Below are 57,671 nucleotides of genomic sequence, written 5' to 3' on the forward strand. Positions count from 1 at the left end.
ACTCCGTTCACCTGCTTAAAATCGCAATCGCATATCCCTTCTTACACTTTAGACAGAAAAAAAAACACTTACTCCCCCAAACAGATTAATCAATCAATATACCGAACAAAAGAAGTAAACGCTTTTTCATCACTATTCTCGATTATTTCATTAAAACCAATCATTTTACTATAAGTCGATCCACTCAGTGTTTTAATATTGCCGTTAGGGAAAATAGCTTTATTATCCTTTGAAATAATCGTGGTTAGTTTAGGTTCAACTTTATAATTAAAATAGATTTCCCCATTTGATTTATTGGATAGATTTTGTTCACCCTCCATTATTGATGATGAGTAATAGATTGATTTACCATTATATTTTTCCACTATGACAGGAGCTAAAGTGATAAACAGCTCTATTTTTGAATGCTTATCATCGGTAATTGGAATAATTTCACTAATTCGCGTATATATCTTATGAATATTAGAGACTGGCGCTAGTTTTATTTCTACTAGCTTCCAATTACACCATCCCCCTCCATCAATAGGCACGATATAGGTCGCGTTTTTATTATCCTCTGCTATTTTACGCTCTGCTTCCACTTGTTGCGTTAAAGAGGAATAAGTGACTTTAGTATAAGAAGCATTAAAATGAGAACGTTCGCACTTATTAGACGTATAAGTACCAATAACTTCCACTACTGTTTCAGGGGAAATAGTTGAATAAACCGTGATTTTATTGCCATCATTATTCATATTGACGGGGAATTTATTATCCAGATATATATTGATATACTCACCACATCCACTTAATAATAGATAAGGGATAAAAATAAGTGATTTAATCATTGTCATTAACATAGTTAATCCCCATTCAACTCCGCTCACCTGCTTAAAATCGCAATCGCATATCCCTTCTTACACTTTAGACAGCAAAAACTACTGACTCCCCCAAACAGATTAATCAATCAATATACCGAACAAAAGAAGTAAACGTTTTTTCATCACTATTCTCGATTATTTCATTAAAACCAATTATTTTACTATAAGTCGATCCACTCAGTGTTTTAATATTGCCATTAGGGAAAATAGCTTTTTTATCATTTGAGATAGTCGTGGTTAGTTTAGGTTCAACTTTATAATTAAAATAAATTTCTCCATTTAATTTATTAGATAATTTCTTTTCACCTTCCATTTTTGATGATGCATAATAGATTTTTTGATCATTCTTGCTTTCCACTATTACGGGAGCTAATGTAGTAAATAATTCTATTTTTGAATGCTTGTCATCGACAATTGGAATAACTTCACTAATCACCATATGACTTTTATAAATAGTAGAGACTGGGGCTATATCTATTTCTACTAGCTTCCAATTACACCATCCCCCTCCATCAATAGGCACGATATAGGTTGCGGTTTTATTATCCTCTGCTATTTTACGCTCTGCTTCCACTTCTTGCGTTAAAGAGGAATAAGTGACTTTAGTATAAGAAGCATTAAAATGAGAACGTTCACACTTATTTGACGTATAAGTACCAATAACTTCCACTGCTGTTTCAGGTGAAATAGTTGAATAAACCGTGATTTTTTTGCCATCATTATTCATATTGACGGGAAATTTATTATCAAGATATATATTGATATACTCGCCACATCCACTTAATAATAGATAAGGGATAAAAATAAGTGATTTAATTATTGTCATTAGCATATTTGAACCTTTTCAGCGCCGTTATACCTTCTGGCATAAGTAATGTGGGTAATAATGTATCTGCAACCATAAGATCTAAGTCTAGCAAATAACTGCTTTCATCGTATTTGGCTTGTGATAGTCTTTTTTGATTGACCAATTCTGCTCTAATATCATATGCAGATTCTGTTAATCCTTTATATTTAACTAAACTAATTATTTTAGAAATAATAAAGTTAGTATATTTACGACTTGAGTGGTCTCCACCACCAGTTACACCAGGTGATGCTGTTTTGGGTAACTTATATAGTTCAAAAAATTCTTGTTTAAGCCGATGATCGGGTAGTAGTTCAGAGACGAGATAGAGCTTTTCATCAGTATCAGAGACGAGATAGCGTTTTTTATCTATTTCCATATTCACCAAAAGACTTGGTGCATATCCAACACTTGCCAACACGTATTTATACATAGATGTTTTTGATGTTGGTTTGTAAAAATGCACAGCATCACCATGGTGAATAAATGTATCATTTTTTATATTGAAATCTGTTTTCAATTGTTCAATAGTTTTGCTCGCCATACCTTGATGTTTCAAGTCTATATATGTTATTGCAATTTCTATAGAATACCCTAGCCAATCATGATCACTTATAAAAGCGATATTATTCATATCTTTTTCAAAAGGAAGGGCTGGTACTGGATCGTCCTCATTGACATGGCGATGATGAATAATATCTCCCAACTGCTCTGTAATAGAAAGGGTTAATACCCGAGGCATACCAATAGTATAAAGCACTGGATTATATTCTCTTAATTTTATGGCATGTAATAAAGCTAATGCCCCCCCTAGACTATGCCCTGCGATAAATAATTTTCGTTCTGAAGCTAAACCTTTAATTAAATCGAATGGATTTTCTTTACCTTTTTTATCATCATTTACATTTACTTTCGGCCTTAATTTATATTCACCATCCATGGTCCTAAATGAATTATAAAAACCAGAGTGCACATAGCCTTCTATCCCCATATCCTGCTGCAGTCTAACTGGTTTAAATTTTATATCTGTAAATATATCAGTTTTTCCTGCCGTTCCTCGCCAAACAACAATAACTTCCTTATTATTTGCGATATAAAACATTTGAGTATCTAAATTCTTAGCTGAATCAATAAATTCAACATCTGTATAACGTTCACTAAACGGAACATCATATATTATCGGGGTAAAAGACTTTTCCTCAAATTGCTGTGGGATTTGGGATAAGTCAAAGAGTTGGTTAAAAAAAACGTCCTCAATTGAGCCTGAATAATTTTCAGCATTAGGCTCCTTGTCATTATTAGCTTTAAAACTCGCATAAGACAATACAGATAATATACTTAAATTACAGGCATTAGTAATTGAGTAATCTTTCTGATGATGTAATAAGAATGACCACGCTCTAAATGAACATACTTCAAAAACCCAACGTTCATTACGAAATATTAACATATATCCATTGGGTTGCTGTTTTTTAAAATGATATTTAGGTAACTCTGGTTGATCCCAATCTAAAATTTTAGGCGCAGCATCACATAAATCACCAATAGTTAAATAGCGGTAATTATCATTACGTTGTGTTGCATCATAGCGAATTTTGGAAGAACTATTTCTGCGTACTCTTAAAGGACGTTTTTCCATTTCATCAGCCAGCATTTGTGCATTAATAGAAAAGCGCCCCCCTGTTGGCGGTAAATCTGTTTCTCTAACAATCCCATTACGATCTGTTTTACCTGTTCTTTTTTCTCCCCCAGAGACAGTCAGTGTATAGGGCATATCCGAAATAGGATTGTTCAATTCATCTACCAGTAAGATTTCTATCCAAGCATTATGTTTAGCACAATCGGGGCAATAAGGATCATTATATTTATCGTATCTAAATGTCATTTTTCTTCCTTGTCATCCTTGTTATATAGTCATATCAGGTAATAGATTATTTTTATTTAGATAGCGCAAAAATAAATCATCATACAGATAGGCGGTATCTAATCTATTTTTCTGACATTCGTCCATCCAATCGCGGATAAACCCTATTAAACGACCGTCAACTTCATCTAACTGATAAGCTAATTCACTCTGTTTTTCCCAAAACTGAATATAGAAGTTATTAATTACATTAACATAAGCCTGTTCAGAATCACGCCAAGCTGTAATTAGATGCTCTCTTAATTCATAATCTACGGGGCTAATAAAGGGATCTGCATATTGAGGTCGCGTATAGTTTTCATTAACCTCATCACCTTCAATCAAGCAGTCATCAACAGGCATCATTAAGACAGCCCAATCGCCAAGTGATAATTTTGGTAATAGCGTACGCGCTATACGCGCATCAAAAAAACGAAAGATAACTTTTTTATCATTCATTATCACTAGTTGATGCTTTTGCCAATGAGTGATTTGGGTACGCCAATCGAGTTGGCTATGATAAGCCCATCCCCAGCTATTATCACCTAATGGCATAGTATCTAATACTTGGCCCAAATGTGAGTATTGCGAGGGTTTTACTTTTACCAACCATGGACTGACACTCGATAAGTGTGATAATGCCGTTCCACGATATATAGGGAATGCCTCTTCAATCCAATCATTAATATAAAATTGTTTAATCGGATTTGGTTGCGATAACGTGTTAATTAAAAAATACACATCACTTTGAATGGTATTTGTTAACCATGAAGTCCATGTCAGTGACATTATTCATCCTCATTTGGTTTTATAATTATTCCCCCTGAGTGCTGTGCTGCTACTGCACAGTATTTTTTTACAGGATACGGAGATAACTCTAAAGGAGGGACGCCTTGCGGTAGCTCCAAATCGATAGAAGTCCCACTTCCTGCACTACCACCACCGACGACCAAATTATTCGAAGTAAATATCATATTGGGAGTGATCCGTATAAAACTCTCTCCCACTTTAAGGGTGATTTCTGTCCCCGCATCAAGCACAATTTTACCGCCACTCACAAAATAAGTTTGCAGAGTGCTTTCATGCACCGCATTTCCATTTACTTTCGTCTTTTCATCACCTTCAATATGTAATGATACATTTCCAGTGATATGATTTTTTTGTGAGCCTTTTAAAATAAAGTGATCATTACCTGCGATTTCGGTAAATTGATCATTATTAATCCGTTTTTTTGCATCATGCTGAATATGGAAATATGCGTTATGTTCAATATGAGCATTCATATCGTGTTGTGCATGAAGATAGATTTCTTCTCGGCCTGCTTTATCATCAAAGCGTAACTCGTTAAACCCTTCTCCTTTATGCGTTTTTGTTTTAAACGTAGTACGCGTCATCTCATAAGGTAGGTTTAGTGGCGGAGTATTGCGTCCATTATATGTACAGCCTGAAATTATAGGTCTATCTATATCTCCATTTAGATAACTGATAAGCACTTCTTGTCCAATCCTAGGTATTGCCATAAAGCCATAACCGTTACCATTCCATCCCTGCGCTACCCGAACCCAACATGAGCTTCCTAATTCTGGTTCTCGCATGCGATCCCAATGAAAATAAACTTGTACAGCCCCTTCTTCATTGGTATAGATTTCTTCACCTTCGGGGCCAACTACTGTGGCTAATTCATCGCCATCAGCTGTTGGTTTATGAATAAAAGGCGGGCGCCAATTTAAATTATCAGGAATAAAGGTTAAATTATTCGATAATGTTGTCCCTTGCCCTTCCCTATTATCAGCTAAGGGTTGAGTGCCGTGATGAGTAATAGCAATGACTTGCCAACGGCGATTCATATTTGAGCATGGGTGAGAAGATAACGAAAAAATTTTCCCTGGCATCAAAGCAAAACAATTAGTTAATGCATTGCCGACACAACGGTGTTGTTGTATCTCTTCCATTCGAATTTTGGCATAACGATCCGCATCATCTTGCGTCTGAAAACGCCCATAACTTTCATAATATGGATGCTGATTATGTATTTCCCCTTCTATTTTACTTTCAAGGGGATAAGAAGGACGTTTAGAATTATAATCTTTGTAAAGAATTTTATCTGAAAGCAGTGACTCTCTATAACGCCAATGATATGCAGTATGATCTCTAGTATCTGTTTCATATTGTGGGTTGTAGATTAAGTCAATATCTGCCGTCATACCTAAGTGAGAATCGCTGTAAAACATCCGTGGCTCAATTCCTGCATCTTCAAACCAAAAGCTTATTCCCTCTTCTGCAGCTAAACGGCAAAAAAACTGATAATCTGATTCACGCTTTTGTGTTATATAATCACGCTTAGGATAAGCATCCTCAGCATAGAGTTTGCAATCCGCTTTAATATGAGACTCAAATAATAATTGCTGAAGTAAGTCAGGCACCGTTATTTGTCGAAAAATTCGACTGTTTTGCCCTAAAGACATGACCCAAATTTCAGGTCGAATAATAAAGTGATACCACGTTTGATTACCATCTGTATTTTGTTGCTCCGCACTAGCTAATAGCCCACGTACAGTACGAATAGGTTTACCATTGCGCGTAACCGTTAAGGAACAAGCAAACCCCAACATATCATCAAAACAGATAGACGGTAATGAGCTTACCGCAGTTAAAGAAAGTGTAAATAACTCAGATAAATGCTCAGTCAGTTGAAATTCTGTCACAGTGAATGTTTCTTCAGGAATTCCTTTAAATTGACAGGTAAAAACTAATCCATCCATGACTATTTCTCCTTGCGAATAATAAGAAAAAATTTAACAAGTAACCCTATTCTTTCCATAAGAGCAGCCACATTGGACAATAGAGCCTTCTACAGCAATTTTTTGTCCATCCAGTATCATTCCTTGCTCTCCAGTCACTATCGTGCCTTCTTCATTGCATACTGGACAACGTGTTGTTTTATCTCCAAGTCTCAATATGCTAATCCCTTCATTGGTGACCGTTAATATGCTAGCAAGACAAGTCGCTCCGGTGGTCGTTTTGTCATTATGTAATCCAATTCTTTTCCCAAGGACTGTGGCTCTCATCATTGTTTCCTTACATATATGAAGCTATAAAAATCGCTACGCAGTATCAAAAATAACAAATTAAACTAAACGATTACACTAAAAACACTTCGTCCGTTATATCCGCTACCTTAGCCAGTGCGTACAATAAGACTTGAATAAAGGATAATAAAAGCTTATTAATAAACTGTAAACAGCTCCCATATTTAGTACCTCTCTAGCATAAGTCACTTTGCGTAAAATAATTGAAATATCACTATATCATGCTACATAAATAATCATAAAAAGTGTTTGTCAATATAAAATATGAGTAATAAATAAACAAATTACTCATAACCCAGTAAATACTGTGTACAGTAAAATATATTTTGTTTCCAATATGGAAAGCTCAAAAAATAGTTCATAATATATTGATTTTTAACAGTTAAAAATTAATCATATTCAATTACGTTACCTTGCCATTTTTAATAGCTCAATTTTATCAATATATTTAGCTAATAAGATTGATTTAATTAAAATATAATTCTAAATAAGCCGTTTATTTTATTTAGCCTATATAATATGTGTATTTTTTAATCTTCTTTTGGGCTTTTTATATTCATTTTATGAATAATGATAAAATTCGGATTGCATAAATAAGGAGAAACGAAATAAATAAAGATTCATATTATGTTAGATATATTATTTTTTATAAATAATTAATCAAATAAGTAATAGTAGAAAATGACGGGGAAAATAGAAAAAGAAAAAATGATATGGTTAACACCCAAAAAATACATAAGAAAAACCGCTTAAAGCAGTCGTTTTTTAATCAAAATTAAATGTAATTTCATCACATTGCGATGGGATAAAACTATGCACTATTTTAGTGAGTATAACCATTAACCCAAAAGCCATCATCAGATAGCTTTTGGATTATAAATAAATGAATTATTTAATCACACCACATGCCATTCTAGCACCACCACCGCCAAGCGCTTCTGGGTTATCTGAGTAGTTATCTCCCCCAACGTGAACCATTAAGGCTTTATCTTTAATTTGATCAAGCTTAGTCAGTCTAGGAGCAAGAACGGCATAATCAGCGTCACCTTGACTATTGGCAACCAAACCAGGTAGATCACCTAAATGCCCTTCTTTGTTATAAGGCCCTAAGTGAACACCTTTATTTTCAGGATCAAGATGACCACCCGCTTTTAATGCTGGAACAGGTTTTCCATCTTTCATATCTGGCTCACAAGAGCCATTAGCATGGATATGAAAACCATGAACACCCGGTGTTAACCCAGTAAGTTTTGGCGTAAATAACAGCCCATAATCGGTTTCGGTAATAGTGACAACTCCAATATCATCACCCGCCCCTGTAGGTAAGGCTTCTTTTAACGTAACATCTAAGCTCGCCGCACTGGCAACCGATGTAAAGAGTAGTCCAGAGAGTAACAAAGGTATCAGTTTCATAGTATCTTCCTCTTATTATTTATGCTCAGCATAAAGTCGTCGATAACAACAAATAGAGACTCACCATTAATACTGTTTCAATGTACGTTAATTAGCATATCGTCTTAATGCAAAAAAAGCGACTTATGTCAGTAAGTCGCTTTTTTATCTTAAAATATCAATAACTATCGATACTATTTACTTTTTTCAACCCATTTGCCATCAATATAAAAGGCTGACCAACCTGTTGCTTTCCCCTCTTTTTCAGAAGAGACATATTGCTGTTTAGTTTTACGACTAAAACGTACTATGGTTGGATTCCCTTCAGGATCGGTTACAGGTGCTTGTGCTAAGTAGCGCATTTTTTCCGATAATCTATCTTTAAAACGTACTAACTCTGCGACTTTTGGTGCACGGGTTTCCCTTGATTTAGGGAACGTATTGGCCGCAAGGAAAATACCCGCCGCGCCATCACGTAACACAAAGTAAGCATCCGATTTTTCACAAGGCAACTCAGGTAGTGGAACCGGATCTTCTTTTGGTGGTGCAATTTCACCACTCTTTAAGATCTTACGTGTATTTTTACACTCTTCATTGGTGCAACCCATGTACTTGCCAAAACGCCCCATTTTTAGATGCATTTCAGCGCCACATTTATCACACTCAATCACTGGGCCTTCATAACCTTTTAAGCGGAATTCACCTTCTTCAACTTCATAACCATCACATGCAGGATTATTACCACAAACATGTAATTTACGATGAGTATCAATAAGATAACTGTCCATTGCCGTACCGCATTTCGGACAACGACGACGGGCACGTAATGCATTAGTTTCCGCATCATCTCCTTCCAAGATATTAAGTAATTCATCTTCAGGAATAAGATTTATCGTTTGTTTACAACGCTCTTTTGGTGGTAAAGCATAGCCCGAGCACCCTAAGAATACCCCTGTCGTCGCTGTTCTAATTCCCATATGACGAGAACAAGTAGGACATTCAATAGAAGTAATAACCATAGGGTTAGGTCGCATTCCTCCTTCTTCTGGATCTTTTTCAGCGACTTCTAGTTGCTGACTAAAATCTGTGAAGAATGCATCTAATACCGCTTTCCAGTTTTCTTGGTTGTTGGCAACATGGTCGAGATGATCTTCCATTTGAGCCGTGAAATCGTAGTTCATCAAATCACTAAAGTTTTCTTCTAAGCGATCGGTAACAATCTCACCCATTTTTTCTGCATAGAAACGACGGTTTTCAACTTTGACATAACCTCTATCTTGAATGGTAGAGATAATTGAAGCATAAGTTGAAGGTCGACCAATACCTCGTTTTTCTAGCTCTTTAACTAATGTAGCTTCACTAAAACGCGCTGGTGGCTTAGTAAAGTGTTGCGTTGGCGATAACTCAGCTAACGCTAATTGCGCCCCAACATCAACCGCTGGTAATGTTTTATCTTCATCTTTACTGCGCATTGCTGGCATGACTTTTGTCCAACCCGCAAAACGTAATGTGCGACCTTTAGCGCGTAGTTTATAATCCCCTGATACAACCGTAAGTGTGGTTGAGTCATATTTTGCCGGTGTCATTTGACAGGCGACAAATTGATCCCAAATCAGTTGATATAAACGCTTCGCGTCGCTATCCATATCTTTTAAAGATTCAGCCGTCACATTGATATCAGAAGGACGAATAGCTTCGTGCGCTTCTTGTGAGTTCTCTTTGCTTGAATAAACATTCGGCTCTTTAGGCAGATATTTTGCACCAAATTTATCGTGAATATAATCACGTGCCATTTGGATTGCATCCTGACTCAGGTTGGTAGAGTCAGTACGCATATAGGTGATATAACCTGCTTCATAAAGACGTTGAGCCAACATCATGGTCTTTTTCACCCCAAAGCTTAAGCGAGTACTTGCCGCTTGTTGCAATGTAGAGGTGATCAAAGGGGCACTTGGTTTACTGGATGTTGGTCTATCTTCACGGTTTTTAACGATGAAAGTGGCATTCTGTAACGCCTTAACCGCCACCTGAGTTTCCTCAGAGGAGACTGGTTTAAAGGCATTATCTTGATAGTGCGTCACTTCCATACGCAAGGGTTGTTCATCGGGTGTCAGCAATGAAGCGTGTAATTGCCAATACTCTTCTGGCACAAATGCTTTAATTTCACGTTCACGCTCGACGAGTAGGCGTACCGCAACTGACTGTACACGCCCCGCAGATAAACCACGCGCCACTTTTTTCCATAACAGCGGAGAAACCATATAGCCAACCACACGATCCATAAAACGACGTGCTTGTTGCGCGTTAACACGGTCAATATTCAGCTCACCCGGTGTTTGGAATGCTTGTGTAATGGCATTTTTCGTAATTTCATTAAACACGACACGACTAAATCTATCATCTTCACCGCCGATCACTTCGCGTAAATGCCACGCGATAGCTTCTCCTTCGCGGTCAAGGTCCGTTGCGAGATAGATATGATCTGCTTTTTCAGCCAATGCTTTTAGTTCAGCGACTACCTTCTCTTTACCCGGCAGAATTTGGTAGTTTGCATGCCAACCATTATAAGGATCGACACCCATACGGCTGACTAAGGCTGATTTCTCATCCTTTTTAACCTTTTTCACGCCTTTCGTGGCGGATGAGTTTTCGCTCTTCTGGCTGCCAGAACCACTTTTTGGCAAATCACGAATGTGACCCACGCTAGATTTTACTACGTAGTCATTGCCAAGATATTTATTGATTGTTTTGGCTTTAGCCGGGGACTCCACGATAACAAGAGCTTTACCCATAATTACCTTTACCTAATTAAACTTTGTCATGACGGTATTGTTTAATACCCTCAGCTCAGAAAACTTTTGAAATCTCTTTTTATATTGCGTTAGTTTTGCAATATATCAACCTGTTTTTATTCAAAGCTTTTGTTTAAACGCAAAACACGTTACTTTTTTTGAGGTATTTTAATCACCTCATCACTGATTCAGGTCTAAAACATAGCGATGTCTATGTATATAGAGTAGCTAAGCTTTTAAAAATGCCACACTCTACCTGATAAAAAGCGAGGCGCAACAAATTATTTTTCTAAGGAGCATAAATGATGTCGACACAAACTACACCTATTTCCGCAGAGATGCTACTTGAAAAAGCGAATAAAATCATACGTGAACATGAAGACTATTTACAAGGTATGTACGCAGATTCTGTTGAACAAAAAGGCAATGTACTGGTATTTAAAGGCGAATTTTTTTTAGATGAACAGGGTTTACCCACGGCTAAAAGTACCGCTGCATTCAATATGTTTAAACATTTAGCACATGTGTTATCTGAAAAATACCATCTAGCGTGATGATGTTTGCTGACTATTTTGGCACTTATTGCCAAGAAATCGGTTATTAACTATCAATATAAGATATAGAGAAGATTTTCAGAGCCTATCAATTCAATATGTAATATCAATTATATTTATTTTCTCTTTATCGCTATATTGAGTCTTCCTAGAAAGAGGAAATATTGCCCGATTGTTGTTAAAAATTATCAATTATTTTTATGCCAGTGGATACCTCACTGGCTTTTTTTTATTCGAAAAACGCTGAATAAATAATAAAAAAATAGCGATACTCAGCTTACATCTAACTGCTGAATATCGCTAATTTGATAGCAACACGTTATTTGATAATGCTTATAACAGTGGGTTTTTACCCCTTTGTAGCCAACGCATCATTAATTTATCCACGCTTTCCATTGCGCCACCAGTAACTCGTTCTACCATTTTTTTCTTCAGGATATATTGAACGGATAATACTTCAAAATCATTAATACGACTGATGAGCCAATCATCGCTGACCCCCACTTCATCAATCAGCCCTTTATCTACAGCATCTGTTCCATACCAATACTCGCCAGTTGCAACACTATCGATATCTAATTCAGGGCGATATTTATGTACGAAAGACTTAAATAGCAGATGAGTTTCATTGAGATCTTGTTTAAATTTCTCACGACCTTCATCCGTATTTTCCCCTAATAGGGTTAACGTGCGTTTATATTCACCGGCAGTATGTAACTCAACATCAATGTCATTTTTCTTTAATAAACGATGAATATTGGGTATTTGAGCGACCACACCGATAGAGCCGATAATCGCAAAAGGTGCCGCAACAATTTTATCAGCGACACAGGCCATCATATAACCCCCACTGGCGGCGACTTTATCGACCACTGCAGTTAATTTGATCCCTTTATCTTTTAAACGAGTTAACTGGGCTGCGGCTAGGCCATAACCGTGAACCATACCGCCAGGACTTTCAAGACGAAGCAGTACTTCATCACCCGCTTGTGCCACAGAGAGGATAGCGCTTATCTCTTCACGTAATGCACCAACTTCATGGGCATCCATGCTACCTTTAAAATCAATAACATATAAACAAGGTTTAACAACGCCTTTGCGCCCTTCTTTAGCATTGTTTTTACTCAGTTTTTGCTCTTTCTTTTGTTGTTTTTTAAACGCTTTATGCCACACTTTTAATTCAGCCTCATCCATTTTGGCTTGTTGCATAACACGTTGTTTATCGTGGTAAGACTCAGCAAGATCAGTCACCTTTAATGTGCCTTTTCGATGTTGCTTTTTACTACCGATAACCACAAAAAACGAAACAATAGCAATAATAGCGACAACAACTGTCGCAATCTCAGCTAAAAACAGTCCATATTGTAAAATATACTCCACAAAGGCCTCTTTTAAGGTTAATAAAACACAGTGAAATCATAGCACCTAGTTTAACGAAATTTTACGCTGATGCCAGTAACAAAGGCGCCATTCTGGCAGTTATTATCTGTATCACTAGCCGTTAATCACTTTAAAAATGAGTCGCTAAACTGGTTCTTAAGCACATAAGACGTTACACTTTATTTATTTTTCAATAAACAGGATATTAATATGTTGCAATATCAACCCGATCATACTGTATTAAGAGATAAAATAATTCTAGTAACGGGGGCTGGTGATGGCATAGGTAAAGAAGCTGCTCTCACATATGCTCGCTATGGTGCGACATTAATCTTGTTAGGACGTACCTTATCTAAGCTTGAAGATGTACAAAATGAGATTATCACTTCAGGCGGGCAACAACCGATGCTTTACCCTTTAGATCTACTCACCGCAAGCGAGAACGATTATCAGGAATTTGCTGATACTATCGTAAAACGTTTTCCTCATTTGGACGGTGTATTACAAAATGCCGGCCTACTCGGTGTTGTTGAGCCGATAATTAACCAACCAAGTACACTTTGGCATGATGTGATGCAAGTCAACGTTAATGCAACCTTTATGTTGACTAAAGCCTTAATCCCCCTAATGCTTAAGGCACCTCATGCAAGCCTTATTTTGACAACCTCCAGTGTAGGTCGCCAAGGCCGTTATGGTTGGGGGGCTTATTCTGTCTCTAAATTTGCCACAGAAGGCTTAATGCAAGTGTTACATGAAGAATATAAAGACAGTAGCTTGCGTATTAACTGCATCAATCCGGGTGGAACACGCACCAGTATGCGAGCAAGTGCCTTCCCCGATGAAAATGCACAAAAACTTAAAACGCCAAAAGATCTAATGCCGTTATATCTCTATCTAATGAGTGATGACAGCATTGAAGTGAGTGGTCAATCTTTAGATGCACAACCCGATCGTAAAGCCGGACCTGCTGAATAACTTGAGAATATAAGGTTTATCCTATGAGTGATGCACAACACCAACAGCGCCAACAACGTTTGAAAGAAAAAGTTGATGCCCGAATTGCGCAGGCGCAACGCGAACAAGGCATTTTGATGATTTTTACTGGTAATGGTAAAGGGAAAACCACCGCCGCCATGGGAACTGCTACACGTGCGGTTGGTCATCATAAAAAAGTCGGTGTTGTGCAATTTATTAAAGGGACATGGGAAAATGGAGAACGTAATCTTTTAGAACAAGCCGGCGTTCCCTTCTATGTTATGGAAACCGGTTTTACATGGGAAACTCAAGATAAAGCTGCCGATACACAAGCTTGTTTAAATACTTGGCAATATGCACTGCAATTACTCAATTCACCTGACTATGATTTAGTTGTCTTAGATGAACTTACTTATATGATCAGTTTTCATTATCTACCACTTGAAGATGTGGTTGCGGCTATTACTTCTCGTCCTGATCATCAAAGTGTTATTATTACAGGACGAGGCTGTCATAGACAATTAATAGAATTAGCAGACACCGTTACGGAAATGCGTCCTATTAAGCATGCGTTTGACAGTGGTATCAAAGCACAAAAAGGAATTGATTGGTAGAATAAACGCGTATAATAAACTCGTATTATGTGTTCAGATTGCCGTAATATATTTATATCAATACAGGTTCACCTAATATACCTGCACCAAATATTCTTCCGGTCTCTTTTATTAATTGAAAGTAGGCTTCTTTATCATCCAGTATATCATTTTGTATTTGTTGGCTATAAATCCATGCCATAGACATGATATGCAGATGATAAATATTATAAAGCTCTTGTTTCTTATCAGGATCACGAGACGCTAAATACGAGTAAACTATTTCATAAATAGTATTGGCTTCTTGTACTAATTCTTTATTATTAAAATTTATTTCACTCAGTGTAGGATTAAAATCCTCAGTACGTGTATCTTTTTCATTTATCCAACTAAACTGTTCTTTTTTAGCTTGTTTGGTTAATAAATCGTGATTGTTATCGAAATGAATACCATAAGGATATTTGGCTAAAAATGTTTGAAACTCCTCTTGAGAGAAGCATTTAGTCAATACATTGCCTACCCCAGAATTCTTCCAATCTGGTAAATAAGGAGGAATAGGCTCATTTAATGGAATGTCACAACGAAAGATATTGTTGTCGATAAACACAGCATCTGTGCTATTAATAGCACCATGTATTAATTGTCCATTGATCCAAACAGAGCGCGTATCTAAATAGAAGTGTTCTTTATTTTCTTCTGAAGTAAACACGGAAGTAAAGCTATAGTATATTTCCTGAGAGGGATTAATAATCCCCCCATTATTTCCAGGGTAAACCATAAATACTTTCTTTTCACCTGAGTTTGATTCTAATATATGCTCTCCATTGGTTAATGTTATTTTTTTTACCTCACCTTTATTAATCGAAAAATGATTAGTATCAATTTTAAATTGTAACGGCACATTGTTATTGTTACTGATATAAAAAATGCCTGTTTGTGTTGTCGATGTTGTTGCCTCATCACAGCCTAAACTAAGAAAGCTCATACACAACACTGTTGTTAAATAAATATAACGATGCATATTATCGCGTATACCTTATCGTAATAAATACAAATAAAATATTAATATGATAGAAACAGCTTATCATCGTATTAATATAAGCATCATAGTTTTATTTATTATAAAAATAAAGCTATCAAAAAAAGAAGTCTGCTAAAAATTAGCAGACTTCTGTATCTAACTGAAAATTTAATTTGAATTTATCAATAATTATTCGTTTATTTGCTTTTACTTCCCGCTGATTGGCGGCGGCTTGAAGCACGCTTAGCCGGTGAAGTTGAAGTACGCGCAGAAATTTTGGTATGGCGTTTCACCGCCCGACGAATTTGATTTGCTTTAATTCGACGCTGATCTTTTTCGACAGCCACTTTGGTTACTGTCTCATCGTTTAGTTCCACCAGCTGGCGTAAATAGTTAATTTGATTTAAGCCTAGCTCAACCCATCCGCCACGTGGAAGTCCTTTAGGCAAATCAATATCACCATAACGAACACGAATAAGGCGACTAACCTGCACACCTACCGCTTCCCACATACGACGGACTTCTCGATTGCGTCCTTCCGTTAGCGATACATTGTACCATTGGTTAATGCCTTCACCGCCGCGATAAGAAACTGAACGGAATGATGCCGGCCCATCTTCTAATTGTACCCCACGAGTCAATTGACGAATTTTTGCATCATCAATTTCACCAAAAACACGTACCGCATATTCACGCTCAACTTCACGACTTGGGTGCATTAAGCGATTGGCTAACTCACCATCAGTGGTAAAGAGTAATAAACCACTGGTGTTAACATCAAGACGACCAACGGCTATCCAACGCGCACTATTTAAACGCGGAAGACGTTGGAATACGGTCGGTCTGCCCTGTGGATCACTACGTGTACATAGCTCACCTTCTGGCTTGTAATAAGCTAACACTCGACAAACATCTTTTTGTGCTTCGCGAATACTTAATATACGACCATCTAAACGGATTTTAGCTGTAGAATTGGCATCAATACGATCGCCTAATTTTGCCTTCACGCCATCAATACTGATACGGCCTTCTTGAAGATAGCCTTCAATCTCACGTCGAGAACCATGACCAGAACGAGCAAGAATTTTTTGTAATTTTTCAGTACGTTGCGATTTATCGCTCATGAAACAACCTCATGTGTCGCCTTCACAGGCGTCATAAAATAAATTAGTTTTAAAATCAATCAGGTAAAAAATAACCCATGTTTATTAAACTGTTTAACAAACACAGGTCTATTGATTCAGGGATAAGCCATGCCAAAGTGACAATAAAATGAGCATGACAAATAAAATCGTGTCGATAAAATAGCGCCTAAGGCTTCCATCGTTACTATGCCGTTTACTTCAAAAACAGCTTTCTTGATGTCACTAACCACAAGATGCGCCCAATGGCTTTATCGCAGTGCGTAAATTTAACACAAGCAATAAATCTCTTCACCTTTTATCTCACTATAATAAGTCCCCTATGATGCATTTACCAAATTTAAAAGGTTATTGAAAAGGCGTAATATCGCCCATTCCTTCACGGACAATAACGGGGCTATCTTCTGTTAAATCAATCACCGTGGTTGGCTTTTGCCCCAAGTAACCACCGTGGATCACTAAATCAACCTGTTTACCCAATAAGTCATTAATCTCTTCCGGATCTGACTCTGCAAAATCATTACCCGGTAATATTAAGCTGGTAGACATTAATGGCTCACCGATATTTTCTAATAATGCCAGCGCAATAGGATTAGAAGGTACACGTAAACCAATTGTTTTACGTTTATCATTCATTAAACGCTTAGGTACATCTTTGGTGGCTTTTAAAATAAAGGTGTAGTTACCAGGCGTATTATTTTTAATTAAACGGAAAACAACATTATCAACATAGGCATAAGTGGCAATTTCTGATAAATCTCGACACATTAGAGTGAAATTATGATGTTTATCGAGTTGGCGAATTCGACAAATACGCGTCATCGCATCTTTATTATCCAAACAACAACCTATCGCATAGCCTGAATCTGTTGGATAAATTACCACTCCGCCTTTGCGTAAAACATCCGCACTTTGTTCAATTAAACGAGCCTGCGGATTATCAGGGTGAATGTAAAAAAGTTGGCTCATATATCCCTCAACGACTTTTTGATGTTATCCCTGCCATAATGTCCATACAGGTTCAACATTAGCGGGTAACCATAAATTACGTCCTAGCTCTATCCACGAGCAAGGGCGATGAAAATCAGAACCTAACGAAGCTTTAAGATCATAAGTTTGTGCTAAAGCTGCGTGTTGTTCTCGCTCTTGTGGTGGTTGTTGGCATTGTGCCACTTCTATAGCATCACCACCTTGTTGTTTAAAATAAAGCACTAATCGCTTTAACCATTTAGAGGATAGACCATAGCGACCAGGATGTGCCAATACCGCAACTCCACCCGCTTGATGAATAGCTGTGACAGCGTCACCAATTGAGCACCATTGTGGCGGTACATAACCTGTTTTTCCTTTCGCTAAATAGCGTTTAAATACTTTATTGACCGATGCCACATGCCCTTCATTAACCAAAAAACGCGCAAAGTGTCCTCGTGTCACTTGCCCACCTTTCGCTAGGGCACTTGCTCCTTCCCATGCCCCAGCAATACCCGCTTTAGCTAAACGTTCGCCGATCATTTTAGCGCGAGTTTCACGGCATTGACTCTGTTTTGCTAGGCATGTCGTCATAGCTTGATGTTCGATATCAATCTGTAATCCAACAATATGGATTTCTATATTCTCCCACAAAGTCGATATCTCGACACCTGATATCAAAGTTAAAGGTAAACTTTTTTCTGCAATATAATTTTTGGCAGGTTGGATAGCAGCAGTAGTATCGTGATCGGTTATCGCTAATACCGTAATTTGTTTTTCAATGGCTCTATCGATTAATTCATCAGGTGAGAGCTCGCCATCTGATGCAGTAGTATGGCTATGCAGATCATAAATCACGCGTAAATCAGATAGCAATTCAGTCATTCCTTCTCCCTGTTTATCCTCAGTGATACAACGAATTTTTAAGAGTATGCCATAAAGTACTTGACGAACCTAATATAATCCAGTTTACTAGTACACAACATGAGCTAGTCTATTAAATATAAACTTATCATCCGCTGTAAGGAGATCTTATGAATATCAATCAACGTCTTATTGCTCTGTGGTGGCGCAAAACTCTTTTATGGGCGGTTTGATCTCCTGCTTAGTATCAGTGATATCTAAAACCCGCCTACCGCGGGTTTTTTTATGTGCCAATTTTGTGCTTATCAGCACCAGAAAAAAGAAAATAGAGCGATAATAATGAACACTTCACTTGCATTCCCATTAACAACTAAGGTAACGGCATTGCCTTATCACAGCGAGCCGGCGTTACTTTTCAATACGTTGTGTGAACATCGTCATCACACCTTATTGTTAGAATCCGCACAAATTGATACCAAAGCCAATTTAAAAAGTTTGTTAATCGTTGATAGTGCATTGCGTATTAGTGCAAACAAAAATCAAGTGACTGTCGATGCGTTAAGTCTCAACGGCCAATATATCTTAGCGTTATTAAAAAACGCACTAAAAGAAAAAAGCACACTCTCCGTAGAGCGAGCGGAACAATGTGTATTTACTTTTGCATCATCATCTTTCCCTCAAGATGAAGAGAGCAAGTTAAAAGCGGCTAGCGTATTTGATGTTTTACGTTTTTTCCTAGCAAATAGCACCGCAAAAGAAGCCAATGCTATTTTTGTGGGAGGGTTATTTGCCTATGACTTAGTGAACGAATTTGAATCCTTACCTGATTTAGAAGCGGTTTTTTCTTGCCCTGACTACTGTTTTTATTTAGCTGAACAGTTAATTGTGATCGACCATCAACATCATCATAGCCAATTAATTTCCGTTGCCTTTACGGATAATCCACAAGAGTGTCAGCGTCTTGATAACCGTCAGGCACAATTAGTTGCACTCGCACAGCAACCTTTAAAACAACCACAACGTCAACCATTAACACCTCAGCAAGCGGTTGTAAGTAGCAATATGAATGACGAAGAGTATGGTGCTATTGTTGAAGCGATGAAAACCTATATTCGTCGTGGCGATATTTTCCAAGTTGTTCCATCACGTCGTTTTCAAATTAACTGCCCTTCACCACTGGCTGCCTATCAAGTTTTGAAACAAAAAAACCCCAGTCCCTATTTGTTTTATATGCAAGATGCGTTATTTACCGTTTTTGGTGCGTCACCTGAAAGTGCGTTGAAATATCAAGCAAGTGATCGCCAAATTGAAATTTATCCTATCGCAGGTACACGCCCAAGAGGTCGCAATGCCGACGGCTCAATCAATGCTGATTTAGATAGCCGCATTGAGCTTGAAATGCGCACAGATACCAAAGAGTTATCAGAACACCTTATGTTGGTTGATTTAGCACGCAACGATTTAGCGCGTATCTGCCAAGCTGGAAGCCGTTATGTCGCTGAATTAACCAAAGTAGATCGCTATGCTTTTGTTATGCACTTAGTATCAAGAGTGGTAGGAACATTACGTCATGACTTAGATATTTTTCATGCCTATCAAGCCTGTATGAATATGGGGACACTCTCAGGAGCACCGAAGGTCAGTGCTATGCAACTGATTGCACAATATGAAAAAACCAAACGAGGCAGTTATGGCGGTGCAATTGGCTACTTTACTGGTAACGGTGATTTTGATACTTGCATAGTTATTCGTTCTGCTTATGTAGAAAAAGATATTGCAACTATTCAAGTGGGCGCTGGTATTGTGCTCGATTCTGATCCCAAAATGGAGGCAGAAGAAACTCGCAATAAATCACAAGCGGTTATCAATGCCATTTTACAGGCGCATGCTGAAACTCACATGCAGGAGGCTTGCTAATGGCGACGCTCTTACTACTCGATAATATCGACTCTTTTACTTATAACTTAGTCGACCTTTTACGCAGTCAACATCATCAAGTGATCATCTATCGTAATGATGTCAGCGCTTCTTTTATCGAAAAACAATTAAACCTGTTAGATAACCCTATTCTTATGTTGTCTCCCGGCCCTGGTACACCATCACAAGCGGGTTGTATGCCTGAGCTACTTAATCGCATGTTAGGTAAATTGCCTATTATTGGTATCTGTTTAGGGCATCAAGCCATTATTGAAGCTTATGGCGGTAAGGTCTCTTCTTGTGGGGAAATTTTACACGGTAAAGCTACGCTCGCCACCCATGATGGGCAGGCGATGTTTGAACATCTGCCAAATCCTCTGCCCGTCGCTCGTTATCATTCACTCTCTGGCGAAATTATACCTGAGCAACTTATCGTCAATGCGTGGTGTGATAACACCGTGATGGCCGTGCGCCATCGCCAACATCGAACTTGTGGTTTTCAGTTTCATCCAGAATCAATTTTAACCACTAAAGGCGCACAACTTTTACAACAAACCATTGCATGGGCACAAGCACCAAGAGGAGACGCATAATATGGATACTATCTTCAATAAATTATTTGCAGGACAACAATTAAGCTTAGAAGAGAGCCAAACACTGTTTAGTGCGATTATTCGTGGTGAATTAACAGAATCACAGTTAGCAGCCGTATTGATTAGTATGAAAATGCGTGGTGAGCACCCTCAAGAGATTGCCGGAGCGGCTCGTGCCCTATTGGATAATGCCTCTCCTTTTCCACGCCCAGATTATCTGTTTTGCGATATTGTGGGTACTGGCGGCGATGGAGCCAATAGCATCAATATTTCAACAGCCAGTGCGTTTGTCGCGGCAGAAATTGGTCTAAAAGTGGCTAAACATGGTAATCGTAGCGTGTCTAGTCGCTCAGGATCATCAGATTTATTAGCGGCATTTGGTATTCCGCTAGATAAAAGTGCCAACGATGCCCGCCAATTGTTAGATGAAATTGGACTATGCTTTTTATTTGCGCCGCTTTATCACAGTGGTTTTCGCTTTGCCGCCCCTGTGCGCCAACAGCTAAGAACACGCACGCTCTTTAATGTGTTAGGCCCATTAATTAATCCAGCGCGTCCGCCTTTAGCATTAATTGGTGTTTATAGTCCTGAATTATTAATGCCTATTGCAGATACCTTAAATGTCTTGGGCTACAAACGTGCGGCAGTGGTCCATAGTGGTGGAATGGATGAAGTGTCATTACATGCTCCCACACAAGTGGCTGAGTTACACAATGGGGAAATCACTCGTTATCAATTAACCCCAAGTGATTTTGGTCTGCGTCCTTGTGCGATAAGTGATCTTGAAGGCGGTACACCTGAGGTTAATCGCCAATTATTGGCTAATTTACTGCAAGGACAAGGTAAACGCGCACACACTGAATCCGTCGCTGCCAATGTCGCCTTATTAATGCGTTTACACGGACAAGAAGATTTGAAAGCTAATACCGAAGTTGCTATGCACGCAATCTATAGCGGTAAAACCATTAATCGAGTTAATGCGCTAGCCGCAAGAGGATAAAAATAATGACTGTATTAAATGCCATTGTTAAAGATAAAGCCGAATATTTAGTTGCACGTAAAGCACAGCAACCTTTATCAACCTTTATAGATAAGATTGCGCCATCGACACGCTCATTTTATCAAGCATTAACACAATCACACCCAGTGTTTATTTTAGAATGTAAAAAAGCATCGCCCTCAAAAGGGATTATTCGCTCTGATTTTGATCCCGTTGCCATTGCGAAAATTTATCAACCCTATGCAGCCGCTATTTCGGTACTGACTGATGAAAAATATTTTCAAGGCAGTTTTGATTATTTACGTCAAGTCAGTGATGCCGTTCATCAACCTGTTTTATGTAAAGATTTTATTATCGATGAATACCAAATCTATTTAGCTCGTTTTTACCAAGCTGATGCCATTTTATTAATGCTTTCTGTTCTTAATGATGAACAGTACCGTGCGCTTAGTGCCGTTGCTCACCAATTAAACATGGGAGTATTAACAGAAGTGAGCACCGAAGAAGAGCGTCAGCGGGCCATTGAGCTTAAAGCAAAAGTGATCGGGATTAATAATCGTAATTTACGTGATCTCTCTATTGATTTATCCCGTACCGAACAACTTAGCCAAGGTTTACCGCAAGAGGCTATTGTTATCAGCGAATCTGGAATTCATACCCATCAACAAGTTAAAACACTAAGTCAATATGCTAATGGCTTTTTAGTGGGCAGTGCCTTGATGTCACAAGAGAATATTGCCCAAGCGGTAAGAGCACTTATTTTGGGAAAGCATAAAGTGTGCGGCTTAACCCGCACACAAGATGTTAAAGCGGCCTATCAAGCGGGTGCCTATTATGGAGGATTAATTTTTGTTGAGAAATCACCACGAAGAGTGACGCTGTCACAAGCGCAATTATTGGTAACACAAGCGCCATTAGCTTTTGTGGGCGTTTTTCAAAACCAATCTATTGAGCTTATTTGTGACTATGCTAAACAACTTAATTTATCTGCGGTTCAGTTACATGGCGCTGAAGATGCACAATTTATAGCCCAACTAAGGGAAAAAATTGCTCCACAATGCGAAATTTGGCAAGCGCTTAATATGGCTTATCACCATGATATTCAGCACATTGCGCAAGTTAACAAATATGTATTAGATAATGGTACGGGTGGTACAGGCAACACCTTTGATTGGCAAACTATTCCGCCTACTTTACGCCATAAAGCATTACTTGCAGGTGGCCTAAACAGTGATAACTGTTTAGACGCTCTAAACACCGGTTGCTTAGGACTTGATTTTAATTCAGGGGTGGAATCTTCAGCAGGTATCAAAGATCCACAACGTCTATCGCAAGTCTTTACACAATTACAACAAAGCAAATTTTCACAAAATTTCTGACAAGGACAACATCACAATGAGAAAACTTAATCCCTACTTTGGTGAGTTTGGTGGTCAATATGTACCAGAAATATTGATCCCCGCATTAGATCAACTTGAACAAGCCTTTATTGACGCACAAAACGATCCGTCATTTCAGCAAGAGTTTCAAGATCTACTCAAAAATTATGCAGGTAGACCAACGGCACTGACACTCTGTCGCAATTTGACCCAAGGTACTCGTACCCGTTTATATCTAAAACGTGAAGATTTATTGCATGGCGGTGCTCATAAAACAAACCAAGTATTAGGCCAAGCACTGCTAGCAAAACGGATGGGAAAAACAGAAATTATTGCAGAAACGGGCGCTGGGCAACATGGTGTTGCCACTGCGTTAGCTTGTGCCCTGTTAAATATGAAGTGCCGTATTTATATGGGGGCAAAAGATGTTGAACGTCAATCACCCAATGTATTTCGTATGCGTTTAATGGGTGCCGAAGTTATTCCGGTGCATAGTGGTTCATCAACATTAAAAGATGCGTGTAATGAAGCGTTACGTGACTGGTCTGGTTGCTACGAGCGTGCTCACTACTTATTAGGCACTGCGGCAGGCCCGCATCCTTATCCCACTATTGTTCGCGAATTCCAGCGCATGATTGGGGATGAAGCTAAAGCGCAAATTTTAGCCCGTGAAGGTCGTCTCCCTGATGCCGTTATCGCCTGTATTGGCGGTGGCTCTAACGCCATTGGCTTATTCGCCTCATTTATACCAGAAACCTCAGTACAATTAATTGGTGTTGAGCCGGCAGGAAAAGGGATCGAAACAGGAGAGCACGGAGCACCATTAAAACATGGTAAGTTAGGCATTTATTTCGGTATGAAATCACCGATTATGCAAACCGAAGAAGGCCAAATTGAAGAGTCCTATTCTATTTCTGCAGGATTAGATTTCCCATCCGTAGGCCCGCAACATGCGCATTTAAACAGCATTGGCCGTGCAGATTATGTTTCTGTAACAGATGATGAAGCCATTGAGGCTTTTAAAACGCTATCACGCCGTGAAGGGATCATCCCCGCATTAGAATCGTCACATGCACTGGCCTATGCGTTGAAACTGATTGCCCAAAATCCAGATAAAGAACAACTCTTAATTGTCAATTTATCCGGACGAGGTGACAAAGATATTTTTACTGTTAACGATATTTTAGCTGCACGAGGAGAAATTTAATGAGCCGTTACCAATTATGCTTTGAAGCATTAGCACAAAAACAACAAGGCGCGTTTGTTCCCTTTGTCACTTTAGGTGATCCCGATGCTGAACTGTCGTTAAAAATTATTGACGCATTAATTGAAGGGGGGGCAGATGCGTTAGAGATAGGCATTCCATTTTCTGATCCACTGGCTGATGGCCCTACTATTCAAGGGGCAAACTTACGGGCATTAAATGCTAATGTCACCCCAACCCTCTGTTTTGAGTTATTAAGCCAGATCCGCCAAAAACACCCCACTATTCCGATTGGACTATTGGTGTATGCAAATCTTGTTTTTAGCAATGGCGTTGATAATTTTTACCATAAATGCCAACAAGCGGGTGTTGATTCAGTACTGATTGGTGATGTTCCCTTACGTGAAGCAAAACAATTTCGAGAAGCGGCATTAAGCGCGAATATTGCCCCGATTTTTATTTGCCCGCCCAATGCAGATGATGAGTTATTACAAGAGTTAGCCACCAGCGCAGAGGGATATACTTATCTATTATCAAGAGCCGGTGTTACGGGGACAGATAAACGAGCAGAACAGTCACTCACCCATTTAACCAGTAAACTTAAAGCTTATAATGCACCACCCGCATTACAAGGTTTTGGTATTTCTGAGCCACAACAAGTTTCACAGGCCATTAGTAATGGTGCATTTGGCGCTATTTCAGGATCAGCCGTTGTACAAATTATTGAAAATAACCTACATCAACCTGATGTGATGTTAAAAATGTTGACGCAGTTTGTGCAACAAATGAAAGCCGCAACAATAAGCGTTTAAGTCTAAAATTATTATCGCCGTCTGCTTAGAGAAAACTTTTTTCTAAGCAGATTTTTCCTAATTTAATCATTAACAATCGACCATCACTTCCCCATCAGCCTCTATTCGTAGCGCGAGTAATGCTTGATTCACCTGAACAAGCATAAAACTATTTTTGCTCAGTCAGTTGGCAATCTGTCATTTCTTGCACATACTTTATATAGGGTATACAGCTTTAGGTTTTCTATTCAGTAGTACTCAATCAATAATGTCATTATAAGGAGTTTGATAATGAAACTATGGGCAAAAATTTCTACCGTATTAGCGGCATTACTTATGGCCATGACTTTATCTGCATGCTCTCCAACGGCAACATCAGAAGGCACTGGGGGATATTTTGATGACTCGGTGATCACCACTAAAGTAAAAACAGCTTTAATTGGTGAGAAAAACCTAAACTCAACACAAATTAGCGTTGAGACATTTAAAGGTAAAGTTCAGTTAAGTGGTTTTGTCTCTTCACAGGCTGATGCAAATCGCGCCATAGAAACCGCACGTAAAGTCACTGGCGTTAAAGGTGTCATTAACTCAATGGTTATCCGTTAAGCTATTTTTTATAAGTCAGTAAGAAAAAAGCCACTTCGGTGGTTTTTTTCTTGTCTCATCTAAAGCAATCCACACTCTTTGGTATGAAGATCAATTTTTGACAAATTCTCTGTTTTACTAAAATTAGCCGTTTCTTTTTTACGGGTAAAATACCCCAAAAAAAACCGTTAAAACTAAAGTTATACTTATCTTTTTTCGATGTTATTTTCACCATACTGGTGACTTTCACTTAAATTTGATGCGACCATCATTTTCTTAATAGTACTATTCAATATCAGTAATAATATTTTTGGCCGCTTTAGGCGCTATTTTTTTAATTATTATTAGGCAATATCATACGCAAATAAAACATGCAAATAAAATACATCTATAAATTCCCATTTATGCGAGCCAATTAAATGCTCATCGAGAATAGTGATTATTTTTTTAACTAATAAAAAAATATAAAGATGCATTTTTAATACACCATTGAAATATCCCTCTATTATTTTAGTTATAATCAGCTAAGCCTTAATACACATAATAGAGGTAATAGAGGTAATAAAATTTTTTAGTCTAAACACGATCACTGTAGATAAGCAATTATGATTAACACAGATAAAAAAAGCGGAGCCACTGCCCCGCTGATACTTAATAGCATATTCTGTTATTGCAAGAATAATTAGAAACGATAACCAACACCGAACATAAACACAAATGGGTCTAAGCGAGTATCCACTTTATAGTGGTTTCCATCGCCATCTTTAAATTTGACATCGGTTTCGATATTCATCCACCAAACAGAAGCATTCAGCATCCAGTTTTTATCTAGGTTATAGTCTAAACCTGCTTGTGCTGCAAAGCCCCAAGAGTTTTTAAGATCTAAATCAGATAAACCTGCACCTTTCCCTGTAGAATTGAATTTTTCATCAAAGAAGGTCGTAAAGTTTAGACCAGCACCTAAATAAGGGCGTAATTTATCTTCAGCACCACCAAAGTAATACTGTGCCATTAATGTTGGCGGTAAATGTTTAACTTTAGCAATTTCGCCCACACCAGTTAAAGAAACTTTATGCTCAAAAGGTGTTGCTGCTAATAACTCAACCCCAATATTATCAGTTACCATATAACCAAAGGTTAAACCTAATTGAGTGTTGTTATTAGCATCAAAATGCCCACCTAATATAGTATCTGAACCTGTATTAGGACGAACTGTTGCAGTACCCGCACGGAATAAAAAATCACCCGCTTGATGAGCAAAAGAAATAGACGGTGCAAGTGTTGCAGCCGCTAGAATAAGCGCAGAAAGTTTTTTCATTATTTAACCCATTCCTGTAATAAGTAAAATCTCCGCTAAAATATACCCATTAATAAGTAATTATGATCTAATGCCGATCACAACTTTGGAATTATTTTTGCAGAAAGTGTTATTCCTCTCTTTATTATTTATGATGCTGATTATTTATAATTGATCCACATCAAATTTAGCATTAATACAATATTTTCTTATAATTAAATTTATTGTTTTTAAGAATCATTAAATAAAAGAACCTCATTAAAAGATGATATTTGACAATATCGTTATTTAATTGTTAATTTAATGTTTCATCTGATTTGATTATTTAATTTTCATTCACCAAACGAATGAAAAAAACCTTTCAATAACAATAGCTATAGAAATAACAGAAATGATCCCTTTTTGTTGTCTTAAAAGGTACAATATGTCCCATTGACTTAGTCTATTTGTATAGGAGCAGTTTCATGCCTACCCCGGCACGCACAATCTACCGTGATAGTCTTAACTTTTATAAAAATGAACAACGTAGCATTATCACGCTATCTGCAGTTTTGGCCCTCATTTTAGCTGTCATATATCTATTGGTTGGCCCTAATGCACAAGAATCACAAATAATTAATGACTTTATTATTAATTTTCAAAAAACCAGATTCGCTGATGTCTCACCCGCTGAATTAGAAGCGATGAATAACAGTGTTATTGGGGTATTTCAAAAGGTCTTACTGGTCTATGTTTTTGAGCTTTTTCAGCAAAGTATTCTGGTTTTAGTGATTTTAATGTTGGCAATGGCACTTTCTGCCGGTCATAACGTGACATTGAACCAAACGTTTAATGCCAGCTTACCCCGTTTACCGAAGATGTTTCTGCTAATTTTGCTCTGCTCTATTTTAATTAGTGCGGGCTTTATGTTGATTATCCCTGGTATCATTTTATTAGTGGGATTTGCACTAGCGCCAGTCGTACTGGTACGCCAACAATCTATTGGTAGCGCAATACGTCTAGGCTGGAAAATGGGCTTTGGTGAATCAGGGGCGCTGATCCCTGCCTTAGGAATTTGGATTTTATTACAATTTGGGATTGGCTTCTTAAGCAATATTACGGGTGAATTGCCTAACATGATCCACAAATTTTTATATTATTTTTTAAAGAATATTACGTCTGCATGGATGATTATTTATCTATTCCGTCTGTTTATGCTGACTGAAAATAAATATATCACCAAGTAACCCCCTCGCAGCAAACAATGTCGTGCTAATGTGATTAATAGATTAGCACGGCATTGTTATTAACATAATCATTTAAAAACAATCAATTAACCTTACACACCTATCCAGCCACTAAACCCCATGTTATTCATTCTATCCCCTCGTTTCCGTATCCCTGATGAAAGTGGCTTGGTTATCTTCAGCAAACGGCACTTGTTGTTGCTGTTTGTGTTTTTCTTTTATTTGTTGTCGACTTTGATATAAACGAATAACAAAATAGAGATCGGGTGCAATAATTAAATCATCATCATTGATAGTGATCTTGTTACGTGCAATCCAACGATTTAATTCTGTTCTGCGCCCAGCCAATACCAATTTAACGCCTTTGATCCTAAGCTCTCTAATTAGCTCATCAATAACAGCAAAAACACTCACATCGTCATAAGTAAAACTTACGGTAGCATCAACCGCTAACCATGCAGGACGTTGTGGCGCGCTGTCCACTAGCTGTAGTACCCGCTTTTTAAAATAGCCAACATTGAAATAGGTTAAGGGGGAATTAAAACGATACATCATCAATCCTGATATCGATTCAATGCCGTTACCTTGGTTGATTGAGTGGATCATTCCTTGTTCATCAACACCTAATAACTGATCACTTGGGCGGAATACAATACGTAAAAATTGCAATAACCCAAGTAACACAGCAAAACCAATGCCGTTAATCAGTCCCGCTAACAACACCGCTAATAAAGTAAAAGTCGCTAAGGTAAAAGCTTGTCGATTTCGTTTACGATAAGACCAAATATGACGAATACTTAGCAATGACCAAGAGGAAACAATCAGCACAACGCCTAAAGAAGATAACGGAATGTAGGCAATAAAGTCGGTCATAAAAAGCAACACAACTAAAATCACTAACGCTGCCACAATAGAGACCAATTGTGTTTTACCGCCAACAGAATCATTCACCGCAGTACGGCTACTGGCGGCACTTACTGCAAATCCTTGCGAAAGTGCCGATGCGATATTAGCAATGCCTAATGCCTTTAATTCTTGGTCGGCATCAACATCATAACCATTTTTGCTAGCAAAACTTCTTGCCGTCATCATAAAGCTAACAAAACTAATCACCGCAAGGTTAATGGAAGGAACAATTAATTCACGAAGTGATCCAAGATGAAAGCCACTCATTGAAACGATGGGTAAAAAGAGATCACCGTTGTCTGCTTCTTTATCAACAATAGCAATCCCATAATTGACTAAATCAAATTGCCAACTTAAATAGGTCATCACCACCATAGCAATTAACGGAGCGGGCCAACGTTGTCTAAAATGACGAATACCTAATAGTAATGCTAAGGTTAGCGCCGACATCAACAGTGTTGGCCAATGTGCTTCTTTTAATCGAAAAGGTACTTCAAGTAATTTTTCAATTAAATATTCTGGGGAGGTGGTAAAACCAAATACTTTACTCAATTGCCCCACCATGATAGTGATGGCAACGCCATTTAATAGACCTTGTAATATAGGTCTAGAGAGAAAGTCCGTAAATGCGCCAAAGCGAAAATGACTCGCAAGAATGCACCAAAAACCGGTCATTGCAGTCATTATAATGGCCAGTTGCCAACGGGTATTTTCATCCCCCGCAGAAAGAGGGATGACAACTGCGGCTATCACGGCACAAGTGGCAGCATCAGGGCCAGTAATTAATTGGCGTGAAGTGCCAAATAAAGCATACATGATCATGGGTAAGATACAGGCGTATAATCCCACAATGGCATTGATACCGAGTAATTCGGTATAAGCGATAGCAACAGGCAATGCAACCGCAGCAACAGAAAGCCCTGCTTTAATATCATATCCAAGATATTCACGCTGATAATTAAACAATAAGCCTAATCCAGGCATCCATTTTATTATTCTTTTTCCGTTCATTGATTTCCTCTTATCTGAATTACTTTTTCGCGCATTCATCAAAAAGTCGCGTGAAGAGATAATGGCTCAATGAATCATATACTAGAGTGATGTTTTAATCTCCTACCATAATCAATACTTTATCTTTAAATGACGCAAGATTAAATTAAACCTTATATTCAATGAGTTAATCTAATATAAAACCGCCATATTGTGATAAATAAGCCTGATCTTATTAAAGATATGCAATTGTTTACCCTTTTCATGTCGCTTTGCATTAGAATAACCTAGTTTATAAATTTAACGACAATAGGTTTCTATCGGTTATGAAAAACGGCTGGCTTAAGCAATTACTTGATTTCGCTCCACTATTAGTGTTTTTTATCTTTTATAAATGGCAAGATATTTTCTATGCTTCTGGCGCATTAATTGTAGCAACATGGATCTCAGTCGGTTTAACATGGCTTATTTTCCATAAAGTCGAAAAAGCACCACTGATCACCGCAATCGTTGTAACGATATTTGGTACATTGACTATCGCTTTCCATTCAGATGTCTTTATTAAATGGAAAGTCACCGCAATCTACGCCATTTTTGCGCTAGTGCTTATTGCGATGCAACTCTTTACGCCGAAAACATTAATGGAAAGAATGCTAGGTAAAGAATTAGCGATGCCAGCGACTAATTGGAAAAAACTCAATATCGCTTGGGTACTGTTCTTTTTAGCTTGTGCGCTGGGTAATCTTTATGTCGCATTTTCTTTATCTCAAGAAACTTGGGTAAACTTTAAAGTCTTTGGGTTAACAATATTAACCTTAATCTTTACTGTGATTAGTGTTGTGTATATCTGGAACAACCGGTTACCCGAAGAAGAGACGAAAGAGGAATCAACAGAAAGTCATACATCTGAAACATCAGATAACGGAACAACATCAACATCTAAAGTATTACATAAAGATGTGACATCTAAATCTGAATAATGACCTCTATTTTATCGGGAGACTGTCTCAAGGGAGTCTCCTTAGTTTTAACATTGATAGATAGTATTTCCCCATGACTGAACAACAATCTTTGCCTAATGGTGAGCTAGTATTACGTACGCTTGCCATGCCAGCTGATACTAACGCCAATGGTGATATTTTCGGTGGCTGGATAATGTCTCAAATGGACATTGGTGGTGCCATTTTAGCGAAAGAAATTGCCTTAGGTCGCGTTGTTACTGTAAGTGTAACAGGCATTACCTTTCTAAAACCTGTTGCCGTTGGCGACGTCGTTTGCTGTTATGCTCGTTGTTTAAAAACCGGTAACTCTTCAATTACTGTTAATATTGAAGTGTGGGTTAAAAAAGTAGCGACTGAGCCGGTAGGTCAACGGTATCGTGCCACTGAAGCCGTGTTTACTTATGTGGCAGTCGATGAGAATAATAGTGCTCGTCGCCTGCCTGAAGGTAAAACCAATTTTACCTTAGCAAGTACCATGGAATAACCTTTTTAAGCTCAATAAAACCAACAAAAAAGGCACTTATCAAAAGTGCCTTTTTTATCATTGAGTGATGTGAAGCTTTATCAATCAATGGTTTCTTATTAACTTGCAGAAACACCATCTATATTAAAATCAATGATAACCACTTTACCTTTATAAGGGATTTTCTCATAACGCCATTGACGCATTGCTTTTCTCACTTCGCGTTCAAAGACATTTTTGGGGTTAGCAGAGAGAATTTCTACATTATCTACCCGTCCATCGGCATCGATATCAAAGCGTACTTTTATTGAACCCTCAATACCCACTGCCTTGGCACGAGGAGGATAGATAGGTAACCCTTGGCGAAGCACATTAGGTACTTTTCCTTCCCCTTGGCTAGTTGTCGCAACAGGCTTTTCCTCACCTTTATTACTCGGTGTAGCGTTGGGATTAAGATTCTTCATCTCATTTCCCTTGTTCAGCGCCAATGGTTGTTGCTGTGGCCGTTCGACGGGTGGCTTTGGTTTTTCCACCGGTTTTGGCTTAGGTTTTGGTTTGGGTTCTGGCTTCTTCTCTATCGGTTTTTCAATCACCGGTTTTACATCTGGGATCGGTTCTGGTTCTGGCTCAGGTTCTGGCTCGACAACAGGCTCAGGCTCCGGTGGCGTCACCTCTTCAACTACAGGCTCAGGCTCTCCTACTGGCTCATCTGCAGCAAAGGCTAGCATCTGTATAGAGATAGGTTCTGGTGCAATTGGCTTATCTTCTACAACATACAGTATGGCAGCCGCAACAAGCGAGGCATGCAAACACAGTGATATAAATACCCAAAGCTTAAAGCGCATAACTGATCTTATTTCACCTAAACAAAAAATAATGCCTCTAGTTTAAATGCAAATAGCAATCATATTCAATAACGTTTATCAAAATGATTGCTATAACAACTAAAAAAGCTAAAGATCAATTTAGTTCGGTGTATTGCACGAACAACAGCGCTCTATGTTTTCTAGAAGTATCAAGCTTACGCATTTGGTAAATACGTAAGTTACGGCGTGATTGACCCTCTAACCAACGGCGACGGCGACGTAACGCTTGTCTCATCATTCGCCAACGTGCCACTTCATTCCTGCTATGTCTCATTGCAATCAATACCTATTTTTTCAAATAAGTGGTGTATTATAGGACGTTCATTTTATGATCCAAGGGGGGATTGATAATTTGCCTTATTTTTTATTTATGCTTTATACCTTTCTCTCAAAAATAAAATGTATCAAAATAAGTATATAGCGACTTATTTGATGTTTATCTCTTACCAGAGAGATTTGACAGAGAAAATAATCCTGATTTAATAACAATATTTGGCAAATAATAGAAATAATGAACTATTGTTAGTAAATTGCCTCCGACCTATTCATGCGATTCTTTTTCAACGGAAAATAGCTTTACTATGACAACATTTTATACTGTATTAAGTTGGCTAACTTTTTTCTTCTATTGGCTATTGATCGCAGGGGTCACATTTCGTGTCCTAATGCATCGACGACCTGTCACCTCAACGATGACATGGCTACTGATTATTTATATCCTCCCTTTAGTCGGTGTTATCGCCTATTTTGCCTTTGGTGAACTTCATCTTGGTAAACGCCGTGTCGAACATGCTAGGCAGATGTGGCCTTCCGTAGTTGCATGGCTTGAAGAATTAAAAAAATGTAAACATATTTTCGCTAAACACTATAGTGATGTTGCGGAGCCCATTTTTCAGTTAACCGCTAAACGCCAAGGTATTAATGGTGTAAAAGGTAATAAGATCCAGCTACTAACAACTTGCGAAGACTCATTAAATGCCATCACGCGTGATATTAATAATGCGCGCGATAATATTGAAATGGTGTTTTATATCTGGCAATCCGGAGGATTGGTAGAGGAAGTCACTGAAGCCCTTATTCAAGCGGCTAAACGTGGTGTAAAATGTCGCATTATGGTGGATTCTGCAGGAAGCCGTAGTTTCTTTCGCACCAATGGCCCTGCAAGAATGCGAGCCGCCGGCATTGAATTTGTCGAGTCATTGCAAGTCAATCTGTTCCGTTTCTTCTTGCGTCGTATGGACTTACGTCAGCATCGTAAAATAGTATTAATTGATAACTACATTTCCTATACCGGCAGTATGAATATGGTCGATCCACGCTATTTTAAACAAGATGCGGGTGTCGGTCAGTGGATTGATATTATGGTCAGAATGGAAGGCCCTGTTTCTACGACACTGGGTATTATTTATGCTTTCGACTGGGAAATGGAAACCGGTGAACGCCACTTACCACCGCCGCCAGATAACAATATTATGCCATTTGAACAAGCAAATGGGCATACTACACAGGTAATTGCCTCAGGCCCCGGCTTTCCTGAAGAACTCATTCAACAATCATTAATTACGGCCATCTATTCAGCCAGAAAAGAATTAGTCATGACAACCCCCTACTTCGTGCCAAGTGACGATCTGGCTCATGCCATTTCAACCGCCGCTATGCGTGGTGTTGATGTCAGTATTATTGTGCCACGAAGTAATGACTCTTTCCTGGTACGTTGGGCAAGTCGAGCCTTTTTTACTGAAATACTTGAGGCGGGTGTAAAAGTTTTTCAATTTGAAGATGGCCTATTACATACAAAAAGTGTAATGGTTGATGGTCAACTGAGTATGGTTGGCTCGGTTAACCTTGATATGCGTAGTTTATGGCTTAATTTTGAAATAACTGTTGTGATTGATGATGAATGTTTTGCTAGTGATCTTAGCATCGTACAATATGATTATATTGCCCGTTCAACACAACTTACTCTTGATGAATGGGAAAAACGTCCATTTATGAATCGGGTGTTAGAACGCCTTTGTTATTTCTTTAGCCCACTTCTCTAGAAAGAGTGATACAATCAGCTCAGTAATTATATCAACAATAAAATAGTTAGCGAAAACAGCTAACTATCGATATAAATAGCGCGACAATATTGACATAATTTATAGGCATGACCATGAACCAACCAACCTTAATCAGTGAAGAAGAAGCTTTAGAACAAGCCTATGATCTCTTTTTAGCGCAAGCCGCTGATAATCTTGATGTAGCCGATCAGCTGCTTTTTAATTTACAATTTGAAGAACGAGGTGCAGCTGAAGTTGTTACATTAGGGAATGATTGGCAATTTATTGTCGGTTTACCTGTTTCATCAGCCCGATTTAGTGAAGTGATTATCGGTCTTGCACCGGATGAAAACGCCGATATTGATGATATTTTTGGTCGTGTATTAATTAGTCGTGATCCCCTGCAACCCATGTACCATATTATTTGGAAATCTTAATTTCTTAATAACCACACAATTTGGCTGTTTAACTACACTGGCGAGCTTATCGATTTTACTTTGTTTAAAATTAGTTGAGTTATCAATGTTAAAATTAAATAAAATTCATCATGTGGCGATTATTTGTTCTGATTATACCATCAGCAAACATTTTTATTGTCAAATACTGGGGCTTAGCCTATTAAATGAAAAATACCGTGAAGAAATACAATCTTGGAAAGCTGAGCTTGCGTTAGGTACAGTCTACCAAATTGAATTATTTAGCTTCCCAGATGCGCCAGCACGTTTAAGTTACCCAGAAGCACGTGGTCTACGCCATGTGGCATTTGCAGTGGACGATCTTGATGCTTCAGTTGCTTATTTACAACAAAACAATATTCAATGCGAGCCAATACGTATTGATCCTAGTAGCCAAAAACGTTTTACCTTTTTTCAAGATCCCGATGGCTTACCTTTAGAGCTTTATTCAATATAGTTCACAACATATAACAAGGCCGCAATAAATAATGTGGCCCCAATTAATATATTATTTATTAATACGTTAAAATATAGACATAAAATGATTAATCTATATTTTTATCAAATACACTATTGACTAAAGTGATTTTTGACTCTGCTTTTGTATATTGTTTAATCATCGGAATGATGCGACGAAAATGTTCACTATTACAATGAATATCTAGTGCTTCTTTATTTGGCCATGATTCAATAAAAATAAAGTGACCGGGATCTTTCTCATCAACAAATAAATCATAGCTAATACAAAGCGCTTCTTGTTGGCTAGCTTTCACCAATTCTTGGTAAAGTGGTAAAACCGTTTTTATTGATGCTGATTTAATAAAATCTTCTGCAATAACCTTTATCATAAATATCCCTTACTATTAATATAGAATGGTGATGAGCTACTATTTACTATTATAGAGGTTATATTATGATTAAAAATAATAGAAAAATTCAAACATAATACCGCCCAAACCAATAGGGTTTAATGGCCCAAAAAGACCAATAGGTAGAAAAGTGGTTGCCATAATTTATTTTCCTTAGTTTTATATGCAAGTGTATATGTTGCTATTATTTTTGATAAAAATAGATAAATCAATAAGATAAACTCTACTTTTTAAGATAATATTTACCCTATTCACTTTTGTTCTGTATCACGATGATCTTCCCCCCTATTTTCTACTAAAAAACAACTTACTTTCTGTATAAAAATCATTATTTACGAATAATTATGCTAAAAGTGTATAAAAATAGGCGTTTAAATTTTTCTGTTTATCTTTATATAATAACAGGTCAAAGTTTATATCATGTACAGTAAAAGTATGGGGGTTACTGTGTGGCTTGAACAATTTGGAGTGCTCAATATTTGGACATATCTTGCGGGTATGTTCTTTATTATTATCGTCCCCGGCCCTAATTCCCTTTATGTGCTTAAAACCAGTGCATCAAGAGGAGTTGGTGCAGGTTATCGAGCCGCATTAGGGGTTTTTATTGGCGATGCTATCTTAATTTTCTTAGCATTTATCGGTGTGGCATCAGTTATTAAAGCCTCTCCTGTGCTTTTTACTATTGTCCGTTTCTTAGGTGCTTTTTACCTACTCTATCTCGGTATCAAAATTATTCATGCTAACTTCTTTGCCAAAAAGCAAAGCCATACCGAGACAAACTGTATTCAAGAGCATGTATTTCGTAAGGCATTAACATTAAGCTTAACCAACCCCAAAGCGATTTTGTTTTATATCTCCTTTTTTGTGCAATTTATCGACTTTAACTATGCACATACTGGTTTATCCTACTTGATCTTAGCTTCTATGCTTGAAGCATTTAGCTTTGTTTATCTCTCTTTTCTTATTTTTGGTGGTGTAGCATTGGCGCGTTTCTTCGGTTCACGTAAAAATATCGCTAAACTGGGAAATGGTATTGTTGGGCTATTTTTTATGGGCTTTGCCACCAAACTTGCCACACTCTCCTCTTAAATAGACGTCCTTTAGTGACTTAAATAAGGGGCTGTTGTTATCAATAGCGATTATCTTTGTAGTAATCGCTATTTTCCCCCCATTACTATCTTGATCAGTAAGTCAGCCCTACAGGGTGGCGATTATTTTACTTAGCAGTTTCGAAATGCGCGATGCTTCTGTTATCATTGTCGGCTTATCATTTCCTTGCAATAAGTGGTGATTAAATTTTGCTTTTTAGCTTTATTCGTTTAAACGCATAGATATTATGTTATTCCGATAAGGCACATCATGCAACACATTGAAAAAAAGCAAAAAAAACCTTTAAAATAAGTTAAAAAACCTTAGCAACGATATAGAACCGTAAAAAATGAGCATCCCAAAAGAGCAATATAATTTTAACAAATTACAAAAACGCTTACGCCGTAATGTTGGGCAAGCTATCGCTGATTTTAATATGATTGAAGATGGCGATAAAATCATGGTGTGCCTTTCTGGCGGGAAAGATAGCTATACTCTTCTATCTATCTTAATGAATTTGCAAAAAAGCGCGCCAATACAATTTTCCTTAATTGCCGTTAATTTAGATCAAAAACAACCGGGCTTCCCTGAGCATATTTTACCTGAATATCTTGAGCAACAGGGTGTAGAGTATAAAATTGTTGAAGAGAATACTTACGGTATTGTAAAAGAGATCATTCCAGAAGGTAAAACCACCTGTTCACTTTGCTCTCGCTTACGTCGTGGTATTTTATACCGTACAGCCACCGAAGTTGGGGCAACAAAAATTGCTTTAGGTCACCATCGTGATGATATTTTAGAAACGCTGTTTCTGAACATGTTTTATGGTGGAAAGCTAAAGGGCATGCCACCTAAATTAATGAGTGATGACGGAAAACATATCGTTATTCGTCCATTGGCTTATGCCCGAGAAAAAGACATTGAGCGTTTTGCTCAAGCAAAAAATTTCCCTATTATTCCGTGTAATCTTTGTGGCTCTCAACCTAACTTGCAACGCCAAGTGATCAAAGAGATGCTAAGAGATTGGGATAAACGTTACCCTGGGCGCATTGAAACCATGTTTAGGGCAACCCAAAATATTGTTCCGTCGCATCTATGTGATACCCAATTATTTGACTTTGCTAATATCAAACAGGGTGATGCGATTATTAACGGCGGTGATCTAGCATTTGATAAGGATGATATTCCAACAAGCCCTATTCTTTCCGATGATGAAGATGAGCGTCCTGATTTTAGCCAAGCTAGATTGGATGTTGTTGAGGTAAAATAAGCATATCCAGTATTATCCCTAGCAAACCATCGTCGTTGCGCTGGGGTTTAATATGCTTTGCTTATGACGAGAATAATAAGCAAAAAAAAACCGATGTTTATTTAACATCGGTGTAATAATGGTCAATTATTCTGTATTAAGAACTCAATATGAGAAAAACTACAATTATGGAGCACAACGTTCATCGCTCAACGTTGTATTCACCTGCGAGAGTTATAATGCCAGATGTTGGCATTTAAAAAATTGATATATCTCAAACAGAGTTAGAGAATTCTTTTTTAAATCCATTTAGTTACGATTAATTTGCTGAAATTTCACAACCACCTACTACGCTTTAACCACCAAGCAACAATCACAATCAAGAAAAACAGTGAAAAGCAAAATATAGCAAAGCCATAAGGAAATTCATTTCCGGGGATCCCCCCTAAATTAACCCCAAATAGTCCTGTCAAAAAGGTCGTGGGCAAAAATAGCATCGCCATTAATGACATGGTATATGTCCGTCTGTTCATCGCATCTGCCATCATTGAAGTGATTTCATCAGCAATAACGGCTGTACGAGAAATACTACTATCTAAATCTTCTAATCGACGCGAGAGACGTTCTGATATTTCAACCAAGCTAATGCGATCACTGTCGCTCATCCAAGGTAATTTTTCGATAGAGAGTCGGGAGAATACATCACGTTGTGGCGCCATATAACGGCGTAACACAATCAGTTGCTTACGTAGCAATGCCAATTCACCTCGAGCCGGAATTTGCTGATCGAGGATCATATCTTCCAGCTCAATTAATTGGTCATGAAGTGTTTCAACAAAGTCTCCTATTTCATCCGTCACCGCATCCGCCATGGTGATCAACCAACTACCACTGTTTTCTGGGCCATCACCCACTTCTAAAGAGTGGATCACAGAATCCACGGAATTAACACGACGATGCCGACTCGAAATAATTATTTGACCATTAATATAAATACGATACGCAATCAGTTCATCCGGCCGATCATCGGGGTTATTATTAATCGTTTGCAAATTAATAATAACTCCTTCCCCGATACGCTGTGCCTTAGGTCGAACATTTTCAGCTAAAAGCACATCTTTTGCGATAGGAGGAAGTAACTCAGTCTGATTAATCCACTGATCACTTTTGGGTTTACGATAATCGAGATGAACCCAAAAAGGCCTTTCATTACTTGCTATGCTATTAGCCGTGATCGGCATAATTCCGCCATGCCCATTAAGCTGAGCCGTATAGATAGCATCAGAATCTTCGATTATAGCGTTATTGACACTTTTCATTATTCGTCCTCCTTGATACCATCATTTAAAATATAATTTTATGCTTTTTTCTAAAATCATGTAAACAATCAATAATATTGCCTTTATTTGATTATGTTGCAAGAGGTTAAATCAAGCCACTATTTAGCCTAGATTAACGCCATCACATCCTTCCATCTACAACAACATTATTGAGTAAAATATTTTCTACTTTAAGATTTTTACACTAAAATAAGCATTAATTATTAGGTTATGATAGATTTTTCAATATATGCCTATATTTAGGTTATCGATTAGCACTAGATATTAGTCATAAAAATGAAATTTACTTAAAATAAACGCAAATATTTAATTAATTTGTCGCCCCGGAAATAAGGCTACTAATATGAAAAAGTTTCTCACCATTCCTTTATTTTTACTTTTAGCAGGATGCAATACAGCGACAGGAACCAACACCCAAGTTATGAACGATTCGACAAAAACACTACTTATTGACTCTCAGCTTTATGATTGTGTTGGTGTTGCGCCAATGAAATGCATGAAAGTAAAAGAATTACCTGCTGGTGAATGGTCTCTCTTCTATCAAAATATCGAAGGATTTGATTACCAAGCGGGAACGCAGTACAAAGTAAAAGTCAAAGTTACAGATATTCCTAATCCTCCTGCAGATGCACCAAGCATCAAATATACACTGGTTGAGATCTTAGATAAAAAGTAAGTAACTCACTAGCTAAACAATGGATTTTCGGATCCATTGTTTATTTCGCTATTATTACGCTTTCCTTTAGCTATAAATTATAAATAAGATCCAATAATAATAACGATTATTTATAAAATATCTTATATTATCTAAGATTATAGTAATTACCCTTCTATTAATACCAAAATAATTTCTTTTAACTCAATAAGAATGCTAGTTTTTTTTAAGAATCATTCCAAAGAAATTAACTTGAAATATGTTATTAACTCACTAAAAATATCGCCATCTCCAACAAATTAGATACGCGATAATGAAAAAAAATCTTATTTTATTTATAAGCTTTATTTTACCTTTCTCTACATCAATACATGCTTTTGAGAATAATCAGGCAATTTATGGCGGTTACATATATGGAAAAATAAAAAACCACAAAGCAAATGGTGCAATAATAAGTTATCACTATGGATCCGATATTCACTGGGGAATGTTACTTTCATTACTGCATATCAAGTCAACACATCAAAGCCATTTTATAGACGCTAGCTCACTTAAACTAGGCACAAAAGATGAACATTCAAAGGTTTCTGCGTTGTTAATAGGCCCAACGTATCGAATTACACCTTCTTTGGCTATCTACGCCCAAATGGGGCCTAAAAAATTAAAATATCGAGTTGATAAAAGTTATTCAGGCGTTGCGGTAACCGATACCATTATCGTCGACACCACCAATGTGATGTTTCAAGCGGGTATTGATTATAGCCTTAGAAAAAATGTAGGCATTAATCTTGGCTATTTACATTCAGATACTGAGTCAAACAAACATAATATTAGACTAAATAGTATCCAATTATCCCTAGGCTATCGTTTTTAATGTTTTATAAATAAACGATAACATAAGTTAAAAATAATCTTATCAATTTTATTTGTTGTTAAAATACGTTTACTGACCACTGAAATTATAATTATAAAGCTATATTAAGTAGTTATACCTATAAATAAAAAGTATAAATTTATACTTTGCATCAACTGCACGATTAGTCAAAACATTCATGCAAAATTATATTAACATAATTTTGCAATGTTTATTCCTTTTGAGTCTCCTTCTGTTGCATAACAGAGGGATTTTTTTTCTCTATCTCTCTTCCCCTAAAAAAAAGTACGCAATAATCATTACGTACTCTTTGCTAATATTTTGGCTTTCTTATCTTATTGCCTGTAACACTTATTTAATGCTTTATAACATACAGCATATGGCTATAAGCGACATCTTCAGGATTCTCAATGGGATAACCTTTTAGCCAAGGTTTGATTAGACGACCATTAGTATACTGATAGATAGGGGCAATAGGCGCCTCTTCCGCAATAACCTGTTCTGCACGATTATAGAGACGATTTCTTTCCTCTTCATCTGTCGTCATATTGGCTTGGACTAAAATCTCATCATATTGCTGGCTCTGATATTTTGGGATGTTTCCAGCATGCTTAGAGCCTAATAAAGATAAGAATGTGGAGGGTTCATTGTAATCGCCTATCCATGACGCTCTTATCACATCAAAATCACCTGAATTACGACTATCAATATAAGTTTTCCACTCTTGATTGCGTAAGTTTACCTTTACGCCTAACTTTTTCTTCCACATAGAAGCGACAGCAATGGCGATCTTTTGATGATTTTCTGAATTATTATAAAGCAGAGAAAGAGTTAAAGGATTATGAGGACCATAGCCGGCTGCTGATAACAATATTTTTGCTTGGCTATCTAATTCATCCTGACTGTATTCATCATATAGTGTTGGTTCCGGCGTAAAATTAGCCGTCACATCAGGAGTAAAGCGATTCGCTGATTTTTCTCCAGTACCAAGGACTTTGTCTGTAATAATTTTTCTATCAATCGCCATAGCTAACGCTTTGCGAACCCGAATATCTTTGGTAGGCCCTGCTTGTGTATTAAATGCATAATAGTAAGTACCTAACTGCTCAGGGATATACACTTGATCAGGAATATCTTTCATCAATTTGTGATATAAGTGTTTAGGAAAAGACTCTGTAATATCAATATCCCCAGCTAAATAACGTTTAGTCGCTTGTGATTCATGATTAATAGGCACAAAAGTGACTTTGGTTAACACCGTATTGTGGTGATCCCAATAGTAAGGGTTTGGCGTTAACACAATTTTCTCATTCACAACGCGATCTTTTAGTATAAAAGCCCCATTGCCGACTAAATTACCTACTTTGATCCATTCTGAACCATATTTTTCGATTGTGTGTTTAGGTACAGGATAAAGTGAAAAATTGGTCGCTAAACTAGGGAAATAAGGAACAGGTCGTTCTAAGGTAACTTTTAACGTTTTTTCATCAATGGCTTCCACACCTAACGCGGTTGGTTTTAATTTACCATCAATAATTTTTTGGGCATTCTCAATAGAAGCTAGGGCTGCATACCAAGCAAAAGGAGAAAGATTTTTTGGATCAACTAATCTTTGCCAACTATAAACAAAGTCAGAAGCCGTCACCTTTTCGCCATTTGACCATTTAGCATTATCACGTAATGTAAAAATCCAAACCCGGTTGTCTTCTGTTCGCCATGATTGTGCCACTCCAGGAATGGGACGCCCTCGCTCATCTTCTATCACTAATCCTTCAAATAAGTCTCGTTGAACTTGAGCCTCCGTTAAACCTACGGCATTAATGGGATCAAGTGATGCGGGTTCATCTTTTAAATGTCGCACTACTTCCTGTTTTTTGTCGAGTATCGTTCCTGATGGCACCACTGCCGCATTAGCCTGTGATATGAGCAATCCTTGAACGACAAGTGCACATGATATAACGAATATTTTGCGCATGTCTGTTTCGTCCTGTAGTCTATAAGCGAGTTAACTTAATAATTATAAAAGCCTGATAAAAAGGCACAATCACTGATTGCAAAAATTTTATCAATTTTACCGTTTTCACTCTTTTATTTTAGAGATGTAGACAAATTTTAATCATGGTTACGCATTAACGAATATTATCGTTAATAATTTAGTATTAATAATGGTTAGTTCAATAAGTAACAAAGGAGAACAACAATGGCACATCAAGTGACTTTACAAGGTAATGCGGTGACTTTAGCTGGAAACTTCCCCACTGTAGGCCAAAAGGCAGCCGATTTTTCTTTAGTAGGTAAAGATCTAAATGATGTTTCTTTAGCGCAATTTGCCGGCAAACGTAAAGTATTAAATATTTTCCCAAGTGTAGATACTGGTGTTTGTGCAGCGAGTGTTCGCCAATTTAATAAAGTCGCCAACGAATTAAATAATACCGTTGTACTGTGTATTTCAGCAGATTTACCTTTTGCACAAGCACGTTTTTGCGGTGCTGAAGGTTTAGATAATGTTGTCACATTATCAACAATGCGTGGTGCGGAATTTAAAGAAAACTACGGTGTCGCGATTACGTCAGGTCCTTTAGCGGGATTAACTAGCCGTGCTGTGATTGTACTTGATGAAAGTAACAACGTTATCTACACCCAATTAGTTGATGAAATCACCACTGAACCTAATTATGACGCAGCATTAGCTGTACTAAAATAATTGACAATAACGTTATTCATACCGAGTAATGTAAAAAACAAACGGGCTACTAATATAGCCCGTTTATTTAAATAAAAACCATTAACACATTGTAATATAATATTACTTCTCTGTTTTATCCGCTTTTTTACTTGTTAAATCATATTCACGTAATTTATTTGCGATCGCGGTATGAGAAATACCTAAACGTTTAGCCAGTTTACGTGTACTTGGATAATCACGATATAAACGCCTTAAAATAGAAGCTTCAAATCGCTTAGTCATTTCATCTAGCGAGCCTTCAAGCAAATCTTCATCAAATAAAGTATCCGCAGTATGCTCAGGCAAGGCGATATCTTGAGGTCGCAATGTATTGCCTACTAACTGAGCCATGGCTTGATAAATTGTGTTTCTTAATTGACGAACATTACCGGGCCAGCCATATTGTACTAAATAAGCAGATAAATCAGGGGAAATAACAGGTTTTGATGCTTTCTGCTCTAAACAATATTGATTAATAAAATGCAGTGCTAACGGCATGATATCCGCTTTTCTTTCCCGCAACGGTGGTAGAGTTAATGTCAATACATTAAGTCGATAGTAGAGATCTTCCCTAAATAGCCCTTTTTGTACTAATTCCCATAAGTTTTTTTGTGTTGCACAAATTATTCGAACATCAACTTTAACTTCGTGCTCTTCACCAACACGACGGAAAGTACCATCATTTAAAAAACGCAGGAGTTTAATTTGCATTTGTGGCGACATTTCGCCAATTTCATCCAGCAAAACAGTGCCTCGATTGGCTTGTTCAAAAAAGCCTTTTTTACCTTCGATAGCATTAGGATATGCACCTGCCGCATAACCAAATAACTCACTTTCAACCACATCATCAGGCATAGAGGCACAGTTAAGACCTAAAAATGGCTCTCTGGCTCGAGGACTTAATAAGTGGCAAGCTTTAGCAAATAGATCTTTGCCCGTCCCCGTATCCCCCACTAATAATAAAGGATCATCCATTTTTGCCATTTTCTTAGCGCGTTCAACTAATTGTTTCATAGGGGTGCTAACAGCAATAACTTGTTCAAACCCCGAATTATCATTAACAATTAATTTCGGATGCTCATGAATTATTCCGCGATATTTCAATAAAATAAGCGCACCAACACAATGATTAAACTGATTATCATCAGTCAGTTTTATTGGCACAATCTCCATATCAAAATGTTGTTTTTTTAATTTGATGGAGATAATTTCAGCATGAGGATCTTTTTGTTCTAACCAGCGATGGATATTAAAGTTAGGTATCAGTTGGTTAAAAGATTTTTCATTTTTATCATTTTCATCTAATTCAAACAGATGTCGTGTAGCTGGGTTTAATAACTTAATTTGACCTTTAGTATTAATAGAAAAGACAGGGACAGGTACTGATTCTAATAGTGTCCACATAGCTCGATGCTCTTGCTCTGATGGCATAAAAGCCACAGTACGAACATCGATAACCCCCTCAATTCTTCTGATTTCAGCCATTAAAGGTTGAAATATATTAAAATCGATTTGCGAAAAATTTAGATAAATAAGACCAATAGGAAAGATTTCAATTCCACGCAAATCGATATTTTTTAATACAAGCAGATCGAGTAATTCGCGGGTTAACCCGATGCGATCTTTACAGGTAACTTCTAAGCGCATTTTAAACCTTCTTAATACTGAGTGCCCCTGAACTAATTGCTGATATTATACATTAATATCAATTAAATAAAGGGCTTTGTCAGCAAAAGTTGACACTATTGGCATTTATTTTTACACAAAAGAGGTGATATTTTGATTATAAATGCTTTTTTAACGCTTTTAAAAAATTAAAACAGAAAAATGTTGAAGGTTGAATGATCTCTTTTAACTCATAAGCGATAAAATGCTTGATCCTTTCCAATAAAAACATAAGTTCTCTTCTTATAAATTTTTTGATTGTGCAACAACCATGAGAAAAACAAAAAATGAGATAATCTAGTGCATATATCGCTGCTTTCTTTTTATTATTGTTTTTTACATACTCAAAGATCTGTGCCGTTTCTTTAATTGGTGATAATAGAGCTTGCTTTTGTTGTGCATATTTTATTTTATCAATTGCATCATCCAAAATAGGCGTTAAAAAGGCCAGTTGACGGTTAATATGAGTAATATTCAAAGAAGAACCAATATAAAATTTGCGTCTTTGTTTTGAAAGTTTTTTTATTATTTCAATCTTCATTTTTCTTTCCTCGTACTTTAGATATAAACTAATATAAAAACACTATTATATAAAATACTAACCAGCTAATAATTTAATATTAAACATCATGGCAGTTATACATTTATATTATCTTGACGCTATTTATCATACTAAAGTAGATAAGCTTTACTATCAAAAAAAGAAAAAACGTTAGCTAAATGTTAAAAAAAATAAAATCAAATAAATACAATAAGTTAATTAAATACCTTAAAGCTATTAATCTTTACTTATAACTATTTTTTACCAATGTAATACCAACTAACTTTACAACAATAAAATGTATATTTTTTGATAGAAATAAATTATTTCCTTGCCCATACACACATCACTTTTATATACACTAACAATTAATTTAGCGATAAAAAAACCTCAACAATAATACTTATTGTTGAGGCTATTCAATTTATATTGAATTCAAGAATATATTGATAGATAACTCACTCTTTCTTCTTATTACCTAATGTATTTTTTAATTGACCGATAAGCTCTTTTCTAAAGTCACTCAATTTAGGCTTATTATCAATCCAGGGTAATGGACGGCATAACTCCATTGCTTTAATTCCCAATCGGGCAGTTAATAATCCAGCGCCAATGCCTTGAGCGGCACGCGTGGATAACCGAGCAGCCAAATCTTGTGAAAGCCAATCCATTCCCACTTCTCTCACTAATTCAGTCGCCCCAGCAAACGCAATATTGACGAGTACCAAGCGAAATAGCTTTAGTCGGCTATAGTAACCAAGTTCAATACCATATATTTGTGCAATACGATTAATTAACCGAATATTTCGCCAACCAATAAACGCCATATCCACCATTGCTAATGGACTTACTGCAATCATAAGGGTTGATTCCGCAGCAGAACGACTAATTTCAGCCCGTGCTTGCTTATCTAAAATCGGTTGTACTAATTGGCTATATAATTCTAAAATTTCTCTATCGTTATGCGTATCATGTAATGTACTTTGCCAACGAATATAAGCAGGATGTTGTGAATTAATCCCTGCTTGTTTAGCTAAATCTTCACAAAAAGGGCGCCCATTCCCTATTGCATGACTATAGAGTAATTCTCTCGCTTTATCACGCTCGTCAGCCCGTTGCCGTAAACGATAAATACGACGCCACTCAGTAATTACCGATCCCATACCCGCAATAACAATTAGTCCTCCCGCACTGGCTGCGCCTAAAGCAATCCAATCAGAATTTATCCATGATTGATAGATCCACTGTCCCGCTTGAGCAATAACACTAACGCCTAAAATAGTACTCGCCACTGTTATTAAGCGTTTCCATAAACTTTTTCTAGGCTTTAGGGCCGATTGGATCTCACCTTCTAAACGCCCTTCATTTTCCTGTGCCTCTAATTGCGGATTGTAGGGAACAAATTGTTCATCTTGATTGAAATCAAGCCCTTTTTTTAAGCTGATTTCTTCGTTTTGTAAGGTTGATTGTTTAAAATCAATACGTGATTTTAATGGCTCATTCATTTTAGCTTATCCCCTAATAAAAACTCCAAGGCACTATCCATACGAATATGGGGAACGGCACTGTCTCTCGATATTTGTTGAGGCCGGAAAGATTCAAAACTAAATCCTTGCTTTTGCCAAAATGCCTTTTCAGGCAATCTCTTAGGAACTTCTCCAGGAAAATAAACAAGCGGCTGATTATCCGTTAGTCGGTAGCCTTTTACGGCTGGAATTTTTTCACCATGATGATCGACAATGCCACTTTCTGTCGCAGCAATAGAAGCAAGCCCCATACAATCAATGCTTATTCCTTCAAAAATAGCATTCTGTTTCGCATCTTGAATAAGTTGCTGTAACAAAGAGACTAAATTTTCATGCTGATCTGGCGTGATATGGTCAGCCTTAGTGGCTGCAAATAGCAGTTTATCAATACAGGGGGAGAATAAACGTCTTAATAAGGTTCGTTTGCCATAATGAAAGCTGCGCATTAATTGTGTGAGCGCTTGTCTCATATCATTAAAAACATCCACACCTTGATTTAGGGGTTGTAGGCAATCAACTAAGACAATTTGTCTGTCAAACCCTTGAAAATGGTCGCGATAAAATCCTTTTACAATATGTTGACCATAATATTCATAGCGCTTTTTTAACATACCAATATTGGTTTTTTTATCGGCATTTTTTAATTTAGCACTATCGTATTGCGTTAAGTCAGCCCAAGGGAAAAATTGTAAAACAGGTGCACCGGATAATTCCCCCGGTAAAACAAAGCGTCCCGGTTGAATAAAATGTAGTCCCTGTTTTTTACAGGCTAATAAGTATTCAGTATAAGCTGCGGCGATCTCGGCTAACAGCGTTTCATCAGCAGGGGCAAAGGGATCACATTTTTTTATTAACGACTGCCACTGTTGCACAGGTGCCGTTCGTTGTTGATTAATTCTATTCATCTGCTCAGACCATTCAAAATAGTCTTGCTCAAGCATAGGTAAATCAAGTAACCATTCACCGGGATAATCAACAATTTCTAAATAGAGCGATGAAGTCTCTTTTATAAAACGCGTTAAAGACTCATGAGAGCGATAGCGTAATTGCAAACGTATTTCACTGACCCCCTTAGTGGGAACAGGCCAGCTAGGAGGCGTATGGTAAAGTGACTCCATAGCTTCATCATAAGTAAAGCGTGGAATACTTAAGTTATGTTGCGGTATACGTTTAACCCCTAATAACTGTTGGTTGCGTGCCGCAGAAAATAAAGGTAAACGCGCCCCACTATGTACATTGGTGAGTTGATTGACTAAAGAGGTAATAAAAGCTGTTTTACCACTGCGGCTTAACCCTGTAACAGCGAGGCGTAAATGCCTATCTACGCCTCGATTAATCAGTGCAGTTAGTTCATTTTGTAAGCGTTTCATGTTTCTCCCAAGACACGTGACGCGATAACTTATCTAGCCCCATTTTTATCATAGGCTCAGCTATCAATAGAACCAACCAACGTAACGGTTTATAACTCACACGTTTTAATATACCGCCGGTTATTGCGGCTGGCCCAAATAAAGTTAATAACATTAAAGCAAATGTTACCCCTTTTTTCGCCCATTTAGTGAGTTTATTTGTTTTAACGGTTGTCGGTATCAAAGTGGAATTCATCATTCCTCCTTAATAAGCAAATGGTTTATATCCAAATAAAGACGCTCCTAGTATTGGAGCGTCATATTAGATTAAGTGGCAAGAAAATTATAAATCTTGAAAGCGTTTATTGAGCTGATAAGTCGAAGAAGTAATATAACGTTCCATTTGTTGTAAACGTTTTTCACCTTTTGTTAATTGACTATCCACTTCTTTTAAAATAGCTTTTAAATCCTCTTGCTGTTCCTGATGTTGGTTATAATTATCAGGTGCAGGCTCCATAAAGAAACTTAAAACAAGATAAACAACAATGGTTAAGCCAAAAAAACCAGCAAAGAGTGCAATCACCGCAATAACCCTGACTAATAGCACAGGAATATTAAAATAATGGGCAAGCCCAGCACATACGCCACGGATCATGCCTTCTTGTGGCAAGCGATACAATGATTTGCTCTGCATCGTCATTATGATTGCCTCCAGTTAGGATGTTCTGCATCAAGAATATCTTCTAATGTCTTAATGCGTTCCTGCATTTGCTGAGCTTTATCCACCAGCGCGCTCAGTCGCTGCATTTCTTGTTGGGTTAACTGAACCTTCCCTCCCCCTTTTTGGCTGTTATAGTGCAACCATAACCAAATAGGAAGAATAAATAACACAAAAATTGTCAGTGGTATTCCCAGAAATATATAGCCCATTACATATCCTTTATAAGATGGTTATTACGCTTGCTGTTACTCTTTATTAGTATTGATTTTAGCTTTTAATGCCGCTAATTGCGCGCTAATTTCATCATCGGCTTTCAGTTCAGCAAACTGTTGTTCTAATGATTTTTCTTTACCTAATCCATAGCTTTGCGCTTCGCCTTCCATATGATCAATTCGACGCTCAAATTGTTCAAAGCGCGCCATTGCCGCATCCATTTTACCGCTATCTAATTGACGACGAACCTGACGTGAAGAGTTTGCAGCTTGGTGGCGAACCACTAATGATTGCTGTTTAGCACGCGTTTCTGTCAGTTTATTTTCTAATTCACTGATTTCACCTTTGAGGCGATCTAATGTTTCATCAATGATAATTAGTTCGTGTTTTAAGGTATCGCACATTGAAGCAACACGTTGTTTTTCAATTAACGCCGCACGTGCTAAATCTTCTTTATCTTTAATCAGCGCGAGTTCCGCTTTATCTTGCCAATCTTTAATTTGTTTTTCTGCTTGCTCAATACGACGCTCTAAGCTTTTTTTCTCTGCTAGCGTGCGTGCAGAAGTTGTTCTGATCTCAACTAACATGTCTTCCATTTCTTGGATCATTAAGCGGATCATTTTTTCAGGATCTTCTGCTTTATCCAGCAAAGATGCGATGTTGGCATTAATAATATCAGCAAAACGTGAAAATATACCCATGATGTTATCCTTAATAGCTATGATAAATAATAGCCTTGAGTGTTGATTAAATAGCGTTATTAACAATAACGCCCAGTTGCTATAGTTAATACAATTTGCGTGCCAACTTTTCAAAATAACTTAACACATTAATAAATAACATTTTATTTTTCCTCGCCTATTTTTTACACTACTGATAGACTGGTGAGAAATACCTCAATATGGTGATTTTAACCAATGCAAGAGAATTTAGAGACAATAATTGGTGTTGATAGTCATTTTATCGATGTTTTAGAACAAACCTCAGCCCTCGCTCAACTCAAAAAACCAGTATTGATTATTGGTGAACGTGGTACAGGTAAAGAGCTTATCGCCCATCGATTACACTATTTATCACCTTGGTGGCAAGGACCATTTATTTCCATTAACTGTTCGGCATTAAACGATAATTTGCTTGATTCAGAGCTGTTTGGTCATGAAGCGGGGGCATTTACCGGAGCGAAAAACCGCCATCAAGGACGTTTTGAACGTGCCGATGGCGGCTCTCTTTTTCTTGATGAGCTAGCCACTGCACCGATGCTGGTGCAAGAAAAGTTGCTACGCGTTATTGAGTATGGCCATTTAGAACGAGTGGGAGGTAGTCAATCGCTGCATGTCGATGTGCGCCTTATCTGTGCCACTAACGCAGATCTACCGGCAATGGCGGACGAGGGTAAATTTCGTGCTGATTTACTGGATAGATTGGCCTTTGACGTAATTCGCCTGCCCCCTTTAAGAGAGCGTAAAGCCGATATTATGCTACTGGCTGAAAACTTTGCGATTGCTATGTGCCAAGAGTTAGGGTTGCCCTTTTTTCCCGGTTTTAGTGACAATGCCCACCAAATTCTTTTAGATTACCGTTGGCCGGGGAATATTCGCGAACTAAAAAATGTGGTTGAACGTTCTGTTTATCGCCATGGCACCAGTGAGCGTGAACTGGATAATATTATTATCAACCCTTTTGCGCGCTTTTCGTCTTCAACCATAGCTGAGCAACCTCAGCCTCAAAAGGAGATGATCTTTTCATTACCGCCATTACCGCTAGATTTACGCCAGTGGCAACATAGCACAGAAAAAAACTTATTAGAGCAAGCATTGAAAGAGAGTCGTTATAACCAGAAGATGGCGGCAGAAAAATTAGCATTGAGCTATGATCAATTACGCGGATTAATAAAAAAACATCACATAAAATTGTCGGTCTAGTTTTGTAAATAAGATGAGCAAAGACAGAATTAAATACAGACAAAAAAAAAAAGCCAGCACCCGAGCTGGCTAGTAAAATAATACTGGAAGCAATGTGAGCAATGTCGTGCCCTTGTGCGAAAAACCTCTATCGCCAAAGGACAATACGGATGATAATCTTTATCATTAGCGTTTGTAAAGCTTTTTATTGAGAATTTTTCTCAATTTGTTTTTTTTGACAATTTTGGGCTAGCCAGTTTTTTAAGTTACAATAGCCAAATCGTTTATCTAAAAGACATAATTATGCGCCCTATTTTACTTATTAGTACTATGCTACTGGCTTCAATAAGTATGACTTGTATGGCAGAGATAGCTACCAAAGCTACAGAGCTATCTGTCGCGCAAGAGCCTACAAACATTCATCAAAATGGCTTTGTCTATTGTGTTGATGGCAGTGTAAATACCTTTAATCCTCAACTTTCGAGCAGTGGATTAATTATTGATCCCCTAGCCGCGCAACTTTACGATCGTCTTTTAGATGTTGACCCTTATACCTATCGTTTGATCCCAGAAATTGCTGCACGTTGGGAGTCTCTCGATAATGGCGCAACTTATCGCTTTTATTTGCGTAAAAATGTGTCATTCCAGACAACACCTTGGTTTACGCCTACACGTAAACTCACCGCAGACGATGTTATCTTTAGTTTTGAGCGCATGTTTTCTGCCAATAATCCTTATAATCAAGTTAATGGTGGTAAATACCCCTATTTTGATAGTTTAAGTTTGGCGGATAATATCAAATCAATTAAAAAGTTAGGCAAATACACCGTTGAATTTAATCTAAAATCTCCTGATGCTTCTTTTTTATGGCATTTAGCAACCCATTATGCGCCTATCCTTTCAGAAGAATATGCCAGTAACCTTGAAAAATCGGGTAATCAATCGCAACTTGATTGGAAACCTGTAGGCTCAGGGCCTTTTTACCTTGATGAATTTCAGCCAGGCCAATTTGTTCGATTACTGAGAAATGAGCAATACTGGAAAGGTCAGCCCAAAATGCAACAAGTGGTTATAGACACGGGAGCAGGCGGTACTGGACGTATATCTAAACTCTTAACGGGAGAGTGTGATGTTTTGGCCTATCCTGCGGCAAGCCAATTAAAGGTCTTACGTGATGATCCTCGTTTACGCCTTACATTACGTTCAGGAATGAATATTGCTTATCTTGCGTTTAATACTAATAAGCCACCGTTTAACGATCTAAAAGTGCGTCAAGCCATCGCTTATGCGATTAATAATGAACGACTAATGGGATCTATTTATTACGGTACGGCTGAAACAGCCGCATCGGTTTTACCTCGTGCCTCTTGGGCTTATGATAATCGCGCTAAAATTACCGAATATAACCCTGAAAAATCGAAGCAAATATTAAAAGAGTTGGGACTTGAAGGACTTAAATTAAATCTTTGGGTTCCCAGCGCTCCGCAATCTTATAATCCCAGCCCGTTAAAAATGGCTGAGTTAATTCAAGCTGATTTAGCTCAAGTAGGTATTCAAATGAATATTCGACCTATAGAAGGTCGCTATCAAGAAACCAGTTTGATGGATAGAACTCATGATATGACTTTATCAGGATGGTCAACGGACAGTAACGACCCCGATAGTTTTTTCCGCCCATTATTTAGTTGTGCGGCTATTAGTTCGCAAACCAATTTAAGTCATTGGTGCTCACCGGCATTTGACAATGTGCTACAACAGGCGCTTTATAGCCAACAACTGGCCTCTCGTATAGACTATTATCACCAAGCACAAGATATTTTAGCGCAAGAGCTACCGGTTTTACCATTAGCTAATTCTTTACGTATGCAGGCTTATCGTTATGATATTAAAGGACTTGTATTAAGTACATTTGGTAACGCTTCTTTTGCCGGTGTGTATCGCGAAGCAGAAGTTGATGAGGATAGTCACAACCAAGAGGCTACAACAAACCCATGATTATCTACTCGATACGTCGCTTACTGTTATTAATTGTGACGCTCTTTTTCTTGTCACTGGTGAGTTTTAGTCTCAGCTATTACACACCCAATGGGCCGTTAAGTGGTGCTTCTTTATTTGATGCCTACTTTTTTTATACCCACAATATGTTCCATTTTGATTTTGGAATTTCTTCAATTAATGGCGAACCCATTAAAGCACAACTTATTGAAGCATTCCCTGCCACTATGGAGTTATGTGCACTGGCATTTATCTTTGCCCTGCTTATCGGCATTCCTGCGGGGATCATCGCGGGTGTATGGCGCAATAAACCTGCAGATACTTTTATTAGTCATCTCGCACTTTTGGGCTTTTCAGTTCCGGTCTTTGGTCTTGCATTATTACTGACGCTTTTCTTTTCATTAAAGCTAGGTTGGCTACCTGTTTCAGGCCGTATTGATTTACTGTATAACTTACAGCCTATAACGGGGATCGCAGTCGTTGATGCTTGGCTATCGGATTCGCCTTATCGTCAACAGATGATCATAAACGTTTTACAACATTTAATTCTACCCGTGACTACACTAGCTATTGCTCCTACTACGGAAGTCATTAGGTTGATGCGTAATAGTACAGAAGAGATCATGGTTGAGAATTATGTGAAAGCAGCGGCAACCCGTGGCTTATCACGCTTTACTATTATTCGCCGTCATATTCTACACAATGCATTACCCCCTATTATTCCCAAATTAGGCTTACAGTTTTCTACCATGTTAACACTGACGATGGTGACCGAAATTGTTTTTAACTGGCCAGGATTAGGCCGTTGGCTAGTAACGGCCATTCGCCAACAAGACTATTCGGCTATTTCAGCCGGTGTTATGGTTGTTGGTTCAATGGTTATCATCGTCAATGTGTTATCAGATATTGTCGGTGCGATGAGTAATCCAATGAAACACAAGGTGGGATATGCCTTTAGATAGCCAGTTTTATAAAGAGAAAAAAACACCATCACCAGCCGCGGTGATTTGGCAATGTTTTTCTAAAGATATTCTCTCCATGGTGGGCTTTTATGGTGTTATCTTTCTGTTAATATTAAGTATTGTTGGTCCTTATATTGCGCCTTATGCACTCGATCAACAATTCTTCGGTCATCAATTAACACCGCCTTCTTGGTATCAAAACGGTAATGTCACCTTCTTTTTTGGTACTGATGATTTAGGGCGCGATGTCTTTAGCCGTATTTTAATTGGTACGAGTATGACCTTTGGTGGCGCTTTTATTGTCACCTTTGCGGCGACACTGATGGGGTTAATTATGGGTTGCCTTGCAGGAATGACCCATGGCCTAAAATCCGCAGTGTTAAATCATATTTTAGATACACTGTTATCCATTCCATCACTCTTATTAGCCATTATTGTGGTCGCTTTTGTAGGGGCAAGTTTAGAGCACGCCATGATAGCAATTTGGCTAGCACTACTCCCCCGCTTAGTGAGAATGATCTATTCAGCGGTAAATGATGAATTAAATAAAGAGTACGTTATTGCCTCGCGTCTTGATGGTGCATCAAATATCTCTATTTTATGGTATACCGTATTGCCGAATATTACCCCAGTATTGGTTTCTGAATTAACTCGGGCTTTTTCTATCGCAATATTAGATATCACGGCATTAGGTTTTCTGAATTTAGGCGCTCAATTACCTTCACCTGAATGGGGGGCGATGCTCGGCGATTCCCTAGAGTTAATCTATGCTGCACCTTGGACAGTCCTTATCCCCGGAGCCACCATTATGATCAGTGTATTACTTGTCAATTTATTAGGGGATGGCTTACAACGTGCCATTAATGAGGGGGTGGAATAATGCCGTTATTAGACATACGCAACCTAACTATTGAATTTATGACGCCCGATGGCCCAGTAAAAGCGGTAGATCGCGTTTCCATTACCCTCAGTGAGGGAGAGGTGAGAGGTTTAGTCGGTGAATCTGGCTCCGGAAAAAGTTTGATCGCTAAGGCAATTTGTGGCGTGACGAAAGATAATATTAAAGTGACTGCGGATCGCTTTCGGTTCGATGATATTGATTTACTTAAATTGTCACCAAGAGCACGTCGTCGGGTAATTGGTCATAATGTGTCGATGATTTTCCAAGAGCCTCAATCTTGTCTTGATCCGGCGACCAAAATTGAGCATCAGCTTATTCAAGCAATCCCGGGTTGGACATTTAAAGGCCACTGGTGGCAACGTTTTCATTGGCGAAAACGCCGTGCAATTGAGTTACTTCATCGGGTTGGTATTAAAGATCATAAAGATATCATGCGTAGCTATCCTTATGAGTTAACCGAGGGTGAATGCCAAAAAGTGATGATAGCCATTGCCATTGCTAACCAACCCCGTTTACTGATTGCCGATGAACCAACTAATGCGATGGAGCCGGCAACGCAAACACAAATATTTCGTTTACTCACCCGTTTAAATCAAAATAATAATATGACTATTTTATTAATTAGCCATGATTTGCAGTGGATGAGTAAATTAGCCAGTAAAATTACGGTCATGTATTGTGGTCAGACCGTGGAAACCGCCATACCTGAAGAACTATTGGTTACCCCCTATCATCCTTATACACAAGCCCTTATCCGCTCTATTCCTGATTTTACTAACTCTTTGCCTCATAAAAGCCGTTTAAATACGCTACCCGGTGCGATCCCCTCTTTAGAGCACCTACCTGTTGGGTGCCGTTTAGGCCCTCGTTGTCCTTATGCACAACGTCAATGTATTGAAGCACCTCGATTACGTGCATTTAAAAATCATGCGGTGGCTTGTCATTTCCCATTAAATGTGGAGACGACAGATGTTCGATAAATTACTTGAAGTCAAAAACTTATCAAAAACATTTCGTTACCGTACAGGATTATTCCATCGCCAGCAGTTGAAAGCGGTAAAACCGGTGAGTTTCACTCTTGAACCGAAGCAAACACTGGCGATTATTGGCGCTAATGGTTCAGGTAAATCAACATTAGCTAGAATGTTATCCGGCGTTACAGAGCCAACGGGTGGTGATATTTTTATAAACGGTCATCAATTAAGTTTTGGCGATTATTCTTATCGTAGTCAACGCATTCGGATGATATTTCAAGATCCCACAAACTCACTCAATCCACGTCAGCGTATTGGGCAAACATTAGATTTACCATTACGACTTAATACCGAACTTAGTGGCATAGAGCGAGAAAAACGCATTTATCAAACTTTGCGGCAAGTGGGACTATTACCAGAACATGCTAATTACTATCCACATATGTTTGCCTCAGGACAACGCCAGCGGATCGCCTTAGCTCGTGCTCTTATTTTACAGCCACAGGTGATTATAGCGGATGAAGCTATTGCCTCTTTAGATATGTCTTTACGTTCACAAATTATTAATTTGATGTTAGAGCTACAAGAGACACATGAAATTGCCTATATCTATGTGACACAAAATTTAGGAATGACTAAGCATATTAGTGATAAAGTCATGGTGATGGATAATGGTGAAGTGGTCGAGCGTGGTAACACCGCTGAGGTATTAGCATCGCCTTTACATGAAGTGACACGTCGATTAGTGGCTAGTCATTTTGGGGAAGCACTTACGGCAGAAGCTTGGCGACAAGATTTACCTTAATATTAAACAACATTAACACCATATTAATTGTTTATTATTTCACCTTTTTCCTTCAACTCCTCGGAGGTGCAAGGGAAATTAAACAAATTTACAAATGTCGTGGTAGAATCAGCCACGATTTATTAACAATAAGCGTGATAACCTAACAGATAAATAAAATTCTGCATGATGTTATTATCGCAATTTACGAACAAACAAGGATACAGCTATGGGCTTTATGA

At 37.8% G+C, this 57,671-nt stretch carries 54 protein-coding genes and 1 pseudogene (1 of these 55 running past the window's edge); 27 read left to right on the forward strand and 28 right to left on the reverse strand.

Annotated features, from left to right (window positions below):
- Positions 1 to 89 precede the first annotated feature (89 nt).
- The 8 genes from GWI58_RS00455 to topA all read right to left on the reverse strand — a co-directional run bounded on the left by GWI58_RS00455 (position 90) and on the right by topA (position 10,883).
- Complete coding sequence (locus tag GWI58_RS00455; RefSeq protein WP_161768816.1) at positions 90 to 839, reverse strand: hypothetical protein; 750 nt, start codon at positions 837 to 839, stop codon at positions 90 to 92.
- A gap of 103 nt (positions 840 to 942) precedes the next feature.
- On the reverse strand, positions 943 to 1,692 hold the full coding sequence (locus GWI58_RS00460) for a hypothetical protein (protein ID WP_161768817.1): 750 nt from the start codon (positions 1,690 to 1,692) through the stop codon (positions 943 to 945).
- Entirely contained in the window at positions 1,673 to 3,592 is a 1,920-nt protein-coding gene (locus tag GWI58_RS00465; protein ID WP_161768818.1) for a lipase family protein, read from the reverse strand. Before GWI58_RS00465 ends, GWI58_RS00460 begins: the two co-directional genes overlap by 20 nt.
- Positions 3,593 to 3,613: 21 nt before the next feature.
- Positions 3,614 to 4,399: a DUF4123 domain-containing protein gene (locus GWI58_RS00470; RefSeq protein ID WP_004251087.1), complete on the reverse strand. Its 786-nt coding sequence runs from the start codon at positions 4,397 to 4,399 to the stop codon at positions 3,614 to 3,616.
- The gene (locus tag GWI58_RS00475) at positions 4,399 to 6,372 is read right to left on the reverse strand and encodes a type VI secretion system Vgr family protein (RefSeq protein ID WP_161768819.1); all 1,974 of its coding nucleotides are present in this window, start codon (positions 6,370 to 6,372) and stop codon (positions 4,399 to 4,401) included. The genes GWI58_RS00470 and GWI58_RS00475 overlap by 1 nt, the downstream gene beginning before the upstream one ends.
- A 33-nt stretch (positions 6,373 to 6,405) precedes the next feature.
- On the reverse strand, positions 6,406 to 6,678 hold the full coding sequence (locus GWI58_RS00480; protein WP_004251082.1) for a PAAR domain-containing protein: 273 nt from the start codon (positions 6,676 to 6,678) through the stop codon (positions 6,406 to 6,408).
- Positions 6,679 to 7,587: 909 nt separating this feature from the next.
- Positions 7,588 to 8,112: a superoxide dismutase family protein gene (gene sodC / locus GWI58_RS00485; RefSeq protein ID WP_017628093.1), complete on the reverse strand. Its 525-nt coding sequence runs from the start codon at positions 8,110 to 8,112 to the stop codon at positions 7,588 to 7,590.
- A gap of 173 nt (positions 8,113 to 8,285) precedes the next feature.
- Positions 8,286 to 10,883 carry a type I DNA topoisomerase gene (gene topA / locus GWI58_RS00490; protein ID WP_004243046.1) on the reverse strand — a complete coding sequence of 866 codons (2,598 nt, stop codon included), beginning with the start codon at positions 10,881 to 10,883 and terminating at the stop codon, positions 8,286 to 8,288.
- A 305-nt stretch (positions 10,884 to 11,188) separates the two neighbouring features.
- Between topA and GWI58_RS00495 the strand changes: the two genes are divergently transcribed.
- Entirely contained in the window at positions 11,189 to 11,437 is a 249-nt protein-coding gene (locus tag GWI58_RS00495; RefSeq protein ID WP_036896103.1) for a YciN family protein, read from the forward strand.
- A gap of 333 nt (positions 11,438 to 11,770) precedes the next feature.
- On the opposite strand, the gene sohB is transcribed toward GWI58_RS00495, so the two are convergent.
- Complete coding sequence (gene sohB, locus GWI58_RS00500) at positions 11,771 to 12,817, reverse strand: protease SohB (RefSeq protein ID WP_004243049.1); 1,047 nt, start codon at positions 12,815 to 12,817, stop codon at positions 11,771 to 11,773.
- A 213-nt stretch (positions 12,818 to 13,030) separates the two neighbouring features.
- Here sohB and GWI58_RS00505 point away from each other — a divergent pair, with 213 nt between their 5' ends.
- Both GWI58_RS00505 and cobO read left to right on the forward strand, forming a co-directional pair.
- Positions 13,031 to 13,792 (forward strand): YciK family oxidoreductase, encoded by a 762-nt coding sequence (locus GWI58_RS00505; protein WP_026090429.1) that lies wholly within the window; start codon positions 13,031 to 13,033, stop codon positions 13,790 to 13,792.
- Between the two features lie 23 nt (positions 13,793 to 13,815).
- Positions 13,816 to 14,406 carry a cob(I)yrinic acid a,c-diamide adenosyltransferase gene (gene cobO, locus GWI58_RS00510; protein WP_004243052.1) on the forward strand — a complete coding sequence of 197 codons (591 nt, stop codon included), beginning with the start codon at positions 13,816 to 13,818 and terminating at the stop codon, positions 14,404 to 14,406.
- Between the two features lie 52 nt (positions 14,407 to 14,458).
- Here cobO and GWI58_RS00515 read toward each other — a convergent pair whose 3' ends face one another.
- The 4 genes from GWI58_RS00515 to rnm form a co-directional block, all read right to left on the reverse strand.
- Positions 14,459 to 15,370: a hypothetical protein gene (locus GWI58_RS00515; RefSeq protein WP_237611655.1), complete on the reverse strand. Its 912-nt coding sequence runs from the start codon at positions 15,368 to 15,370 to the stop codon at positions 14,459 to 14,461.
- A gap of 233 nt (positions 15,371 to 15,603) precedes the next feature.
- Positions 15,604 to 16,530 (reverse strand): 23S rRNA pseudouridine(2605) synthase RluB, encoded by a 927-nt coding sequence (gene rluB / locus GWI58_RS00520; protein WP_004243055.1) that lies wholly within the window; start codon positions 16,528 to 16,530, stop codon positions 15,604 to 15,606.
- 366 nt (positions 16,531 to 16,896) lie between these two features.
- Complete coding sequence (locus tag GWI58_RS00525; RefSeq protein WP_004243057.1) at positions 16,897 to 17,517, reverse strand: L-threonylcarbamoyladenylate synthase; 621 nt, start codon at positions 17,515 to 17,517, stop codon at positions 16,897 to 16,899.
- Between the two features lie 24 nt (positions 17,518 to 17,541).
- Positions 17,542 to 18,402: an RNase RNM gene (rnm, locus tag GWI58_RS00530; RefSeq protein ID WP_094959222.1), complete on the reverse strand. Its 861-nt coding sequence runs from the start codon at positions 18,400 to 18,402 to the stop codon at positions 17,542 to 17,544.
- A gap of 318 nt (positions 18,403 to 18,720) precedes the next feature.
- On the opposite strand from rnm, the gene GWI58_RS00535 reads away from it, so the two are divergent.
- From GWI58_RS00535 to GWI58_RS00565, 6 genes and pseudogenes are all read left to right on the forward strand, one after another.
- The gene (locus GWI58_RS00535) at positions 18,721 to 20,298 is read left to right on the forward strand and encodes an anthranilate synthase component 1 (protein ID WP_094959223.1); all 1,578 of its coding nucleotides are present in this window, start codon (positions 18,721 to 18,723) and stop codon (positions 20,296 to 20,298) included.
- A pseudogene (gene trpD / locus GWI58_RS17800) lies at positions 20,298 to 21,891 on the forward strand (bifunctional anthranilate synthase glutamate amidotransferase component TrpG/anthranilate phosphoribosyltransferase TrpD). The gene GWI58_RS00535 and the pseudogene trpD overlap by 1 nt, the downstream one beginning before the upstream one ends.
- A gap of 5 nt (positions 21,892 to 21,896) precedes the next feature.
- A complete protein-coding gene (trpCF, locus tag GWI58_RS00550) occupies positions 21,897 to 23,270 on the forward strand; it encodes a bifunctional indole-3-glycerol-phosphate synthase TrpC/phosphoribosylanthranilate isomerase TrpF (RefSeq protein WP_094959225.1) in 1,374 nt (457 codons plus the stop codon).
- Between the two features lie 16 nt (positions 23,271 to 23,286).
- The gene (gene trpB / locus GWI58_RS00555; protein ID WP_004243066.1) at positions 23,287 to 24,477 is read left to right on the forward strand and encodes a tryptophan synthase subunit beta; all 1,191 of its coding nucleotides are present in this window, start codon (positions 23,287 to 23,289) and stop codon (positions 24,475 to 24,477) included.
- Positions 24,477 to 25,286 carry a tryptophan synthase subunit alpha gene (trpA, locus tag GWI58_RS00560; RefSeq protein ID WP_004243068.1) on the forward strand — a complete coding sequence of 270 codons (810 nt, stop codon included), beginning with the start codon at positions 24,477 to 24,479 and terminating at the stop codon, positions 25,284 to 25,286. The genes trpB and trpA overlap by 1 nt, the downstream gene beginning before the upstream one ends.
- 270 nt (positions 25,287 to 25,556) lie before the next feature.
- Entirely contained in the window at positions 25,557 to 25,871 is a 315-nt protein-coding gene (locus GWI58_RS00565; protein WP_004243069.1) for a BON domain-containing protein, read from the forward strand.
- Between the two features lie 661 nt (positions 25,872 to 26,532).
- On the opposite strand, the gene ompW is transcribed toward GWI58_RS00565, so the two are convergent.
- On the reverse strand, positions 26,533 to 27,168 hold the full coding sequence (gene ompW, locus GWI58_RS00570) for an outer membrane protein OmpW (protein ID WP_161768820.1): 636 nt from the start codon (positions 27,166 to 27,168) through the stop codon (positions 26,533 to 26,535).
- A gap of 443 nt (positions 27,169 to 27,611) precedes the next feature.
- On the opposite strand from ompW, the gene GWI58_RS00575 reads away from it, so the two are divergent.
- Positions 27,612 to 28,373, forward strand: coding sequence for a YciC family protein (locus GWI58_RS00575; RefSeq protein WP_004243072.1), 762 nt, complete (start codon positions 27,612 to 27,614; stop codon positions 28,371 to 28,373).
- Positions 28,374 to 28,505: 132 nt separating this feature from the next.
- On the opposite strand, the gene GWI58_RS00580 is transcribed toward GWI58_RS00575, so the two are convergent.
- Positions 28,506 to 30,290, reverse strand: a complete 1,785-nt coding sequence (locus GWI58_RS00580) for a SulP family inorganic anion transporter (RefSeq protein WP_049198843.1) — start codon at positions 30,288 to 30,290, stop codon at positions 28,506 to 28,508.
- A 305-nt stretch (positions 30,291 to 30,595) separates the two neighbouring features.
- Here GWI58_RS00580 and GWI58_RS00585 point away from each other — a divergent pair, with 305 nt between their 5' ends.
- Both GWI58_RS00585 and yciA read left to right on the forward strand, forming a co-directional pair.
- The gene (locus GWI58_RS00585) at positions 30,596 to 31,249 is read left to right on the forward strand and encodes a septation protein A (protein WP_004243074.1); all 654 of its coding nucleotides are present in this window, start codon (positions 30,596 to 30,598) and stop codon (positions 31,247 to 31,249) included.
- 73 nt (positions 31,250 to 31,322) lie between these two features.
- Positions 31,323 to 31,754, forward strand: a complete 432-nt coding sequence (gene yciA / locus GWI58_RS00590; RefSeq protein WP_004243075.1) for an acyl-CoA thioester hydrolase YciA — start codon at positions 31,323 to 31,325, stop codon at positions 31,752 to 31,754.
- A 98-nt stretch (positions 31,755 to 31,852) separates the two neighbouring features.
- On the opposite strand, the gene tonB is transcribed toward yciA, so the two are convergent.
- The gene (gene tonB, locus GWI58_RS00595; RefSeq protein ID WP_012367972.1) at positions 31,853 to 32,578 is read right to left on the reverse strand and encodes a TonB system transport protein TonB; all 726 of its coding nucleotides are present in this window, start codon (positions 32,576 to 32,578) and stop codon (positions 31,853 to 31,855) included.
- A gap of 115 nt (positions 32,579 to 32,693) precedes the next feature.
- A complete protein-coding gene (locus GWI58_RS00600) occupies positions 32,694 to 32,873 on the reverse strand; it encodes a YciY family protein (protein WP_004248137.1) in 180 nt (59 codons plus the stop codon).
- A gap of 307 nt (positions 32,874 to 33,180) precedes the next feature.
- Here GWI58_RS00600 and cls point away from each other — a divergent pair, with 307 nt between their 5' ends.
- The 3 genes from cls to gloA2 all read left to right on the forward strand — a co-directional run bounded on the left by cls (position 33,181) and on the right by gloA2 (position 35,553).
- Positions 33,181 to 34,641, forward strand: coding sequence for a cardiolipin synthase (gene cls, locus GWI58_RS00605; protein WP_004248139.1), 1,461 nt, complete (start codon positions 33,181 to 33,183; stop codon positions 34,639 to 34,641).
- A 107-nt stretch (positions 34,642 to 34,748) separates the two neighbouring features.
- A complete protein-coding gene (locus GWI58_RS00610) occupies positions 34,749 to 35,078 on the forward strand; it encodes an HI1450 family dsDNA-mimic protein (protein ID WP_012367973.1) in 330 nt (109 codons plus the stop codon).
- A gap of 85 nt (positions 35,079 to 35,163) precedes the next feature.
- On the forward strand, positions 35,164 to 35,553 hold the full coding sequence (gloA2, locus tag GWI58_RS00615; protein ID WP_094959227.1) for an SMU1112c/YaeR family gloxylase I-like metalloprotein: 390 nt from the start codon (positions 35,164 to 35,166) through the stop codon (positions 35,551 to 35,553).
- An 88-nt stretch (positions 35,554 to 35,641) separates the two neighbouring features.
- On the opposite strand, the gene GWI58_RS00620 is transcribed toward gloA2, so the two are convergent.
- A complete protein-coding gene (locus GWI58_RS00620; protein ID WP_094959228.1) occupies positions 35,642 to 35,944 on the reverse strand; it encodes a putative quinol monooxygenase in 303 nt (100 codons plus the stop codon).
- Positions 35,945 to 36,385: 441 nt separating this feature from the next.
- Here GWI58_RS00620 and leuE point away from each other — a divergent pair, with 441 nt between their 5' ends.
- Together leuE and ttcA are read left to right on the forward strand one after the other, a co-directional pair.
- A complete protein-coding gene (gene leuE / locus GWI58_RS00625) occupies positions 36,386 to 37,054 on the forward strand; it encodes a leucine efflux protein LeuE (RefSeq protein ID WP_004243084.1) in 669 nt (222 codons plus the stop codon).
- A 349-nt stretch (positions 37,055 to 37,403) separates the two neighbouring features.
- Entirely contained in the window at positions 37,404 to 38,324 is a 921-nt protein-coding gene (gene ttcA, locus GWI58_RS00630; RefSeq protein ID WP_161768821.1) for a tRNA 2-thiocytidine(32) synthetase TtcA, read from the forward strand.
- A 314-nt stretch (positions 38,325 to 38,638) separates the two neighbouring features.
- Here ttcA and zntB read toward each other — a convergent pair whose 3' ends face one another.
- Positions 38,639 to 39,622 (reverse strand): zinc transporter ZntB, encoded by a 984-nt coding sequence (gene zntB, locus GWI58_RS00635; protein WP_110229198.1) that lies wholly within the window; start codon positions 39,620 to 39,622, stop codon positions 38,639 to 38,641.
- Between the two features lie 364 nt (positions 39,623 to 39,986).
- Between zntB and GWI58_RS00640 the strand changes: the two genes are divergently transcribed.
- Together GWI58_RS00640 and GWI58_RS00645 are read left to right on the forward strand one after the other, a co-directional pair.
- A complete protein-coding gene (locus tag GWI58_RS00640; protein ID WP_004248145.1) occupies positions 39,987 to 40,319 on the forward strand; it encodes a DUF4377 domain-containing protein in 333 nt (110 codons plus the stop codon).
- A gap of 292 nt (positions 40,320 to 40,611) precedes the next feature.
- Complete coding sequence (locus tag GWI58_RS00645) at positions 40,612 to 41,172, forward strand: outer membrane beta-barrel protein (protein ID WP_161768822.1); 561 nt, start codon at positions 40,612 to 40,614, stop codon at positions 41,170 to 41,172.
- A 355-nt stretch (positions 41,173 to 41,527) separates the two neighbouring features.
- Here GWI58_RS00645 and GWI58_RS00650 read toward each other — a convergent pair whose 3' ends face one another.
- Positions 41,528 to 43,147 carry a peptide ABC transporter substrate-binding protein gene (locus GWI58_RS00650; protein ID WP_004243091.1) on the reverse strand — a complete coding sequence of 540 codons (1,620 nt, stop codon included), beginning with the start codon at positions 43,145 to 43,147 and terminating at the stop codon, positions 41,528 to 41,530.
- 225 nt (positions 43,148 to 43,372) lie between these two features.
- On the opposite strand from GWI58_RS00650, the gene tpx reads away from it, so the two are divergent.
- A complete protein-coding gene (gene tpx / locus GWI58_RS00655) occupies positions 43,373 to 43,876 on the forward strand; it encodes a thiol peroxidase (protein ID WP_004243092.1) in 504 nt (167 codons plus the stop codon).
- A gap of 102 nt (positions 43,877 to 43,978) precedes the next feature.
- On the opposite strand, the gene tyrR is transcribed toward tpx, so the two are convergent.
- The 8 genes from tyrR to pspA all read right to left on the reverse strand — a co-directional run bounded on the left by tyrR (position 43,979) and on the right by pspA (position 50,613).
- Positions 43,979 to 45,544: a transcriptional regulator TyrR gene (tyrR, locus tag GWI58_RS00660; protein ID WP_004243093.1), complete on the reverse strand. Its 1,566-nt coding sequence runs from the start codon at positions 45,542 to 45,544 to the stop codon at positions 43,979 to 43,981.
- Positions 45,545 to 45,680: 136 nt separating this feature from the next.
- Positions 45,681 to 46,103: a hypothetical protein gene (locus GWI58_RS00665; protein WP_161768823.1), complete on the reverse strand. Its 423-nt coding sequence runs from the start codon at positions 46,101 to 46,103 to the stop codon at positions 45,681 to 45,683.
- Between the two features lie 458 nt (positions 46,104 to 46,561).
- Positions 46,562 to 47,608 (reverse strand): YcjF family protein, encoded by a 1,047-nt coding sequence (locus tag GWI58_RS00670; RefSeq protein ID WP_004243095.1) that lies wholly within the window; start codon positions 47,606 to 47,608, stop codon positions 46,562 to 46,564.
- A complete protein-coding gene (locus tag GWI58_RS00675) occupies positions 47,605 to 48,999 on the reverse strand; it encodes a YcjX family protein (RefSeq protein ID WP_161768824.1) in 1,395 nt (464 codons plus the stop codon). Before GWI58_RS00675 ends, GWI58_RS00670 begins: the two co-directional genes overlap by 4 nt.
- Positions 48,980 to 49,237 carry a phage shock protein PspD gene (gene pspD, locus GWI58_RS00680; protein ID WP_004243098.1) on the reverse strand — a complete coding sequence of 86 codons (258 nt, stop codon included), beginning with the start codon at positions 49,235 to 49,237 and terminating at the stop codon, positions 48,980 to 48,982. The genes GWI58_RS00675 and pspD overlap by 20 nt, the downstream gene beginning before the upstream one ends.
- 84 nt (positions 49,238 to 49,321) lie before the next feature.
- Complete coding sequence (pspC, locus tag GWI58_RS00685) at positions 49,322 to 49,678, reverse strand: envelope stress response membrane protein PspC (protein WP_004243099.1); 357 nt, start codon at positions 49,676 to 49,678, stop codon at positions 49,322 to 49,324.
- Positions 49,678 to 49,908, reverse strand: coding sequence for an envelope stress response membrane protein PspB (pspB, locus tag GWI58_RS00690; protein WP_004243100.1), 231 nt, complete (start codon positions 49,906 to 49,908; stop codon positions 49,678 to 49,680). The genes pspC and pspB overlap by 1 nt, the downstream gene beginning before the upstream one ends.
- Before the next feature lie 36 nt (positions 49,909 to 49,944).
- Positions 49,945 to 50,613, reverse strand: a complete 669-nt coding sequence (gene pspA / locus GWI58_RS00695) for a phage shock protein PspA (protein ID WP_017628083.1) — start codon at positions 50,611 to 50,613, stop codon at positions 49,945 to 49,947.
- 216 nt (positions 50,614 to 50,829) lie between these two features.
- Here pspA and pspF point away from each other — a divergent pair, with 216 nt between their 5' ends.
- The 7 genes from pspF to fabI all read left to right on the forward strand — a co-directional run.
- Positions 50,830 to 51,834, forward strand: coding sequence for a phage shock protein operon transcriptional activator (gene pspF / locus GWI58_RS00700; protein WP_124725409.1), 1,005 nt, complete (start codon positions 50,830 to 50,832; stop codon positions 51,832 to 51,834).
- 282 nt (positions 51,835 to 52,116) lie between these two features.
- Positions 52,117 to 53,808: an ABC transporter substrate-binding protein SapA gene (gene sapA, locus GWI58_RS00705; protein ID WP_004243105.1), complete on the forward strand. Its 1,692-nt coding sequence runs from the start codon at positions 52,117 to 52,119 to the stop codon at positions 53,806 to 53,808.
- Entirely contained in the window at positions 53,805 to 54,770 is a 966-nt protein-coding gene (sapB, locus tag GWI58_RS00710; protein ID WP_017628082.1) for a putrescine export ABC transporter permease SapB, read from the forward strand. Before sapA ends, sapB begins: the two co-directional genes overlap by 4 nt.
- Positions 54,757 to 55,650, forward strand: coding sequence for a putrescine export ABC transporter permease SapC (sapC, locus tag GWI58_RS00715; protein WP_004243108.1), 894 nt, complete (start codon positions 54,757 to 54,759; stop codon positions 55,648 to 55,650). Before sapB ends, sapC begins: the two co-directional genes overlap by 14 nt.
- A complete protein-coding gene (gene sapD, locus GWI58_RS00720) occupies positions 55,650 to 56,651 on the forward strand; it encodes a putrescine export ABC transporter ATP-binding protein SapD (RefSeq protein ID WP_004248150.1) in 1,002 nt (333 codons plus the stop codon). The genes sapC and sapD overlap by 1 nt, the downstream gene beginning before the upstream one ends.
- Positions 56,641 to 57,450: a putrescine export ABC transporter ATP-binding protein SapF gene (sapF, locus tag GWI58_RS00725; RefSeq protein ID WP_004243110.1), complete on the forward strand. Its 810-nt coding sequence runs from the start codon at positions 56,641 to 56,643 to the stop codon at positions 57,448 to 57,450. The genes sapD and sapF overlap by 11 nt, the downstream gene beginning before the upstream one ends.
- 208 nt (positions 57,451 to 57,658) lie before the next feature.
- Positions 57,659 to 57,671, forward strand: the beginning of a protein-coding gene (gene fabI / locus GWI58_RS00730; RefSeq protein ID WP_012367980.1) for an enoyl-ACP reductase FabI. Its footprint extends 776 nt past the window's final position; 13 of the gene's 789 nt are visible here — the first part of the coding sequence; it begins with the start codon at positions 57,659 to 57,661; its stop codon lies beyond the right edge, outside the window.

This window comes from Proteus sp. G2674 (genome assembly GCF_009915195.1).
Classification (GTDB): domain Bacteria; phylum Pseudomonadota; class Gammaproteobacteria; order Enterobacterales; family Enterobacteriaceae; genus Proteus; species Proteus mirabilis.

What these genes read in the sequence shown, in the direction of transcription:
- GWI58_RS00670 (WP_004243095.1), bottom strand. Translation starts at nt 47,608, where the DNA reads ATGAATGAGCCATTAAAATCACGTATTGATTTTAAACAATCAACCTTA.
- GWI58_RS00645 (WP_161768822.1), top strand. Translation starts at nt 40,612, where the DNA reads ATGAAAAAAAATCTTATTTTATTTATAAGCTTTATTTTACCTTTCTCT.
- GWI58_RS00525 (WP_004243057.1), bottom strand. Translation starts at nt 17,517, where the DNA reads ATGAGCCAACTTTTTTACATTCACCCTGATAATCCGCAGGCTCGTTTA.
- GWI58_RS00515 (WP_237611655.1), bottom strand. Translation starts at nt 15,370, where the DNA reads ATGAGCTTTCTTAGTTTAGGCTGTGATGAGGCAACAACATCGACAACA.
- rluB (WP_004243055.1), bottom strand. Translation starts at nt 16,530, where the DNA reads ATGAGCGATAAATCGCAACGTACTGAAAAATTACAAAAAATTCTTGCT.
- sapC (WP_004243108.1), top strand. Translation starts at nt 54,757, where the DNA reads ATGCCTTTAGATAGCCAGTTTTATAAAGAGAAAAAAACACCATCACCA.
- topA (WP_004243046.1), bottom strand. Translation starts at nt 10,883, where the DNA reads ATGGGTAAAGCTCTTGTTATCGTGGAGTCCCCGGCTAAAGCCAAAACA.
- GWI58_RS00455 (WP_161768816.1), bottom strand. Translation starts at nt 839, where the DNA reads ATGTTAATGACAATGATTAAATCACTTATTTTTATCCCTTATCTATTA.
- rnm (WP_094959222.1), bottom strand. Translation starts at nt 18,402, where the DNA reads ATGACTGAATTGCTATCTGATTTACGCGTGATTTATGATCTGCATAGC.
- GWI58_RS00585 (WP_004243074.1), top strand. Translation starts at nt 30,596, where the DNA reads ATGAAAAACGGCTGGCTTAAGCAATTACTTGATTTCGCTCCACTATTA.
- tonB (WP_012367972.1), bottom strand. Translation starts at nt 32,578, where the DNA reads ATGCGCTTTAAGCTTTGGGTATTTATATCACTGTGTTTGCATGCCTCG.
- GWI58_RS00600 (WP_004248137.1), bottom strand. Translation starts at nt 32,873, where the DNA reads ATGAGACATAGCAGGAATGAAGTGGCACGTTGGCGAATGATGAGACAA.
- tpx (WP_004243092.1), top strand. Translation starts at nt 43,373, where the DNA reads ATGGCACATCAAGTGACTTTACAAGGTAATGCGGTGACTTTAGCTGGA.
- GWI58_RS00650 (WP_004243091.1), bottom strand. Translation starts at nt 43,147, where the DNA reads ATGCGCAAAATATTCGTTATATCATGTGCACTTGTCGTTCAAGGATTG.
- cls (WP_004248139.1), top strand. Translation starts at nt 33,181, where the DNA reads ATGACAACATTTTATACTGTATTAAGTTGGCTAACTTTTTTCTTCTAT.
- pspC (WP_004243099.1), bottom strand. Translation starts at nt 49,678, where the DNA reads ATGACGATGCAGAGCAAATCATTGTATCGCTTGCCACAAGAAGGCATG.
- trpB (WP_004243066.1), top strand. Translation starts at nt 23,287, where the DNA reads ATGAGAAAACTTAATCCCTACTTTGGTGAGTTTGGTGGTCAATATGTA.
- tyrR (WP_004243093.1), bottom strand. Translation starts at nt 45,544, where the DNA reads ATGCGCTTAGAAGTTACCTGTAAAGATCGCATCGGGTTAACCCGCGAA.
- GWI58_RS00465 (WP_161768818.1), bottom strand. Translation starts at nt 3,592, where the DNA reads ATGACATTTAGATACGATAAATATAATGATCCTTATTGCCCCGATTGT.
- sodC (WP_017628093.1), bottom strand. Translation starts at nt 8,112, where the DNA reads ATGAAACTGATACCTTTGTTACTCTCTGGACTACTCTTTACATCGGTT.
- GWI58_RS00480 (WP_004251082.1), bottom strand. Translation starts at nt 6,678, where the DNA reads ATGAGAGCCACAGTCCTTGGGAAAAGAATTGGATTACATAATGACAAA.
- GWI58_RS00620 (WP_094959228.1), bottom strand. Translation starts at nt 35,944, where the DNA reads ATGATAAAGGTTATTGCAGAAGATTTTATTAAATCAGCATCAATAAAA.
- pspD (WP_004243098.1), bottom strand. Translation starts at nt 49,237, where the DNA reads ATGATGAATTCCACTTTGATACCGACAACCGTTAAAACAAATAAACTC.
- GWI58_RS00575 (WP_004243072.1), top strand. Translation starts at nt 27,612, where the DNA reads ATGCCTACCCCGGCACGCACAATCTACCGTGATAGTCTTAACTTTTAT.
- cobO (WP_004243052.1), top strand. Translation starts at nt 13,816, where the DNA reads ATGAGTGATGCACAACACCAACAGCGCCAACAACGTTTGAAAGAAAAA.
- sapD (WP_004248150.1), top strand. Translation starts at nt 55,650, where the DNA reads ATGCCGTTATTAGACATACGCAACCTAACTATTGAATTTATGACGCCC.
- GWI58_RS00675 (WP_161768824.1), bottom strand. Translation starts at nt 48,999, where the DNA reads ATGAAACGCTTACAAAATGAACTAACTGCACTGATTAATCGAGGCGTA.
- ttcA (WP_161768821.1), top strand. Translation starts at nt 37,404, where the DNA reads ATGAGCATCCCAAAAGAGCAATATAATTTTAACAAATTACAAAAACGC.
- GWI58_RS00640 (WP_004248145.1), top strand. Translation starts at nt 39,987, where the DNA reads ATGAAAAAGTTTCTCACCATTCCTTTATTTTTACTTTTAGCAGGATGC.
- GWI58_RS00610 (WP_012367973.1), top strand. Translation starts at nt 34,749, where the DNA reads ATGACCATGAACCAACCAACCTTAATCAGTGAAGAAGAAGCTTTAGAA.
- yciA (WP_004243075.1), top strand. Translation starts at nt 31,323, where the DNA reads ATGACTGAACAACAATCTTTGCCTAATGGTGAGCTAGTATTACGTACG.
- pspA (WP_017628083.1), bottom strand. Translation starts at nt 50,613, where the DNA reads ATGGGTATATTTTCACGTTTTGCTGATATTATTAATGCCAACATCGCA.
- sapF (WP_004243110.1), top strand. Translation starts at nt 56,641, where the DNA reads ATGTTCGATAAATTACTTGAAGTCAAAAACTTATCAAAAACATTTCGT.
- sapA (WP_004243105.1), top strand. Translation starts at nt 52,117, where the DNA reads ATGCGCCCTATTTTACTTATTAGTACTATGCTACTGGCTTCAATAAGT.
- pspB (WP_004243100.1), bottom strand. Translation starts at nt 49,908, where the DNA reads ATGGGCTATATATTTCTGGGAATACCACTGACAATTTTTGTGTTATTT.
- zntB (WP_110229198.1), bottom strand. Translation starts at nt 39,622, where the DNA reads ATGAAAAGTGTCAATAACGCTATAATCGAAGATTCTGATGCTATCTAT.
- GWI58_RS00580 (WP_049198843.1), bottom strand. Translation starts at nt 30,290, where the DNA reads ATGAACGGAAAAAGAATAATAAAATGGATGCCTGGATTAGGCTTATTG.
- GWI58_RS00495 (WP_036896103.1), top strand. Translation starts at nt 11,189, where the DNA reads ATGTCGACACAAACTACACCTATTTCCGCAGAGATGCTACTTGAAAAA.
- GWI58_RS00475 (WP_161768819.1), bottom strand. Translation starts at nt 6,372, where the DNA reads ATGGATGGATTAGTTTTTACCTGTCAATTTAAAGGAATTCCTGAAGAA.
- GWI58_RS00470 (WP_004251087.1), bottom strand. Translation starts at nt 4,399, where the DNA reads ATGTCACTGACATGGACTTCATGGTTAACAAATACCATTCAAAGTGAT.
- pspF (WP_124725409.1), top strand. Translation starts at nt 50,830, where the DNA reads ATGCAAGAGAATTTAGAGACAATAATTGGTGTTGATAGTCATTTTATC.
- gloA2 (WP_094959227.1), top strand. Translation starts at nt 35,164, where the DNA reads ATGTTAAAATTAAATAAAATTCATCATGTGGCGATTATTTGTTCTGAT.
- trpCF (WP_094959225.1), top strand. Translation starts at nt 21,897, where the DNA reads ATGACTGTATTAAATGCCATTGTTAAAGATAAAGCCGAATATTTAGTT.
- GWI58_RS00460 (WP_161768817.1), bottom strand. Translation starts at nt 1,692, where the DNA reads ATGCTAATGACAATAATTAAATCACTTATTTTTATCCCTTATCTATTA.
- sapB (WP_017628082.1), top strand. Translation starts at nt 53,805, where the DNA reads ATGATTATCTACTCGATACGTCGCTTACTGTTATTAATTGTGACGCTC.
- GWI58_RS00565 (WP_004243069.1), top strand. Translation starts at nt 25,557, where the DNA reads ATGAAACTATGGGCAAAAATTTCTACCGTATTAGCGGCATTACTTATG.
- GWI58_RS00535 (WP_094959223.1), top strand. Translation starts at nt 18,721, where the DNA reads ATGAACACTTCACTTGCATTCCCATTAACAACTAAGGTAACGGCATTG.
- leuE (WP_004243084.1), top strand. Translation starts at nt 36,386, where the DNA reads ATGTACAGTAAAAGTATGGGGGTTACTGTGTGGCTTGAACAATTTGGA.
- trpA (WP_004243068.1), top strand. Translation starts at nt 24,477, where the DNA reads ATGAGCCGTTACCAATTATGCTTTGAAGCATTAGCACAAAAACAACAA.
- GWI58_RS00665 (WP_161768823.1), bottom strand. Translation starts at nt 46,103, where the DNA reads ATGAAGATTGAAATAATAAAAAAACTTTCAAAACAAAGACGCAAATTT.
- ompW (WP_161768820.1), bottom strand. Translation starts at nt 27,168, where the DNA reads ATGAAAAAACTTTCTGCGCTTATTCTAGCGGCTGCAACACTTGCACCG.